Genomic DNA, 57,671 nt, shown 5'->3' with positions numbered 1-57,671 from the left:
GACGCGCAACTGGCGCCAAGACAAAGGCACTCCCTCGCGTCACCCCCGCCTGGGTGCGAGGGCGGCGGCCCTGATCGTGCTCGGCAGCGGGATGGTTGGTCTCTGGTCGGCGCCCATGGCGCACGCCGCAGGTCATGATTCGATCAAGATCTACCGCTCAAGCGGTACCTTCACCGGCCCCGAGCATGGTGCGGACGGCGGCGACGATGGGATCGGAACCTTCGCCGACGACCCGGCGGACTTCAAGGATGATGCAGACGTCGACTCTGCCGACGACCTGGCGGACTTCGTCGACGACGTCTTGTTTCAGATTACCGTCATCGTCAACAACAACAATAACAACAACAATGGCGGTGGCAACAACAACAACAACAACAACAACTGATTTCACGGTCTGGGTGGATGGAAAAGCCATCCACCCAGACCGTGAATTTTGGGTCTGTACGGTCTCCGGTGTAATCGATGACCAAGGAAACTGGAGCGTGTACGGGCTCACCTGCCACGAGTACGAGGAACTCCGGACTCGCGCGCGAGTCCTGCGAGATTCTGCGGCGTCGCCGAGGACGAGGTCCATCGGCAGGTCCTCCGCATCGATCACGACCATGAGACAGGAAAGAGCCGCGGTCTCCTCTGCCCCAGGTGCAATGCCGTGCTGACCTGCTACGACGCCCGCAAGACATGGGGCGAGAACCAGCGGTGGGAGGGAAGGGCCGCCCTGTACGTGGCCATAGCCCGCCTGTGGCAGGCCTACGGCCGCGTGTGCGAGCGGCTGGGCACTGACCGCACGAACGATGTCCTGGACCACATGAAGACCCGGATCTTGGAGCACGGCACCGACGAGGACCGGGCGGATCTTGAGAGGGCCGAGAAGGAAGTGGCCGAGCGCCGCGCTCGCAAGGGCGGCCGGCCGAAGGCGGATCCCTTGGCCGACAGTTGAGGGCCGGGCGGGGCTCCGTCTCACACTCGTCTCACAAACGGGCGCACACGGACCCGCACGCCAGCCTGTTGACCTGTGCTTTCCTACACCCCCTGGACGGTACGGACCCTGTATGGACGGACGGTAAACTCTGGACACGTGACTTCAGCGCCCGCCAAGCCCCGCATCCCGAACGTCCTCGCCGGACGCTACGCCTCCGCCCAGCTCGCCACGCTCTGGTCGCCCGAGCAGAAGGTGAAGCTGGAGCGGCAGCTCTGGCTCGCCGTGCTGCGGGCCCAGAAGGACCTCGGCATCGAGGTGCCCGACGAGGCGATCGCCGACTACGAGCGTGTCCTCGACACCGTCGACCTGGCCTCGATCGCCGAGCGCGAGAAGGTCACCCGGCACGACGTGAAGGCGCGGATCGAGGAGTTCAACGACCTCGCCGGGCACGAGCACGTGCACAAGGGCATGACCTCCCGTGACCTGACGGAGAACGTCGAGCAGCTGCAGATCCGGCTCTCCCTGGAGCTGATGCGCGACCGTACGGTGGCCGTGCTCGCCCGTCTGGGCAAGCTGGCCGGGGAGTACGGCGAGCTGGTCATGGCCGGCCGCTCGCACAATGTCGCGGCGCAGGCCACGACCCTCGGCAAGCGCTTCGCGACCGCCGCCGACGAGCTGCTCGTCGCGTACGGCCGTGTCGAGGAGCTGCTCGTCCGCTACCCGCTGCGCGGCATCAAGGGCCCGGTCGGCACCGCGCAGGACATGCTCGACCTGCTCGGTGGCGACGCCGCGAAGCTCGCCGAGCTGGAGCACCGGATCGCCGGGCACCTGGGCTTCTCGCAGGCCTTCACCTCGGTCGGCCAGGTCTACCCGCGCTCGCTGGACTACGAGGTCGTCACCGCGCTGGTGCAGCTGGCCGCCGCCCCGTCCTCGCTGGCCAAGACGATCCGACTGATGGCCGGGCACGAGCTGGTCACCGAGGGCTTCAAGCCGGGCCAGGTCGGCTCCTCGGCCATGCCGCACAAGATGAACACCCGCTCCTGCGAGCGCGTCAACGGCCTCATGGTCATCCTGCGCGGCTACGCCTCGATGACCGGCGAGCTGGCGGGCGACCAGTGGAACGAGGGCGACGTGTCCTGCTCCGTGGTGCGCCGGGTCGCGCTGCCGGACGCGTTCTTCGCGCTGGACGGCCTGCTGGAGACCTTCCTGACGGTTCTCGAAGAGTTCGGCGCCTTCCCCGCCGTCATCGCCCGCGAGCTGGACCGCTACCTGCCGTTCCTCGCCACCACCAAGGTGCTCATGGGCGCCGTGCGGTCCGGCGTGGGCCGCGAGGTCGCGCACGAGGCGATCAAGGAGAACGCCGTCTCCACCGCGCTCGCGATGCGCGAGCAGGGTGCCGAGCGCAACGACCTGCTCGACAAGCTCGCCGCCGACGAGCGCCTCCCGCTCGACCGCGAGCAGCTCGCGGCGCTGATGGCCGACAAGCTGTCCTTCACCGGCGCGGCGGCCGACCAGGTCGGCGTCGTCGTCGGCCGCATCGAGGAGCTCGTCAAGCAGCACCCGGAGGCCGCCGGCTACACGCCCGGAGCGATCCTCTGACCCGCTTCACCCAGGCGGACCTGGAGGCCGCCCGCGACCGTCTCGTCCCGGACGTGGTCGCGGACGGCCTCCAGGTGCTGTTCTGCGGCATCAACCGACCTCTAGAGATGCACGCGCGCTGACCTGCGCGGGAACACGAAGCGAAAGATCAACTGGGAGAGGACTGGGAACAGGTGGCAGCCACACGTTCTCTCCCATGAACTTCTCCCACCGCTCCTGCAACGTTTCCGCGATCCGCAACTCCATCCCCGGCGTCACGTTCGTGTACACACCCTCCACTCCCCCAAGCTCGTGCCCCATCCGTGCCTCGGCCGCCACCCGCGGGTGCCCGTCCTCGTCGAGCCATTCCTTGTGGCCGTGCCTCAGGAGATAGATCCGCTTCTTCGCCATCTCCGGCACCGCAGGGATCTCCGCCCGCGCATACCGCCCCTCGCGTGCCGGGCTCCCATCCCTGATCGGCCACCAGTACGCCTCTTCAAAGTTCGTTCCAAGCAATGGCCCCCCACTGTGCGACCGGAACGTCCACTGCGAGTCATGCGAAGCCAGCAGAGCCTTGTGCATCTCGTGCAAGAACGGCGGTACCACCAGCGTCCGCCACGAGTCGTATTTCGGGTCCACCAGCGTCCGTTCCCCCTCAACCCACTGCTGCTGGTACTGCACCCGGAGTGCCGGCATCTTCGTGTACCGATTCAGGTCCGGCTCACGCTTGGTGTCGTTCGCGTCGAGCGGATCCGAGGCCGGCCAGTTCGGTGAGGTGAAGCACCGCTGCAGCCCCCACATCTCTTTCGGCCGCATAGCAGTGAACGCTGCGGTCCAGATGTACGTCCAGCCGGTGTAGCCCCAGACCTGGTAGGCGTTGACCGCGAGGCGGTGGAGCGTGGCCATCTCCTGGGGGCGCTTGTTCTCACGCACCTTCTTCTTGTACTTGCCGCGGCCGCGCTTCTCCCGCACAACCGGCGAGGTCATACGGAGTTGGTAGCGGGTTACCGAGTCATCCATCATGGCACCGAAGACCATGAGTATCTCTTTCACGTACCCGGCCGATACCTCGCCGCGCTCGGCGGCCGCGCGCAGGGCCTTCTTCCACGCTTCGTACTCGAATGCAGTGATGTCGCCGACGGCCCGGCTTCCCCAATAGGGCTCGATCCGCTTGTTGATGATGGCCTTGTAGGACCGCGTTGATGACGGCCGCAGATCCTGGGCATCGAACCAGTCCCAGCAGTAGGACTTCATGAGGGTCTTGCTGTCACGCTGTTTGATCGCAGTACCGTGACGCACTTCATATTCGCGATCGAGCCCGTAGTCGCGTGCCGCGTCCTCGTCCTCGAAGCCGGACTCCGTCTCGTACTTCTTGCGGCCGTTAGGCAGGTACTCGCCTGCCCACCACTTGACCCGACACTTACCACCGCGCCACTCTATATATGGCATAGCTACTCCTTGGGATCTCCGGTGATGATCCGGCAGGCCCTTTCCCTTCGCTGCCGTGCCCGCGTGGACTGCTACTCGTGCCTACTGATAGGGCAGTTGCGACACAAGGAGCATCTCCTCCCTGACGCTTGTTCAGGTCCCTCATAATGCATCGCTCTACCGCGTTGTGCAGTGCCCGAGACCCCACTACGTACACGATCTTGCCATCGATCTCGCCCCGAAAGCCGTGGAATTCAGGTCCAGGGTCGAGCATGACCATCTCGTGTGCAGGGTCTGAGCCTGCCCGATAGGTCATGGGGGCTGGCCCGATGGCAGGCTCAACCACGACCATCATCTTCTGGGCGTGCAAACGCTCCGTCAATCACAGGGGACTCGGCAAGGCGTGATGTTCGGCGTCCAGACATGCCGGAGGGGCAACCCATTAGATCAGCGAACCAACCGCTCGACTCCTGCACATGGTGCGCAGAAGTCTTGCTCTCTGGTCCTCACCACTGCAAAAGACTGCGCGGAACGCCGGGGCGTCAGCGAATCAACCACCCACCTGATCCTCGTCCCCGGTGGCGTACTGTACCCGTCCACCCCACGGGCAAGTTGGGTCCGCCGCCGCGCCCACTGGAGTACCGGGTTCACGTCTACGAGTGGGTGCGTGAGGAGGTCGCGAGAGCCGTCGAGGCCGCCGACTTGGTCGTGGACGACTCGATGGGGCTGCCGCCCGAACCGGACGAGGTGGCCACCGAACTCGCCGAGCGGTACGGGACCGGCGCGGTCGACTGGTATCGCGACCTGACAACCTGGGTGCCGAAGGCGCTGCTGGACACGGTGCCGTCCGCGCCCGTGCTCGACCGGTCGTTCGGGAGGGGTGCGGGGTCAGTCCTCATCGAAGGGTAGCGCCGGCTCGTCGTCCCCGACGTCTCTGTCGTCGTAGATGGCTGCAGAGGCGACAGTGTCATATACGTCGGCGAGGTCTGCGCCACTTGCCCCGAGGATGCTCTCCCAGTCTGTTCCCATGGGTGCGACTCTATTCGTGCTCCTGGAGGAGCTTGGCGATGTGGGCGTTGATCTCGTCGGCCCAGGCGAAGATCCGCTCCTCCTCTTCAGGGGCGATGCGCGAGAGCGCCGGCGGGCGAGAATGGCACTCTCGCGTATCGGCTCGACGAGCAGGTCTGCGGCGTTGACGCGGCGCGAGACTCATCACGAGCTCGCACCTGGCCTCGTCCGTTCCCCACACTGCGGGCGACGTACCGCAACAGAGAGGACGCACGGATCCACGAGGCCGATGCGAGCGGCGATGCGCTGCACACGATGCTGCGCACGCGCATGGAAGAGGTCGGAATGGATCCGTCGGCGTACGGCTTCCACGGACTGCGAGCTGGTCACGTCACTCAGGCAAGGCAGAAGGGCGCGAGCACCGAGGAGATCATGCGGGGCGGCCGGTGGCGGAAGGGCGAGACGGTGAACGTCTACGACCGGGAGTTCAACCCCGCCGCCCGCAACAGCGTCATGCGTCTGGGTCTGTAACTTCGTTGGCTGGCTTGTCGCTGACGGACTTCATTCGAGCGTCGAGAGCGGCTTGGGTCTCAGGGTCGAGGTCGTAGTCGCCGGCGGTTTCAGGGTTGACGTCCAGCGCGTGAGAGCGGAAGGCCTCCCGCTCGGCGGAGAGGTGCTGGATGGTCTGGGTGATCCGGTGGATCTTCTGGCGCAGCCTCTCCCATTCCTGCTCGGCGAGGGCGAGCTCGGCGAGCTGGTTCTGGATCTCAGCCTCGTTCTCGCGGGCGTAGTTGTCGCTGACCAGTGTGATCAGAGGGACCCCGAGAGCCTCGGCAGCGGTGACCGCCTCGTCGAGCCTGACCGCGCGGGTCTGCTGCTCAATGCGTGTGATGGCGGTGGAGTCGACGTTCGTGCCAAGCCGTGCGGTCATACGGCGCGCTAGCTCTGCCTGGCTGATGCCGAGGCGTTCGCGTTCTTGACGAAGTCGTCGGGCGAAGAGGTCCCCGGGCAGTGGGTTCATGGCGGTTTGGTACTTCCTGGTCGAGATCGCGATCGACGGGGTGCGTGAGGGTGGCCCGCCTCGAAATCGAGCAGGCCGGCGTCACAGCGGTGCTGGAGCGGCACATTACACATCTCGCACTGCGGATTCCACAGGCGTCCGTCACGGCCCTGCGGTCGCGCGTCGCGACGCCGATTCGCCTCGTTTCCGAGTCCCTTTCGACTCTTTATCAATAGACCTTTAGCGCACCTCTGCGATCCGCCATTCGAATGGGGTAGATTAGTCACTGCAGATGCGCACGTATACGAGCCAGTAGGGGGATCGACAGCATGCCACCGACCACTCCGGCTTCTATCATCACCCATCCGGGTGGGCGAGTTGCGCTTGCTGCCTTGTGACTCACTGTCATGTCACCGAATGATTCGAAAGGCGAGAGGAAAGAACCATGACGAAGATCTACGAGGCAGCCGTCCTCACACAGTCCTCCCTGCCGAGCGCAGCCTGGGACCTGACCAGCTTCCTGCAGAACGCCAAGTCCCAGATCCAGCTCTGGGGCGGTCTTCTGCTCATGCTGCTCGGTGCTGTCGGCCTGGTCTGGGGCGGCGTGCACCTGATCAAGAAGTTGATGGCCAACCCGCAGTCCGCGGGTCATCAGCAGGGCTGGGGCACGATCGCGCTCCTCATTCTCGTCGGCGGAGCCCTGGGCACCGGCGGGTGGTCGCTGATCTCGACGGTCGGTTCCGGCGGCCAGAAGACCATCACGGACCTCGGCGGCGGCACGGTGATCGTCCAGACCGTCGATCAGTTCAGCGGGTTCCTGAGTGGCCCTTCCAAGTAGGAGGCCGTCACAGACCGCGCACACGACCGGGGACAGAGGCGTCGAGCGAACCGGGTCGGTTGAGGTGCAAGGCCTCCTCCGGCCCGGTTCGCCATATCCGGGCCCGCAGCACGGTGCAGGCACGAAAGAGAGCAGAACATGGGGATCAAGGACAAGGCACTGGCCTTCAGCAGGAAGTTCAAGCTCGACTCGCACCACGCGATCGAGCGTTTTGGGGTGTTCTTCGGCATCTTCGCGGTCACGGGCGCGATCGTGATCAGCGTATCGGGGGCCTCGGCGTACCAGGCGGAGCGTGACTCGCTGTCACAGACGGCGCTGTACACCAGCGGCTTCAAGACGTCGAAGACGAATCTCGACGGCACCGTCGACGGGATCTACACCAACAAGAGCGGCAACAAGGCGCTCGTGATGATGCACTTCAGTCCGACCGCTCAGATCTCGTACAACGCCGCGGACTACAGGGCGTTCCTGCTCGGGTCGGACACCTCGCTGAACAGTGAGCCGGTCAGCACCAGCGGGATCAAGGGCTCCTTCTACGCCTTCGGCTCGACCGGCTACGTCGGGGTCCTCCTGAACGCCGACCGGCCCTTCGACCGCCAGGTGTTGAACCTGACGGTCCGTGCGAACGCCGAACTCACCACGCCCGGAGCGGAGCAGGCGCAGAGCAGCGGCAAGCTGGCCGGCGACGAGACCTTCTCCAAGTACGACCAGTGGCGGGTCTTCTTCAACCCCGGCGCATCCGGGGTCCAGAAGATCGCAGCGCTCGACTCTCTGACCTTCGACCCTGCGCAGGCTTACTACGAGGTCGCACTCAAGGAAAAGGAGAGCGAGGCCAGGGATGCCCTGGACCAGAAGCTCGTCGAGATGGGCACGAATCTGACGCAGATTCAGTCGTACACCTCCGACCTGCAGACGACGAAGATCGACGGCCTGTTCCTGCGTCCGCCGACCGTTCCGGTCTCGATTGCCACCGACAGGATCACGGGCGTCTCCGCGGCCGCGGCCAAGGACGGCGTCTCGACGCTGGCGCTGCAGACCAAGCATGTCGTCCCGGGCGGCTTCGACCTCAACTGGCGTGCAGGCAACGTCTACGACGGCTACCTCGACGCCCTGGTCCCGGCCGGTCAGAGCTACGCCCAGTTCTTCACCAAGAAGCGTGACGAGGGCTCGGATCCGACGAGCCAGCAGATCTCGGACATGCAGTGGATTCTCTCGGACGGCACCAGCCTCACCAAGGACTACCAGTCCTCTGACGTGACGATGCGCCCCCTCGTGAACATCATGAACAACCTTTCACAGGCGTATCAGAACTACTCCATGAACAAGTCGCAGTACGAGTCGGATCTGTCGCTCGACCTGCTCCGACTGGACGTGAGTCTGCGGGACGTGCAGTCCAACAGCACCATTCGCGACGACAAGGACTTCCTCACCACGCTCCATTGAGTGCGGCGAGGAAGTGACGCATCCCGCTACCTGGCATTGAGCCGGAAAGGAAAACGACATGGCCACCGACAAGCCGAATCGGAGTCCCAAGAAGGGGACGACGAAGGACCAGCCGAGCACGTCGGTGAGTCAGGGGATGCCCCGGCAGGGTCGCGGGACCAAGAGCCTCGGCCCTGAGGAGGGCATCGAGAAGCCTCCCGAGGGCAAGGCCAGCGTGCCCAAGCAGCTCCCGGGGCCGGGGGCTGATTCTTCTGGTCCTTCTGGCTCGGCGAACACTGCGCCGAAGATGCCGGACGCTGCAGACACCGCGGAGACCGCGGGCAAGGCTACTGGTGCCGCGAGTGCCGGGTCGAAGATCAAGCAGGGCATGAACGGCGTCGCCGGGAACATGGCCGGAGGCGCGGCCCAGAAGGCGATCGAGGGAGACGGCAGCAGCGCGACCCGCCGTAACGCCGGGCGTTTCGCAGGAGCTGCCGTCTCCGGTGCCGTGGCCGGCGCACAGGCTGGCGGGCTTCCGGGAGCCGCCGTTGGCGCAGCGAAGAACGTCGGCGTCGAGGGGGCCCAGGACGCGGTCAAGGGCGTGTCCAAGGTCACCGGCGGCAGCCCGGACGCCAAGTCGGCCGACCAGCGCGAGCTGGGTGCCGGCGGCACGGGCTACGAGCGCGGTGCGTCGAAGAACGACGAAGGCCTGGGCTCGAAGGCGGCCAAGGGCGTCACCGTCGGCGGTGGCGCGGCTGCTGCTCCGCCGGCCATAGGGGTGGTCATGGCCATGGCCTTTCTGAACTGGCTGAAGTCCATATTCTTCGCCGCCCTGGCGATGGCCGTCAACGTCGGGAAGCTGCTGTGGACGCTGATCGTCAACATCGCCAAGGCGGTTGGTCACGCGATCGCTGCGCCGTTCATGGCGATCGGCAGCTTTATAGCCAAGGGGGTCGGCGCGGTCCTGGGCGTCACCGTCACGGCGACGATGGCCCCTGTGGCGGCAGCGATGTCGGGTGTGGCCGCGCTGACCGCCACCGTGGCTCTGCTGGGCACGGTCTTAACCGGCGTCCTCAACTCGACGGCGCTGACCGAAGGCGGCATCAAGGCGAACGGGACGGCGTGCGTCGTCAACGCGGGTAGCGTCGGCAACGGTTCCGGGGCCACCGTCCCGGCGGGCGTGGAGAAGAACGCCAAGGAGATCTACTCGGTGCTCAGCAGCTGGGGGATGCCGAAGGAGAACATCGCGGGCATCCTCGGCAACTGGTCGCAGGAGTCCGGGATCGACCCGACGAGCGTGCAGAACTTCCCCACGGGGACGTATGCCATGACTGCCGAGAAGGCCAGCGCCGCACAGACCACGGACAACGGCATCGGTCTCGGGCAGTGGACGTTCGGCCGCAACACGCTGCTGCGCCAGTACGCGAAGAGCAAGGGCATCGACTGGTTCACGATCAAGGCCCAGCTGGCCTTCATGGTCGACGGGGACAATCCGGGCGATGTCACGGTCTTCAAGGACATGCTCAAGACGTCGCAGGGCTCCCCGCGTGCGGCCGCGCTGCACTTCCACGAGAACTGGGAGCGTTCGACTGACGGCGCGGCCGGGCTCACCGCACGAGGCGACAACGCCGAGATGTGGTTCGGCAAGATGAGCGGCTGGTCGGTCGACAGCTCGATCGTGGGCGACGTCAAGAACATCGTCGGCGGGATCATCGAGAACATCGTCAACGGCATCAACACGATCCTGGGCAACTGCAGTACCAAGGGCGGCAGTTCCGTCTCGTTGAAGGACGGCGGGATGACCCAGGAAGAGGCTCAGGCCCTCGTCGACCTCTTCAACAAGGAGGGTGACAAGTTCCTCGACGACCGCTACGGCGACCAGGGTGGTCCTGGCCCGTGCGGGAGCAATCACGCTGAGAACTGCGTGTCGTTCTCGACCTACTTCGTGAACAAGTACACGACGTTCCAGACCTACCCGGCCGGTGACGGCAAGGAGACGGCGTACACGATCGCGAGGGAGACCGGCAAGCAGTTGTCTTCGACTCCGACGGCGTATTCGGTGGGTTCCGGCCCGGGCTCCACTCCTGCCGGCCACACCCTCGTGGTGCTCGGTGTCCAGGGCGACAAGGTCATCCTCGGCGAGGCCGGCTACTGCGCCTTCATGGGCCGGGTCCGTGTCGACAGCGCGGCGCGGATGGCAGCCGAGGGCTGGAAGTTCGTGGACATGTCGGATGCGATGCTTCCCTCCGACAAGATCAAGAAGGCTTGATGCGCAGCATCTGATCTGGGAGCGAGAAGCCAGTGCCCGGCGAACCGGGCACCGGCTTCTTCATGTCCGGTGCAGGCCCTGCGTGTCGACTTCACCTTTTGGAGCCCTTATCGAATGGACCGAAAGTCGGTCACAAATGCCTTTCGAGATAGACTTGAGTCGTTTATGAGAGCAACGTGGAGTCAGGAGCGTGTTCCGTGAGGACAGTCCATGACGAGTCCGAGAGCACGGGCCCCGAGCAGGAGACCGGGTCGACGCCCGAGGAGAAGCCCGCGGCACCGAAGACGCGCAAGAAAGTCACCGGAGCTGAGCTCGAAGAGCGCTTCGCGGGCTGGACGATGCGCCAGCGCGAACGGGTCCAGGCGCGCAGCCCGGAGGACAACGCGCGCCTGATCCGGCGCAGCGTGACCGCGGTGATGGGGGTCGGGATCCTCGCCCTGGTCGTCGCCACGGGCGTGGCCGGCGAGAGCTTCAAGGCGAGCACGGCGGACAACGAGGCCCAGATCGTCCAGCTCAAGGGACAGCTGGATAATGCCCAGTCCACGCCCGTGAAGGCGGACGCCGGCGCGCAGCTGTCCAAGCTCACCGAGGCGGCAGTCGCCGACGCGAAGAAGGTCTCGACCGGGGAGCAGACCTTCGCCACGCTGTATCACCAGGCCGGCGTCCAGCCCAGCCCGAACAACGGGGCCCCGAACCGGGCCACGCTGGAGATCATCAAGCACCGCCGGTACATGGCACCGCTGTTCAGCAAGGACTCCTTCCTGGTCGGTGACAAGAAGGCGTACAGCACCTCGTCGCTGACGCCGTTCGATGCGACCACCGAGATCGATCCGCGCCACACCTGGTACATCCGCTACGACGGCCAGTACGCAGCTGCCCCGAGCACGTACGCATGGAAGGTCGAGACGGTGATGCCCGACCTGAGCGTGAAGAACGGCTCGGGCGCAACGAACCAGGCGAAGGTCGTCTGGCTGTGCCGGGACACGAAGAGCGGTGAGGTGCTCGCCTGGGCGAGCGCGCGCTACGTGCGCAGCGGCACGACGGGGGCCTTCGGCCACCTGGCGCTCGTGGTGACCGCCACCGGTGCTCAGTACGAGAACCCCGCGATCAAGATGCCGGCCGGGTCCGGAGTCCCTGAACTCAGCGGCACGGGCACACAGAAGAAGGGCGGGAAGCGATGACGGAGCAGCCGGCAGCACCCACGCGGCGGGGATTGTTCCGGCGCAACCTCTCGGTCCTGGTGACGGCAGCGGTCCTCACGGTCGTCGCGACGGTTGCCGGCGTGACCTGGAGCAGCCAGCACGCGGCCCTGGCTGAGCAGGAAGCACAGATCAACGACGTCGAGGAACATCTGGCAGGCATCCAGAAGAAGAACGCCGAGCAGGCGAACGCAGACGTCATGGCGGCCCTGGGTGTCAGCCAGAACCGGCTGAGCACCGACGGTGAGCGCATCAAGTCGCTGCTCTCGATGGCCTTCACGTGGGACTCGGGACAGAGCTACGAGGCGGCGCGCGAGAGCCTGAAGAGCCGGTTCGGCCTCACCGAGAACGAGACGTTCCTGAAGTCGTTCATGCCTCCGTCGAGGTTCAACGAGGACTCCCAGGGGCGGCGTTACTACTACATCGACACGGTCGGCCTGAACTCGGCCCTCGGCGCGGATCCGGACATCGAGGTTGTCGACGTCAAGGCGGGCGTCTACACCTACGCCGTCCTGGCCGACGTCGAGGTCACCTCCGACGCGGTGTCCCAGAACAAGGCGAGCAAAGCCAGTGTCACGGCGCACCGGCGCGCGCTGCTCTTCGTCACGGTCGACGCCCAGGGCAAGGCCTCGAATCTCTCCGGCGTCCCGGCGAGTGGCGAGACTCGCTATTCCGGATGACTCACACCCCCTTTCGACTCGCCTCATTGATAGAGTTGTCTTGGTATTCGAGCGAAACGGCGAGTTGAGGACTAATGGCATCGACACAGACCGATGAGTCGGGTGGGGGTGCAGTGCGCAAGACGCGCTTCGTCGCGACGTCCGCGTCCTCGCGGGAGGGCGCGGACACTCCTGAGCAGACGGAGCCCGCGGGTGGCCTGCGCAAGCGCACCCTCGTGGCCGGCGTGAGCATGGGTGTGGGCGCACTGCTGTGCTTCGTACTCTCCGCGGGGTTCTCCGGCGGTCATAGCGCGGTGAGCGATAGGGCTGCGCCGGAGATCTCCTCTCTGCAGGAGCAGATCAGGATCACCGAGGCGAAGACGGCGGCGCTGCCGAAGGCCGACGACGCCGAGCGTGGTCTGACCGCGGCCCTGACGGCGACTGGCCAGGTCGCGGAGCTGCAGAACGACTACCGCTACCTGACGCCCAGCGTGGCGGCAGACGGCGGCGCGCTCGACACGGCGACGTCTCAGTCGACGCTGCGCAACCTCATCCCCTACTTCGCCCCCTCGGTGCACCAGGCAGACCTGGGGCCGTGGTACCTGCTCGCCAGTGACAAGGACGTGGCGGCTGGCGTCGGGATCCCGATGAGCTTCAACTCCGGCTTTGAGTGGGTCGCCCAGGTGCCCTACCTGGTCAATGACGACAGCACCATCACGGTGACCTGGCTGGCGATGGAGACCAGGACGGGTGCGGGCGAGAGGCCGGCGGTGCTGGCCTGGGCCCGCGCCGATTACGACCTGGTCCGCAAGGCGTTCGTGAACATCCAGACCGGTACGACGGCCACCGGCGAGGCCTTGAAGCAGGTGGTGAAGGCACCGTGAAGGAGGAGATCAAGGACAAGCTGCGCCAGCACGCCGGGAAGATCCTGCTCGGCGGTACCGGGGCGCTGCTCGCGCTCTCGGTGGTCACGCTCGGAGCCGGTCTGCTCAGCGACGGCCCGGCCGCGTCGGACACCCAGGCCGATGCGGTTGTTCAGAAGCTCGAAAGCAATCTCGGCGACGCCCGGGCCAAGCTCGCAACACAGCACACGGCGCTGCTGGTTCAGCTGCCGGGCGTGGACATCGAGCGGGTGAACCGTGACAGGGCGTCGGGCCGGTCCCTCCTGCTCAGCCTCACCGACAGCTCGGCGTCGACCCGGACCGTCAAGGAGCAGCAGGTACTGCTCGACGCGCGCTACGGCTTCCTCGACCACAAGTCCCGGGTGCTCACCGAGTTCGTGCCGGAGTGGATGACGGCGACCGGAGCCACGAAGGGCGCTGGGACGACGTACACGCTCGCTGGTCTGGACATTGATGTGAGTCGGGTGCAGGGCCTGAACTACTCCTACACGGGGGTGGCCCGGCTCGATCCGGTCCGCGTCGGACCGGATCAGAACGGCGCTGCCAAGAGCGAGTTCGTGGTCTTCACCTACTCCACCTCTCACGACGGCACGGTGACGTCGCTGGACGCCTATCGGGCCTCCGGCAAGACCCGCGACGCCCTCGCGGCCTCCAGCGAGGAACAGCCCTCCCCCAAGCCGACCGGGTGAGCGAAGCGCCCACCGCTCCAGCACGCACCCCAACAGACACCGACGAGACGAAGGACACGAACATGTCGACCCAGACCCTGGAGAAGACCGAGACGACCGCCCCGACGAGCACGGCCGCGACGGCGAAGAAGACCACGGCGAAGCCCGTGAAGGAGCAAAAGGACTCGAAGCTGCGCATTGGATGGCGGCGTCTGGCCCCGAAGAAGGAGACCGGCAGGTTCTCCGTCGTGGCGTGGGCGGGGTTCTTCCGGGCCATCGTCCTTCTCGCCGACTACCTGCTGGCGTTCATCACGGCCGTGGTCGTCATCCCGCTGCTGGGCGCATGGCTGCACCAGCAGTCGGGCGCATCCCGGGGTGCGCTCAGTGCGGACGGAACCATCGCCATGTGGCTGATGCCGCTCCTCTTCCTGGTCGCACTGCTCGTCGCGGGCGAGATCGTCGTGATGCGCGGCATGTGGCGCTGGGCAACGCGGATGATCGCGAAGATCCGGGACGCCCGGGGCGAGGCGACCGGGGCCGACGTCACACCGAAGTCCACGACCCGGACCACCAACCAGAGCAAGACCAACCGCAAGAGGAGCAAGTGATGCGCACCGCAGGACTGACGATGAACGACGTATGGGCCCACCGTGTCCTGCGTGAACGGGGAGTGGAGACGTACCGGCTGGAGGGGGTGGCCGCCGAGCTCGGCGTCATGGTCGAATCGCTCGACCTCAAGCACCGGGGCGAGGAGGAGAACTACCGCCCGTATCTGCACATGACGGGCGAGCTCCGCTCGGTCACCCCGGCCGAGGCCCTGCCGTTCGGCATCTCCCAGGTGACCTACTCCCCCGGTCAGGGCGAGAAGGTAGACGCCTTCTACGAGTTCGACGACCAGCAGCTGGTCGTGCTCGCCAGCAAGGGCTACTTCACGAGCGGCTTCGCCGTGCCCGAGCAGGTCACCGGGATCGAGTGGGAGCTGCCGGCCACGGCGGACATGCTTGTCCTCGCTCCGTCGGGGGCGCAGACCGAAGGCGATGCGCCCGTGGTCTTCACCCAGATCCACGACATCGGGGGCCTGGAGATCGATCTCGAGTCCAGCGGCTACGACCTCGCCGGCTACTTCGCCGACCACTCCAAGGACGGCGTCCCGCGGGCTGAGGCCGTAGTCGATGCACGTGGGCTGAAGGCGCGCTCGGACGCGATCAACTCGTTGTTCACCGAAGTCGAGCTGGGCCTGGACACCGAGGTCAAGCAGGTCGTCGCAGCGCCCGTGCCTGAGGCGGCACCGGTCGCTGACGGCATGAGCGCGCGTCTGCAGCAGATCGAAGCGGAGATTGCCGCCGAACGTGAGCGGTACCAGACCGAGCGCGCGAGCACCGAGGGCACCACGGAGAACCTCTACCGGGAGCGCGTGGCTGGGGCTCTACACCGGGCCGAGGAGCAGGAGGAGCCGTCCGCTCCCCCGGTCCCGGCCCGTGAGGCGCAGCGCGACCTGGAGCTGAAGGAGCAGGAGACCCGGCGACGTGAGGCGACCAAGCCCGTCCCGAGCCTGGACGAGCGCAAGCGCCAGGTGTCCCAGCGTGCGGCCGAACTGGACTTCGGCGAGGACGGCGAGCAGAGCTTGGGGTCCTGAGGACGGATCAGGCATGACGAGCGCGGCCCCGGTTGCTGGCGAACAGCAGCCGGGGCCGTAGTGCATCGGTACCGAGACAGGAAGGAGAGCGACGATGGGCCTGAAGCAGGACATCATCGTGATCAACGAATTCAGCGTGCCGCTGCCCGGCGGCAAGGGATCGCGCGGTGCGACGCCGGGCGACTACGTCACCCGGTACATGGCCCGCGGGCAGGCGACCGAGTCGCTGGCTCCCATCCAGCGCCTGCGCACCGACGACTTCATCATGCGCTACATGGCGCGGGAGTCTGCCGTCGAGCGCGCCGGTATCTCGCGGAGCGCGGCGAAGCATGAGATGCGCCAGGCCCAGGGCGACGGCGGCGTGGCCTTCGGCTACGGCTCGGTCTCACTCTCCGACGAGCAGCTGCGCGCGGCCAGCAACGACATCCAACAGCACTTCGAGAACGGCAAGACCGTGCTCAAGACGGTGCTGTCCTTCGACGAGGAGTACCTGAGGAAGCACCGCATCGTCGATCAGGACTTCCACTGCGAGGCACGCGGGGACTACCGCGGCCACATCGACCAGATGAAGCTGCGCATGGCGATCATGCACGGTCTGGAGCGGATGAGCTCGGGCACCAGCGGCTTCGACGACCTGCGTTACGTCGGGGTCATCCAGGTCGACACCGAGCACGTGCACTGCCACCTGGCCATGGTCGACGGCGGCCGGGGCCAGGTGACGAAGAACGGTACGCAGCGCGGCAAGCTCCTGGACCGGCACAAGTCCAGGCTCCGCCGCGGTGTTGACGCCTGGCTCGATGAGAAGCAGGCGGTGGCTCATCTCTCCAGCGCCGTCGGCTACGAGCGGCGCAACGTCACCACCTTCATCAAGCGGTGGGCGCACGAGCGGATCCGGGCCGAGTCCCTGCCGCAGTTCCTGCTCGCCTGCCTGCCGGCAGACCGAACGTTGTGGCGCGCCGGCTCGAATGACGCCCGCATGCGCAAGGCGAACCAACTGGTGACCGAGGTCGTGAAGGAGCAACTCGACCGTGCCGGGTCCCCGATGCCGGAGGCTATGGAACGCATCGTCGACTACGCCAACGAGCGCCGCGCGAAGGAGTCTCTGAGCACGCAGGAATGGCAGAAGCTGGTCGAGCAGGGGCGTACGCAGATCATGGAGCGCGCCGTCAACGGCGTCTACCAGATGCTGCGGGCCATGCCGGAGTCGGAGCTGCGGGTGCGCACGCCGATGCTCGAAGTCATGGGGATGGACTACCAGCAGATGGCGGTGCTCGCCGCGGACCGGCAGGGCGAAGACGAGAATACTGAGGCCGACTTGGTCTCCTTCGGCTTCCGACTGCGCAGCTATGCCTCGCGCCTGCAGCATCACCGGGAGAAGGCCGGGGTCTACCGCGACCTCGTGCACCAGTGGGAACAGGCCGAGAAGGCCGACGTCGCCGCCGAGGACTCGCGCCCGCTCTACGACTTCTACCGCTTCGAGGAGAACTACCACCGGCGGCTGATGAGCAAGTACCGGCACTTCCTGCCATTCCTCGGGGACGCCGGCCAGTGGTACGAGCAGCAGCAGGACGTGGCGGCCTACGGCCAGCGGCTGCTCTCGCTCATGGCGCTGCGCGCGGATGCCTCCCTGCAGCGAATGAAAGACTCCGAGGAGGCCGAGAACCTGGGCCGGACGATCTACGATCAGCCCGGCGGCCGGCTTCTGACCGAGGGCAAGCGCGGCCGGGCGGTGCTGGACGCGCGCATCCGGACGATGAAGCAGTCCTACGACCAGAAGCTGGACGGCCTGCGGGCTGATCTCGCTTCCTCCGGCCTGGTGCTGCGCGTGGGGTCGAGCGCCGAGAATCAGGCGGGTGCGGAGACCGACGCGGTCAGCACGGACTTCAAGATCGTCACCGGTGCCGCGTACGACTTCGACCAGGTCAAGGCCCTGGACCTGCACCACCTGGGATACGACTTCGTCACCGACATCGAGATCGGGCCGCAGGCACGCCAGACCTTCGTCGAGACGACCGGGGATCGCCGGCGGCTGCTGCTGGCGGCGATGGACTACCTGGACCAGTCCGGCCAGGCCGAGGCAATTCCCGATCTGCCGGTGGACGATGTCGCGGCGATGACACAGGTCTCCCGGGAGCTGACGCCTCAGCAGACGGACGAGGAATCCGGCACGCTCGTGTTGCGTTCCCGGATCGCGGAGCTGCGCGCCGAGCGCAAGCAGGCCGAGCGGATGCGGCGGTCCAAGGCTTCGTCGCTGGACGCCGGCCTCGTCGTGCGGGTCCAGGCCCAGGTCGATCAGGCTGTGACCACAGGGGATGCCGGAATGGCATTCGACTCGCAGTCGCCCTCCATCTCGACTGACCTCTAACGCGAACCAAAGACCAGTCGCAGTCTTGTCGAATGCTCTATAACAGTATTAGTGTGAAGAGCGTTCGGCGAGACTCAATGCCTTGTCCGGACGATGTGACTGATCGCGGCCGACTTATCAGAGGGCAGTCAGAACGAGCAGAAGGAAGAGACCATGGCACTTCTCAAGGGCAAGGGAGCGATGACCGGAGTCAACCTCATCGCGAAGGTCTACAAGAACGGCGTCACCAAGGACGGCAAGTCCCAGTACGCCGACATCCAGCTCGACGCTCGAGATCCACGCGGTCCGGAGCAGACGAACCTGCATCTGAAGTCCGATCGGGTTCAGGGTGAGGACGGCAAGGTCCGCTACAACAACGGCGCTCCGTACTCCACCGGTCAGATGGAGGAGATCGCCAAGGCCGCAGGTCCGAACACCGAGCCGATCCTGAACAAGGACGGCACCGAGGTCGGCACCATCTACGGCTTCAAGGGCAACGTGATGCCCGCCACGCGCGGCACCGGCCTGGTGGTCAACACCAAGTCCGTCGAGGCCTCCGAGTTCAAGGTCGACGACAAGACGCTGGACAACCAGTTCGCGTCCATGCGCGCCGCCCGCGAGGCACGGGCGGCGGCCAAGGAGTCGCAGGCTCAGGCCCCGGCTCCCCAGACCAAGCAGGAGCAGGCAGCCGAGGCCGAGGTCGATGAGCCGGCGGTCGGCTGAGACCGAGGTCGAGTCAGGCCTTATTCGAAAGGCCCCTGGATGTCACTTGGCGAACTCGCCGTCGTCGCAAGCGGAATGCTCGCTGTCGGCCTCGCTGCCGTGGGCGCCTCGACGTACTCGCGGCGCCGCTCCCGTCAGGTCGATCAGCCGCCTTCGTACGGCTGATCCACAGATCCCCAGCGCGTCCGCCGCGCTGGGCGGGGCCGCTGGAGACGCGGTCCCCGCACCTCGACGAACACCTCCAACCGAAGGGTTCTTCTCATGCGATCCGCCATCCGCAATGCCGTCATGACAACGGCTGCCACTGCTCTCCTGTTCGGCGGTGTTGCCGCCGTGGCCTCGCCCGCGTCCGCGGTCGGATCCTCGGCATGCACCCACAACGACCGGGACCACAGCGTGTGGGGCCCCAATCTGGAGTGGCCCGGCATCCACGACGGCCCGGGCGTGGCCTACAAGACCAAGGGCTACCTCGACTCGGCCGGCGAGTTCTACGTGGAGTGCTCCACGATCAACAAGTACGGCAACAAGTGGTACTACGGCGAGGTCCTCAGCGGCTCCACCGGCGGCATGAAGGGCTGGATCGCCGCCGGCTGGTTCTAACCCGGCCGCACCTCGCCCCAGCGGCGCCGGCCCCGACAGGTCCGGACCGAACCCGGCCCTGAGCCGGCAGAACCGGGCCGCACACAGGCCCAGGTGACGGCGCGTACCGCGTACCCGCCTGCCCACCGTCCTCCTACCGAGGCACACCCCTACCCATCGACACCCCTTTTGTGGAGGTATATACATGTCCGCACGTCGTATCGCCGTGCTCGCGGCCACCGCGGCCGCCATCACCCTGCCGGTGCTGTCGGCCCCCGCCGCCTCCGCGGCACCGCAGCCAGTCGCCAAAGCAGTACCTGCCGACTGGTGCCACAGCCACCCCTACCTGCCCTGGGCGGTACACGGCACCAGCGCGGTGACCATCCGCTCGAAGGCCACCACCAACTCGACGGCGCTCGGCGTCCTGTACAAGAGCCACAAGTTCACGGTGCACATGACCACCAAGGGCGCTTCGTGGGTGTACATCACCGACAACAACACCCACGTGTCGGGCTGGGTTTCGGGCTCGTACGTCTATCGCGACGTCCGGATCTGCCTGGACGACTGATCCATCCGTGACCGCTGCCGCCGCCGTTGCCGCCACGCTGCGACGGGCGGCACCACTTCGTATCTGTTCAGTCACTCAGCATGCGTCGCGTCTGCGTGCGGCGCGGTGCTGTGCGCTTCAGGAGGAGGAGCGCTGGTGCGAACCAAGGGGCTCGGGCTGATGAGGGAGCAGCACGAGACCGGGAGCAGCTATCTCGACCGCTTCACGCGAGTACAGCAGGCCTTCGTGGCTCTCGGTCCAGGGGCTCATCGGCTGTCAGAGATTGCGAACGCCGCCAATCTCGATGATTCGACTACCGGCCGGATGTTGTCGGCCGGCACTTACTACGACACCTTCGTGAGAGTCGCTCGGGGGAGGTACCGACTCGGGAGCAGTGTCGCGGACCTTGGCCTGCATGCGCTTTCCGAGGACAACGTCTCCGGAGCCGAGGCGACGCGGATCCTTCAGGACCTGCGGAAGGCCACTTCGGGGGGCTTGGTGTTCTTGTTCATGAGGGCGCCATTCGGCGTGGCGGGCAGGCAGTGTCTCGACATGGCGGTGGGGGACTCCGACCTCGTCGAGTTGGGCATGACGCCTCGTGACATCTTTTCCGTCTCGCGCTCGCTCCGAGTCGGAGCTTCGGGCCGAGCGATCCTGGCCTACCTTCCCGAGAAGGTTCAAAAACTGGTGGCCGGTGAGCCGATCCCCGATGAATCCGGCCCTGGCGCCATTCGAGACGGCGGCGCATTCCTTGAATCACTGGCCGGAATCCGCGACCAGGGATATGCTTTGGGCTTCCAGGAATGCACGGCTCACTGGAACGCCATCTCCGCCCCCGTCATCTGGGATGGCACAATCTGGGGCTCGGTGCTGCTGCTCAAGCATGCGGACCACATGCCAGTAGCTCCTCAGCACTTCATCTACGCCACCGTGAGGGCGGCGGCCGAGCTCAGTCGGCTCGGCGGATCCTGACCTGCCGAACAGCTCTGAGCCGACCCGACCGAGGGCTCCACGACCATCGTGTGTCGTGGAGCCCTTCACGCTTTCTGAGCATGCTGGACCGAGAACGGCTGCTGGACGGACACGGCGGAACACCAGCTAGGCAGTCGGTGCCGGACACCCAGCACCGGAATCCCACCGAAACATTATCTTCACATTCTCCACACCTCGCTTCGGGTAAAACTCCTCCATCCCGCCTTGCACCTATCGATGGAGTCAGGGTTTCAGGCCTCACCTCACCTCGGCCGAATAGTGAACCTGCCCGTGGCGCGAGCAGAAAACCGCTCTGCATTCCTGAAATTATTTCTCACTGCTTGAGAAACGACTCGCTATTCTCACCTGTCGAGAATGTTCGATCATTAATCTTCCTAACGTGCGAGAAATAGAATTTCCAGCTTGCGCTCGCTTGGTTGAATGGGCAGGCTGATCACAGCCGCCCGACAGGACGCCAACCCAGGCCTCAAGTCGGAAAAGGCTGACGTCGCAGATTGGTGAGCGTCCATAAAGTCGGTTCGCTGTTCGCGCAGGCAGACGGCCACCGACTCGCGCCCGAGTCAAATGCACCGCCAGAAACCGAACCTCATCATCCGCTGGGTCGCTCCCGCGATATGCAGCAGCACGCCTCCACACCGGTCCGCGCGGCGCATGTCCCGCACGCGAGCCGGCGGCGTCGCTCTGCGTTTGTAGTCCCAGCACGACAAGGAGCTGCTGTGTCCGCTGTTCCCTCTCGTACCCACCATCGTCCCTCGGGGCGCCTGAAGCGCACTGCGGTGGTCTCGGCGATCTCGCTCGCCCTCGCGGGCGGAGTACTCGCGGTTGCACCGGCCGCCTCGGCCGTGGGCCAGTCCGCCTGTTACTCCCCGACCTACAACATGGCCGGCCACGTCACGACGGACGGCGTCAACCTGCGATCGGGCCCCGGCACGTCCTACTCGTCCTACGGCCTGCTCTACAGCGGCACCAGGCTGACCTGGATCTGCGAGGATCCGTATTCGTCCACCGGCTACGACTGGGACTACGTCAAGATCCGGTCGGGTGCCCACTCGGGCACCTACGGCTGGGTCTACGGCAAGTACTGGACCACCGACTGACGTCAGGTCGCCAGAGCAACGGCGACTGTGTACCTCGTCCGATGCCGCCCGGTCGGCTGCCTCCTGTTCGGCCGGGCTCTGCCGAGTGCGAGCAGTGATTCTGCTCCGCGCCCCGGCGTCTCCTCCACGCTGCGGCCTCGGCCTGGTGGGGGCGCCGCCGTCCCCCGGCTGCGCCCCCATGCCGTTTCACCGTCCGGTATCCGCTACGCGGTCCGGTCTTTCCGGCGCCAAACCCTCGTCCGACGCCGTGGCCGTCCCTCTGCCGTCAGGAGTGTGCCCGTGCCGACTGTCTTGACTGACACCAGGCTGCGTTCGACGCCGGCCATGGCGTCAACACGCCGTCAGGGCAACACCCGTATCTGGGTTCTTGTCCTCGGGGCGGGCGGCCTGCGCGCCGCCGGCTTCAGCTACCCCTTCCTCGCCTACCGCCTGGACGAGGTCGGCTTCACCACTGCGGCCACCAGCAGCATGCTCGCCCTGTACGGCCTGGGATGGCTCGCCGGGCAGTTGCTGTGGGGGCGCCTGGCCGACGTGCTGGGCCGCCGGTCCACGCTGGTCAGTGCCATGGTCATGGCTGCGGTGATACTGCCCCTGCTGACACTGGTCACCAGCCCCGTGGCCATCGGGACGGCGGTCCTTGCGGCGGGTGCGGTCTACGACGCACCGCGGCCGGTCATCTCCGCCGCCGTCGCTGCCGAGGTGCCCGACGAGGGCCAGCGGGCGGCGATCACCGGCTGGAGGCACTTCGCGATCAACGTCGGTGCCGCAGTCACCGGCGCCACCGGAGGTCTGCTCGCGGACCATACCGGTGTCGCGCTCCTCTTCTGGATCAACGCGGGGGCATGCCTGGCATTCGCGGTGGTCGTGCGTCGCTACGTGGGTCCCGATCAGCCGTACCCCTCAAGGCCGGCCGCCGGACACACCGGGCATCCGTCGGTGGTGCGGGACGCCCGGCTGTGGCTGCTGTGGCTGGCCAGCGTCCTCGCGCTCACGCCCGTCGCCGGGTTGTTCAGCATCATGCCCCTGCTCATGGGGCGCGCCGGAATGCCCGCGAGCGCCTACGGGTGGACACAAGTGGCCAGTGCGGCCGCCGTTCTGCTCCTGTCGGTGCCCCTCAACCGATGGCTCCGCAATCAGGCCCGGCGCTCGACGATGGTGCGGCACCTGGCCGTCAGCTCCGTGATCCTGGGCGCCGGGATCGGCTCCGCAGGCCTGGCCTCCACCACCATCGAGTACGCCGCGGCGGCCGCCGCCGCTGTGCCCGGTGAGGTCATCGTCTTCGTCGCCGCCTCCGCGGTCACCGACCAGATCGCCCCGCCTCACGCCCGCGGTCTGTACGCGGGTATCTGGGGCACGACGCTCGCGACCGCCATCATCTGCGCGCCGCTGCTCGCCGGATGGTCACTGGCCCACGGCGGCCCCGGTCTCGTCGGACTCACCACGCTGTGCTGCGGCATCGCCGGCGCCGCGGTGTGCGTGCCGCTCGGTCTGCTCCTGCGCCGGAGCCGAGCCTCCACGCCAGGTCTCACCCGCTGAAACCGCCCCCTTGTCTCTCCTTCTCGGCTCGCCACTTCGGAGTTCACTGTGCACGCGATACCCGCCACCGTCGGCGATGCACTCGCCCAGGGGCCGAACACCCGCCCTCTCCTGCTTCTTGGCGCCGGTGCCCTTCCCTACCGTGAGCCGCTGCTGCGGCAGATCGCGGCAAGCTACCCGGTGGTGCTCGCTGACCAGCAGCCTCCTGCCTGGGCGGCTCCCTATGTCCGTGACCAGCTGGTCGTCGACCTCACGGATGCGGAGGGCACCGCGGCGGCCGTCAAGCAGTTCGCTGCCCAGGTGCCATTGAGCGGCATCACCACGTACATGGAGCACCACGTCGAGCTGTCTGCGAGTCTGGCGCAGATGCTCGCGCTGCCCGGGCCGCGGCCTGCAGCGATAGCCGCTTGCCGGGACAAGGCCGAGACCCGGCGGGTCTTCGCACAGCGGGGTGTGCCCTCGCCCGCGTCGCATCTCGTGGCGGACGAGGACGAGGCGGTCGCCACCGCTCGGCGTGTGGGGTACCCGGTCGTGGTCAAGCCGCGCGGCATGGGCGGCAGCGCGGGGGTCTCGCGGGCCGACAGCGACGACGAGGTCCGCACCGCATACCGGCGTGCGAGCGTGGAGACGGTCCTGGGCCTGGACGCCCACGCGAAGGCCGGTGTCCTGGTCGAGGAGTACCTGGCCGGGCCTGAGATCAGCGTGGAGACGGTCGTGCTGCCGGGAGGGCGGCCGCACATCGTCGCCGTCACCCGCAAGCGTCTGGGGCTCGAACCGCGGTTTCTGGAGGCCGGCCATCTGGTCGACTCTGCGGACCCGCTGCTCTCGGACCCCACGGTGGCCGGAGCCGTCGTCAAGGCTGTCCGGGCGCTGGGCATCGAATCCAGCGTCCTGCACATCGAACTCCGGCTGACACCGCGCGGTCCGAGCCTCGTAGAGGTCAACGCCAGGCCCGGCGGTGACCTCATCCCACTTCTCGTGCACCAGGCCACCGGCGTCGACCTGGCCCAGGCTGCCGCCGCCCTCGCCACGGGACAGGTGCCGGATCTGACCGCATCACGCCGGGGCGCGGCAGCGGTGGCATTCCTGTATCCAGTCCGCTCGGGACGGCTGACCGAGCTGACGGCTCCGGCCGCCCTGCGTCATGAGCGCTGGCTGGAGCGGCTGTGCTGGACCCGGCAGCCGGGAGGCCGCGTCGTTGCACCGCCGCACGCCTCGATCGATGACCGGCTCGGTCACTGGCTGGTCACCGGCGCCGACGGCGCCGAGTGCGACCGGCGCCTGGCCGAAGTTCTCTCGCAGGTCCGCGTCCGCGTTGATGCCCCGGTGCACACCACCAGTTGCACCCGCTGACCCCCTGCTCCACCGTTCACTCGCCGCCCTTGGAGGTTGTCCTTCCATGTCCATCGCCTCCGCCGCGTTCCTGGCCCCGGCCCGTGCGGGCGACTTCGCCGGCACGGTCGCGGTCGTCGCCCCGTACGGCAAGGCCGGTTACGCGGCCGCCTTCGCTCGCCGGGGCTGGCGCACCGTGGCCGTTGACCTGAGTGCGCGTCAGCGGCCGGGCGACCTCGCCGACGCAACAGTCACGGGGCTGTACGCGGCCTCTGTCCAGCACACCGGTGGTCTGCGGCGGACGGTCAAGGCCCTGCGGGGTCTTGGTGTGTCGGCTGTTGTCGCCGAGACAGCGGCGGGCGTCGAGCTGGCCGAGCGGATCGCCTGGCAACTCGACCTTCCGGGAAGCGATCCCGCCACCTCCGCCCTGCGCCATGACCGCGGGGCGCAGGCGGAGGAGCTGGAGCGGGCAGGCATGCCCGTGCCGCGCGGCATACGGACGACGAGTTTGACCGCGGCGCTGGACTGGGCGGAGGGCGCCGGCCTGCCGGGATACGTCCTGGCCCCTTCTGCGGCCGGGGCACCGGTCGAGGCCGCCGTGTGCGGGCACGAATTCCAGATCAGCATGGCCTGGCCGGCTATGCGGCGTGCGGCCGCCCGGCACTCGGGTCGCGCACTCCTGCTCCTGCGGGAGGAACTACTCGGCCGCGAGTACGTGGTCAACAGCGTGACGCGGGCGGGCGCCGACGGGCGGCCGGAGCACATCATCACCGATATCTGGGCGGAGACACGCAACGCCGACGGGCGGCTCGACCGCACGGACCTGCTGCACCGCACCCAGCTGCTGACCTGGGCCCTGTCCCGGTACACGCGGCGTGTCCTTGATGTCCTCGGTGTGGTGTGCGGGCCGGTCACCAGCCGTCTCGCCTACGGCGCCGGCCGTGGCCCGCTGCTGATCTCGGCGCTCGCGGTGCCCAGCGCGTCGCCGGCCGATGACGCGCTGCGGGCCGCTACCGGCCGCACCCATGTCACGGACGCGCTCGATGCCTGGGTCCCTCCCGCTCTCGCCGAACTCGCGCCCGCTCCGAGCGGCGCTCAGGTCGTGCGGGTGCATCTGGACCCTGGCGCGGATGGCGCCGTCGACCCGGGGCTGGGCCGGATCCTGCATCAACTGCCGACGGTGGTCGCTGTGAGCGACGCGCTGAGGCCGCAGGCCGGAACCGCACCGCCAGCAGGTGCCGCCGAGGTCGTGCTGAGCGGCCAGGAGGCCGAGGCGATCGAGGCCGACTACCGGGTCATCCGCGCGCTGGAGCGCGAAGGCCTGTACCGGGCAGGCTCCCGATGAGCCTGGTGACCAGCAAGCCCGTCGCCGTCGAACGGCCGCAGGCACCGGACTCGGGGGAAGTACGCCGCCCGGTGCACTGGGCGGCGGTGCTGCGGCTGCCGTACGCCGCCCGGCTGCTGGGGGCGACCCTGGTCGGACGGCTGCCGCTCGGCATGGTCCCGGTGGCGCTGCTCACTGTGGCGCGCGCTGACGGCCGGGGGTACGGCACGGGGGCGGCGCTCGCGTCCGTGTACGGGCTGGCGGTCGCCGCCGGGCAGCCGCTGCTGGGCCGCCTGGTCGACCGCCGTGGGCAAGGCCGCGTACTCGTCGCGGGCGCCCTCGTATCGGCGGCCGCGCTGCTGGTGCTGGCGGCGCTCAGGACCGTGTATCTCCCGGTCGCGGCGGGCGCCGTCCTGGTCGCGGGGATCACCGCCCCGCCGCTTGAGGGTTCGCTCCGTGCCCTGTGGGGCCTCATCGCCCCCTCGGACCGCCACCTTCGTGCAGCGCTGGCGCTCGACAGCGGAAGCCAGGAACTCGTCTACGTCACCGGCCCGCTCGCCGCCACGGCCCTGTCCTCGTCGGTGGCCGCCCCCGGTTTCGCCTTCGCCGCGGCAGGCGTGCTCGGGCTGGCCGGTGCGCTGGCGGTGGCGTCGTCGGCTCCGTCGCGCCGGTGGCGGCCGACGCCGGTGCGACGGACGTGGCTCGGGGCCCTGCGATCGGGGGGCCTGCGGGCGCTGTTGCTCGTCCTCACCGCGATCGGCGCAGCGCTGGGGGCGCTGACCGTCGCGTCGCTGGCTACGAGCGAACAGCTCCGCGCCCCATGGCTGTCCGGTGCACTGCCCGCCGCGGTCTCCGTGGGCGCGCTCGCCGGCACCGCCGTCTGGACGGCGGTGCCACTGCCCGTACCGCTCACCCGGCAACTCGGGCTCAGCGCGGCCGTGTTCGCGGCGGCCTGGCCCCCGATGTGTCTCGACCTCACCACCTGGACCGCACTGCTGCTCGCCCTGCTGCCCGGCATGGCCTTCGGCATGATCCTGACCTGCGCCTACCAGGCCGTCGGCGCGCTCGCGCTGCCCGGCACACACGTCGAGGCGTACGGCTGGATCGTCGCCGCTTTCGGCGTCGGCCAGGCCCTGGGCACGGCGGCCGCCGGGACGCTCGCAGGCTCGTGGCTCCTTCCAGCCGGCGCCGCGGTGGTCGCCCTCCTACTCACTCTTCCGGTCCGCCGTCACCTCGTACTGCGCACGCGGCCGCTGCTGGCTCCCCGCGCCCCGTCACCTGAGAGGCCGTCATGACCACTGCCGCGCCGTCATCCTGGCCCGCCGCTCTCCGCCTCGACCAGGCCCTGGCGGCCAGCCGCGCACAGCAGCGTGCTGCACTCGGCCTGTATCTGCCGGTCGGGTACCCCACGCGGACAACCAGCCTGGACGCCCTGCACCTGATGGCACAGTCCGCCGATGTGCTGGAGCTGGGCGTGCCGCACACGCACCCAGTCCTGGACGGCCCGGTGATCCAGCAGGCCACGGCCCAAGCCCTGGCCGGGGGCTTCCGGATGCATGACCTGTTCGTGGCGGCGGCGGAGCTGACCGCCTCCACTTCCGCCGCGCTCGTGGCCATGTCGTACTGGAATCCCATCGCGCGCTACGGACCCCGGTCGTTCATCGATGACCTGGCCGCCACGGGCGGGGCGGCGGTGCTGGTCCCGGACCTGCCCCAGGCTGCGGCCTCCGCCTGGCAGAAGGCGGCGCACGCGGCAGGGCTGCACACCATCGCCCTGATCCCGCCGCATGCCTCCGCCGCCAGCCTCGCGGGGATCGGCGCGGCCACCACGGGCATGGTCTACGCTCCGGCGACCGCGGGCCCAACCGGAGGCCAGGGCCTGCTCAGTCCCTACCTGCCGCGCCTGGTCCGACGCCTGCGCACCGCAACACGCCTGCCCGTCGCCGTCGGCATCGGCGTGAGCACCCCCGTCCAGGCCGAGCGCATCAGCGCCTTCGCCGACGCGGTAGTGGTCGGCTCCGCCGTCATCCGCCGCATGCAAACCCGGTCCGGCACAGCGGCCACCGCGGCGGCCGCCGCAGCCCGGGACTTCGCCGCCGCGGTCCACCGCGCCCAACGCCACGCGGCCTGACCCCCAAGCCGCACACCCGCAGCGTTCCAGGAGGAGGAACACAACTGTGCAACCAGAACCCTTGCACTTCACCCCACAAACTCCCGACACCACATGGGAGTTGGCCCGCGACCGGCGCCTCGCCGAGTTCGTCCGCGCGGGCCTGGCCTATGCCGAGGCGACCGGCTGCGCCGAAGAGCGCCGATGGGCCGCCGACATCCGTGAGGTCTTCGCCGAATGGGACAGCAAGCGCAAGCTGGCAGCCGTCGCCGGCAACGACATGTTCAGCATGCAAATCAGCGTCCTGGGCTGGGTCCTGCGCTGCGTAGCGCACAGCGCATGGCGCAGCGCGCCCGGCTGGGAGCCCGGCTTCCACCCGCAGGCCGTGAACCCACACACCGCCTCGACCGCCTCGGAGGCAATGGCGTGACCCCCTCGTGCCAACCTGCCTGGAACAAGGACGACGACTTCGAGCCCGTCTACACGATGCCCGACTGGTACCGCCCGCTCCCGCAGTCGCGGAACGACGCCCCCAAGGACGCACCACCACCGGACAGCCCCGCGTTCACGCCGTTCACCGAGGAGATCAGTTGCAGGATCTGCTTCGCCGCCCCCGCCGCGGAGGTCGTGGTGCGAGCGCACCAAGGCCTGCTGCTGGCGATGCGCTGGAAGTCTGAGACCGGTCCCTTCTGCGGTGTATGTGGCATCGCCGTCGTGCGGAGGATGACCACCGCCACCCTCTGGCAGGGCTGGTGGAGTCCGCTGTCTCTGGTGCTCGGCGCGCCCTTTGCATTGCTGTCGAACCTGTTCGATTTCCTGAGGCTTCGGCGGCTCCAGCCGACGGCGCCCCTTCCGGGCTGGCCGCAGGCGCCCTTGGGCAGGCCTGTACTCCACCGCCCACTCGCGTACGTGGCGCTCGTCCCCCTGATCTGGGCCACCGTCATGATCACGCTGTGGTCCACGTAGGCCTCGCGGCACTCCCCCCGGCCCTCGCAGGCGCCGCACGGCACACGCGGCCGGTACTGGCCCTCCGACCCGGTGGTCAGTACCCGCCGCCCCGAACCCAGCCCGCCCCCGCCGGCAGACACTCCGTGCGTGCGCCGCGGCGGCCTGCGTCTGAACAACCCTTCATCACCAGGTTGGAAGCTGCAATGACACCGTCTCTCACACCGAGCCGCGCGATGACCCCAGGGGTCCAGCACATCGGCGCTGCCGCCGTCGCGCGGTACCTCGACACGACATGGCCGGGGCTGTACGGCCTCACCGAACAGGCGACGCCCTATCAGCATCCCGGGTGGCTCGGTACATGGCTCGACCAGCTCGGCCCTGGTGAGGAGCCGTACATCCTGACCGTGCGAGACGCCGAGGGGATCCAGGCGGCGCTCGCTCTCGTGCGCAGCGATACAGGGGACGGGAGAACGCGAGTGGTTCCTCTGTCTTCCCCGGCCGCGGAGAGCATTCGCCTCACGGGCCCGGGCGCCGAGGACCCCGCTGTCGCGGCGGCCGCCGTCAACCACTTCGCCGTCCTCAACGAGGACGGCGCTCTTGTCCGGGTGCCGGACGTCCCGATGAGCAGCGCCCTGGGCACACAGCTCCGAGCCCGCTGGGAGCCGTCGGGCCACAACCCGTACGCCACGATCGCACTGCCCTGGTCGTCGGCCGGCCTGTCGCGGTCGACCCGCCGGGACCATCGCCGACGCCTCAACGCCTGGAACAGACTGGCAGCCCAGGGCCGCCATCTGTACTTCCGACGGTCCTGCTATCCCACGCAGCTTCTGAAGGACTACGAGTCGCTCACCCGCCTGCACCGTCTACGCAATGCAGTGCGTCCGGCGGGCGATCCTCACCTTGTCGCCCAGCCGGGAGCCGGATGGACAGAGGTGATCGAGCGGTGCGCCGGTGCCGTGTGCATCGCCTCGCTGCATGTGGACTCCCGGATGGTCGCCGCCCAGCTCTGCCTGACCCGCGATCGGCATGTGTACTCCGCTCTCACCGCTATGGATCCGGCCTACCAGGCCTGGGCGCCGGGACATGTCCTGCTTCAGCTCCTGCTCGACGAACTCGGGAGCGATGGGCATGAGGCTCTGGTCCTGGGCCGGACCACCCCCGCGCAACGCGCGTACAAGGGCTTGTACAACCCGACCTGGTCCCAGACGCTCACATTCGAGGTCAGCACATGAGAGGTGCCGTTCACGACTTCGGGCAGCAACATCTTGGTGTTCCACTCCAGAGGAATTCCCGTCCGCGTCACAGTGCTGCCATGACCGCACAAGACCATCTGCCGCCGCCTGCGCGTCGCCGCCGGCACACGCGTCTCATCGCCGCTCTCACCCATTGATCGGTGACTGCGCTGACGCCGCGAGCGGGGCATACGAGCCGATCGCCGAGGCCCCGCCCACGCAGAACGAGGTTGCCGTGAACCTCTGGCCGATCGCCGGGCTCTACCTGTCCGCCGGTACCCGGCTGGACAGCGCACGGGCCTTGGCTCGCTGCTCGTCGAACCTTCGGCCCTCGTTCGGCGCGGACCTGGTCAGACGCATAGGCGCGGACCAAAAGACCCCGGAGTGGCACTCAAAAGTCTTTCACTTCACCCATTCAATGCACTATTGAATGCGACTCATGATAGGATTTCGACTGATTTTCCAGTGGAATCTTCAGTCCAGTCGAGAGGTCTTGCGCGGCATGTTCCACGAGGCACAGCTCAACGAGCGCTACCCACTCCTGTCCAAGCTCTCGGAGCCGCTGAAGAAGGCTGAGCGCGACATCGTCGGCCGTGAGCACGAGACGATGCAGCTGCTGGCCTCGATGAGCCGTCCCGAGCTGTGCAATGCGCTTCTGCTGGCCGAGGCCGGAACGGGCAAGCTGCTTCCTCTGGATACGCCGATTCCGACGCCCACCGGGTGGTCGACGATGGGCGATCTACAGCCGGGTGATCTTGTTCTGGGCCGCGACGGCAAACCGACGCGGGTCTCCTACATCTCCGACGTCGAGCAGACTCCGGTTCTCTACGACCTACGCTTCAGTGACGGGCAGACGATCACCGCCTGCGCTGATCACCAGTGGTTGGTGACCTCGGTGACGGATCGGGCCGCGGCATACGACACGAACGTGGCCACCACCCAGGCTCGTCGTGACCGGGTCGAGGCACGCCGCGCCGCCCTGCTGGCCGTGCTCGAGACCGAGGTGCAGGAGTACGCGACGGCTGCCGAGCTGATCGAGCTGATCAGTGGCATCGAAGGTGTTACCTGGTTGAAGCCCAGTGGGCTGCACACCTACCTGATGCGTCGGGGCGTCGAATATCGCAAGGTGCCCCGCACCGGCGAGCAGGCGTGGAAGGGCGGCGTGCGGACTACAACCGTCCATGTGCACGAGTTCAACACCGAGATCGCGATCAAGGCTCTGTCCGAGCAAGTCTTCCGGCGTACGTCCTGGGGTACCAGCGGTGTGGTCGGCGAGACCGTCCAGACAACTCAGCAGATGGTCGATGCGGGTGTACGGCTCGCGAGTTCTGGGCGTAGTCGATTCTCGATCCGTCTCACCCACGCCCTGGACCTGCCGCAGGTCGATCTGCCGGTAGATCCGTACGTGCTCGGTGCCTGGCTCGGCGATGGTTCGCGCGGCAGCGGTCGTCTGACTCAGTCCGATGCGGTCTCAGTTCCAGATGAAGTCTCGGACATGCAGCACCTGATCGGACAGATCTCGGCAGCTGGGTTCGAGGCGAGCAAGGCGGGATACAGCGACAACACGATCGACACCCGCGGTTTGAAGACCGTGCTGCGTGAGGTCGGCGTGCTGGAGGCCAAGCACATCCCGATGACCTACCTGCGCTCCTCGATCGAGCAGCGTCTTGCGCTCCTGCAGGGCCTGATGGACACCGATGGGACGATTGACGCTCGGGGCACTTGCGCGCTGGCTCTCTCCGACGAGCGGTTGGCGACCGACGCACTCGAGCTGATCCGTTCCCTGGGGATCAAGGTCAATCGTCTGATTTCGGCTGCCGGCTACACGAACCTCGAGGGTGAGTGGATCGAGGGTCAGCCGCGCCATCGCATGGTTTTCACCACCGACCAGCAGGTGTTCCGACTCCCCCGCAAGGCTGAGCGGATCTCTGACTCGGTGCGCAGCACTCAGGACTACCTCTACGTCGTGGACATCACGCCCGCCGAGGCTCGGCCCGGCAAGTGCATCCAGGTCGACAACGACGAGCACATGTACCTCGCCGGTGCGGGCCTGGTTCCGACCCACAACACCACATTGGTCCAGGCCACGATGCTCGTGGATCCGGATCGCCTCTATCTCGAAGTGGACCCGGCGCGCATGATCTCCGAGGCGGGCAACGCCGAGAACATGGCCGCGAAGCTCAAGGGATTCTTCGACGAGGCCGAGGACTTCGTCAAGGACGAGAAGCGCGAACTGGTGCTCTTCATCGACGAGTTCCACCAGATCATCCAGCTCTCCGACGCCGCCGTCGAGGCGATCAAGCCGGTCCTCGCGGCTTCGGGAACCCGGGGCATCAGGATCATCGCGGCGACGACCTACGAGGAGTTCCACAAGCACATCTCGCCGAACCAGCCGCTCGTCGAGCGCCTGCAGCGCATCAACCTCAACCCGCCGGACCAGGCGACGACCATCAAGATCCTGCATGGCATGGCCGAACGGTACGGGGTGGCCGACGAGTTCTACGACGACCACATCTTCCGGCAGATCTACGAGTACACCCAGCGCTACATGCCGGCCAGCGCCCAGCCGCGCAAGTCGATCCTCGTGCTCGACTCCATGGTCGGCTGGCATCGCCTGACGCACCGGCCGATGGACCGGGACCTGCTCTCGGACGTGCTCATGGAGTCCCTGAACGTGAACGTCGCATTCCGGGTCGACGGCGCGAAGATCAAGAAGCAGCTGGACGCCAAGGTGTTCAGCCAGGACTGGGCGACCAGCGCGGTGGCGCGTCGTCTGCAGTTGTCGGTGGCGGACCTCAACGACAAGGGAAAGCCGATGGCGTCCATGCTCTTCACGGGATCGACGGGAACGGGGAAATTCTGCGTCGACTCGACGCAGGTTCCTGTCTACTCGAGCGACGGCGAGACCACCTGGAAGCTGCACGGCGACCTGGTCCCGGGCGACAGAGTGTTCGATCGCCAAGGTCGCCCGGTCGAGGTGCTCGGACACTTCCCGCAGGGTATGCAGGACGTCTACCGGGTCACGCTCTGGGACGGCCGGACTCTCGACGTTGGAGGACCGCACTTGTGGACGGTCTACACAGCCAAGCAGCGGTCGAAGAAGCATGCAGGCAAGGACGTCGCGCCGATGGTCCTGAGCACTCAGGAAATGGTCGAGCGTGGCGTCGTGCGGACCTACCCCGGCGACTCTCGGGAGCATCTGAAGTTCTTCATCCCGGCGAACGGACCGGTGCACTGGCCGGAGCAGGACTTCGACGTCGACCCGTACGTCTTGGGCGTCCTCATCGGCAACGGGTGCCTCACTGAGACGCAGCTGACGCTCTCGTCTGACGGGGACGACGCCGACCACACCGTGTGGACGGTGGGCGAATGGCTGGGATCGGCACCGAAGTCGTACGGGCACAACTACAGCTGGGTCTTCCCTGTCGGCGTTGGCCCGGTGGAGGACCGCCGCGATTCGCTGTACCAGACGAAGGATGTGCTTGCCTCGGTTCCCGATCTGATCGGTGCGCGCTCGGCGGAGCGCCGTATCCCGGAGAGGTACAAACACGGATCGGTACAGCAGCGGTGGGCGCTGGTGCGGGGTCTTTTCGACACGGACGGATCGATCGGCGGCTCGAATGACCGCTTCAACGTCTCGTACTCGACGTTCTCCAAGGGGCTCACGGAGGATCTTAGGGAGGTGCTGTTCTCGCTCGGCGTCTCGAACACGATCAAATCGTGGATACGCACGAAGGAGGGCAGGCGCGAACTGGCCGAGTACGACGTGCACGTGAAGGTCGGCAACGAGGATAAGGCCCGGTTCTTCTCCCTCCCCCGCAAGCACGAGATCGCACGGCGGGCGGTCATCGAGACCTCGGGTCGTAAGCGCGTGAAGAAGTTCGACATGGTCGGCATCGCGTCGATCGAGAAGCTGCCGGAGCAGCAGAGCTCGTCGTGCATCTACGTCAATGACGAGGAGCACCTCTACCAGGCTGGTCAGTTCGTGGTCACGCACAACACGGAGCTCACGAAGCAGCTGGCGCGACTGCTGTTCGGTGACGACCAGCGGCACCTGATCCGGTTCGACATGACGGAGTACGCCGAGGACTCGTCGTTCGCGGCGTTCCGTTCTGAGCTCACCAAGCGCGTGTGGGATCTCTCTCACGCTGTGCTGCTTTTCGACGAGGTCGAGAAGGCCTCGGCGATGGTGACACGCGTGCTGCTGCAGGTGCTCGACGACGGCCGGCTCAACGACGACAACAGTCGAGAGGTGAACTTCCTCAACACCTACATCGTGCTGACGACGAACGCGGGCTCGGAGATCTACAAGGACATCGCGCAGTATGCCGCCGACGACACCGGTTCGGGCAAGCAGCTGATGGAGTACGAGAAGCTCATCCGTCGCTCCATCTCCTCGACGACGGGCGACAACCGGTTTCCACCCGAGCTGCTGGGTCGTATCGACGCGATCGTGCCTTTCCAGCCGCTGTCGCTGCCGACACAGCAAAAGATCGTGCGAAAGAAGCTGCGCCAGATGGTGCAGGAGGTGTTCGTCAAGCACAACGTGCGGGTCGACGTCGATGCGAGGGTCCTGCAGTACCTCATCGAGGACAAGGGCGACACCGACTCTGATGCCGGCGGTGCGCGTGCGGCTGTGGCGAAGCTGACCGACGAGGTCACCACCGCGGTGGCGACCTTCCTCAACGAGCACCCCTTGGAACGACGGATCCGCATCGACGTCGTCGGCGACCTGGTCAGCGACGACAAGAACCTGCTGAGTTCCGACGCCTACGTCGAGGTCAGCGCGGCGCGATGAACCGGTCGAGGACAGCGGGAACCAGTCGACTCATGAGTCAATAGCCCATTCATGTCCTATGATTGCCTACCTCGATAGCTCGACGATAGGATACTCATAAACCAGGCGAACTGTGTTTTGTTAGCGGAGGGATCGCGTATCAATGGGCATTCTGGGTACGGCAACGGGAAGCCACAGGAAGGAGCGGAAGAAGAAGCCCGACGAGCTTCTGGCCTCCGTGGTGAGAGAGACGGCGATCCCGGCGGCGGTCGAGCTGCTGCGGTCGAACACGCGGTTCGTCTTTCCCAGCGGTACGGCCTGGGTGATGCTCGTGCTCGCAGCCGACTCGATCGGCGGCTTGAGCAAGCGGCACGGCCGGGACGAGGCGAAGGGCTCGATCATCGAGCTCATCGGCTCCGACCAGATCCGCACGGTGGCCACGGCGGAGATGCTCGAAGAGGAGGTCTTCGGCATCATCCCCACCGACGGGACTCTTGCGCGCATGGAGGAGTACTCGCTGCTCACCAGTGCCACCTACGCCTGGGCCGTCGTGTGGCAGAAGCCCAGCGGCGACCTGCTCGTCGATCTGGTGAACGATGCGACCTTCGCGCAGGCGCGCTATGTCGCTGCAGGGACCACGAGCCTCGAAGAAGCCGTGGGCAAGAAGGCGTGGGAAGAGCACAGCGGCCTGGTCGCCGAGGCTGGAGCCACTGGCCCCGCGGTCCTCGGGGAGGACGAGGGCGATGCGATCTTTGACGGGCTCCCCGGTGACGAGGGCCTGTACGACGAGCCGCTCTTCAGCGACGTCGTCGACGAGGACGAAGGGGCGGACGCACCCATGTTCGACGAGGACGCCGCAGGTATCGACGACGCGGGCACCGTCCCGGTCGAGTCGGCGCCGGACTACGACGGCGACGAGGTGGCCGGCTACGAGGGCTTCGACGAGACCGATGCCGGCTACGGCATCGAGGGCGACTACCAGGAGGCCGGCGACGCTGTGCTGCTGGCCGATCAGGCCCAGGTGCGCGACGTCATCGCCCGCCGGTTCCTCTCCGAGGAGCTGGACCTGGACGTCCGGCTCGACGAGTTCAACGCGACCTTCGCCATCGGCGCGCCGGTCGTGCAGATCGCTGTGCCCGAGGGCGCGACGGAGTGGCTCGGGGACCAGGTCGCCCAGCTCAACCGGCAGGCCAACGCAGACCTGATGCAGCTCCGTTCCGCGCACGAGGATGAGCTGCGCGCGCTCTACGTCAACCTCATGTCGGCGCACACCGAGCAGGTCATCCGCGATGTGGCCACCGACCGCGCAGGTTCACGGTACAAGCTGCTGAAGGACGCCGCCGAGGCCGAGCACCAGCAGCGGCAGACAGAGAAGGATGAGAAGATCCGGGCCCGCCGGGCGGAGATCGCCAAGGACTACGAGTCGCAGGCCTCCAAGGTGGCCCAGCAGGCGGCGCTCTCGGCGGAACTGCAGTACAAGGAGCGCAACCGTTCGAAGATGGAGCGCGAGCAGATCGACTCCGTCGCCGAGATCGAGCGGGACATCGAGGACACCCACGCGCACAACCAGCAGGAGATCCTGCGGGTCCGGCGTTCGGACGCGACGCTGAAGATGCAGACCGGGCAGACGCGGATCTTCGAGGTGCTGGCCGAACAGCAGTCGGAGTACCTGGCGGCCGAGGAAGAGCGCCTGAACCAGTGGAAGTCCGAGATCCAGCGGATCGTCGACGACAACCGCAAGGCCGACATCGCCCAGTCCGAGGCGCTGTCCGAGCACCTGCGGACCACGGACGAGATCGGCGCCCTGCGCCGGGAGCAGCAGGACCTCCTGGAGTCGGTGCGCTCTGAGCACGCCGACCGGATCCGCCGGATGGAGGACGAACTCGAACGCAACCGCAAGGACGCCATCACGCAGATGACGGCTCGGGACGTCGAGTGGCAGCACAACCTCGACCTGGAGAAGGAGAAGACCAACTCCCAGGTGGCACGGGTCACCGACCTGCTCCAGCAGCTGTCGACGGTCGAGGATTCAGTGGCCAGGCGGTATGAGGTGCGCCTGGCGGAGATGCAGGCCGACAAGGAGTCCTACGCCAACGAGCTGGCGCGGGCCTCCGAGATGCAGAGCCGCTCGAACAAGATCCTCGTCGTCATGATCGTCACGCTCTCGCTCCTGATGGGCGCGGCCGGCTTCATCGTCGGGGTGGTCTTGGCCCGTTGAGCGATCCGGTCATGACCGGCAGGGTGATCTGACGGCGCATGGGGCGCGTTCCCCATGCGCCGTCGTCGTCTGCGCAGGCAGGCGCACTGGACAGCAGGACAGCAGAACGAGCGAGGCTCGAGAGTAAGGAATCACGATGGCCACGAACAGGCGGAAGGCGGCACGGCCGAAGGCGAGCAGCTGGGACAAGATCTCGGCGCGGACGCCCGGCGAGACGCTGACGAACCGAGACGTCTACGACAACCAGCAGCTGGACCGCAGCACGTTCCTGACCCTGAGGTCGACCAGACCGGGCATCGTCGTCGCGGTGATTACCGGCGTGCTGGTGACGATCGTCGCCTGGGTCTTCTACTCGCTCATCGCCACGGTAGTGCTCTCGGTGGGCGTGTCCGTGGGTTCGGGTGTGTCCGGCAACGGCACCGGCAAGCCGAGCGTGTACTACGTCCAGGACACCACGACGGGTGCGGGCGGCTCGGTCGTGAAGTGCTACCGGCCCCTGACCAAGGACGGCAACCAGGACGTGAAGGCGAAGTGCTACCCCAGCGCTGAGGCTGTTCCGGTCCCCAGCTGGTACACCGCGGCGAAGGACGGCAAGCCCAGCGCCAAGAGGCCGGCTGAGCCCAAGAAGAGCGCGACGACGGTCGGCGAGCAGCTGGCCGACGTCTCGGGGTTCAAGCTTTTCATCACGCTCGGCTCGGGTCTGATGGTCGCCCTCATCATCGGTACGTGGTTCTCGCGGAAGGTCGCCGCGGCAAACCTGATGAACACCACGAGCGACATCAACCAGTACCAGAACGACCAGCACATCGCTCTACCGGAAGAGATCCAGCAGAACTACGACTGGTTCCCCGACGCCGGTGCTCACTCGAGCGTGCAGGTCAGCTCGATGCTCAGCCACATGATGCTCAAGAAGAAGGGTCTGGGCACCGTCGAGGTCGCCCAGCGCGCCAAGAAGGACGTCATCGACGAGGAGGGGAACCTCGTCTATTACGCCGGCGAGGTCATGGACGACGACGAGGGCGATCCGCTGACGCAGACCCTGCCGATCATCGACGAGGACTTCGGCGACGAGCTGTTCGAGGCATCCGGGCTCCCCGATGACAAGACGCTGCGTCAGAAGTACGACACGACGCGGATCCCGTACAACCCTGACGGCAAGAACCGGGACAAGCTCGGCTTCGGGTCGGATACGTACAAGACCGTCGCTGACCTGATCAAGGAGGACTGGACGTTCCCGGCGTACGAGGTCCAGCGCCCGGCCGGGGCGTACGTGGTCGATACCGCGCCGGTGAACACCATGGTGCTGGCTATCACCCGAGCTGGTAAGGGCCAGACGTACATCGAGCCGGTCATCGACATGTGGTCGCGGGAGAAGAAGCCCTCGAACATGGTCATCAACGACCCCAAGGGCGAGTTGTTGGTGAAGAACTACGTGCCCCTGGTCACACGCGGGTTCGAGCCGGTGCAGTTCAATCTGATCAACTCCATGAAGACCGACATCTACAGCCCCCTGGGGCTGGCGGCCGACGCGGCGCGTGAGGGCAACTTCACCAAGTGTGCGCTGTACGTGGAGAACATCGCCGGGATCTTCTTTCCGCTCGACGGCGGCGAGGACCCGGTCTGGCCCAATGCCGCCAACAACGCCTTCAAGCGCGCGGCCTACGGACTCATCGACTTCTATCTGGAGGAGGAGCGGGAGCTGCGCAGCGCCGCAGCCGTGCTGAATATGGACCCGGCGCTGCTGGAGCAGAAGCTCGATGACCTCTGGGGCAAGGTCACGCTCTACAACTGCTACCAGCTCTTCGTGCAGATGAGCTCGAAGAAGATCAAGAACCCTGAGGCCGAGTTGGAGAAGCGGGTCAAGGCCGGCGAGTTCGAGAACAACGAGGACGCCCTGGCTGAGGAGCAGGAGAAGGCGGCGGCCCAGGCCTTCATGTGGGAGGGCAAGGCCGATCAGGACATGCTCAGCCTGTACTTCAATGCGAGCGAGGAGCTGCCCCGCAACAATATGCGCACGCTGGTGGGCAACGCCCACAACGCGCTGCGCTCGATGGCCGGCGCGGAGAAGATGCTGGCCTCGGTGTACGGCATCGCGATCACCGCCATGTCGTTCTTCACCGACCCCACGATCTCGACGCTGACCTCGGGCAAGCCCTCGCAGAACACCGATCTGGCCGGCTTGAGCTTCCCGCGTCGCCTCGGCGTGCGCTTCGCGCCGAACTACGTCAAGCGCGACCACCTCGTCGGTCAGCAGGCCGTGTGGTCGGCTTACGCGGACCCGATGTTCACCGAGAACCTGGGTGAGGACTTCGAGCACGAGGAGATCGTCGGCCGCGAGGGTTGGGCCCGGTACAACTTCAAGGGCAAGTTCCCTGGCGACGAGGCCTGGCTCAAGCTGGAGCTGGTCAATCCGCAGACGAAGATGCTGGTGCGGACCTTCTACTTCAGCTTCACGAAGAACTACCAGGTCTCGCTCAACGGCCGGCACTACGTGGTCGAGCCGGTGACGGGCGAGAAGATCGTGAAGAACGGCGTGATGCGTGAGCTCAAGCCGGTGCGTGAGGGCGGCACCCGGGACGGGAAGATCCTGTCTTTCCAGCCCGGGGACACGCTGTACCCGGACACGCGACTCGACTTCTCCGGCGGCGGCAACCCGGAGAAGGTCTCGTATCAGGCACGGGCGATCACGCAGACGCTGTCGCGCTACTCGGAGTCCCCGAAGGCGCTGTTCCTGGTGACTCCGCCGCACCTGATGAAGTACGCGAAGCTGATCTTGATCCTGGTCAAGCAGCTGTTTGACGTGAGCGCCGACCAGGCGTACATGACGAAGTCGAACCAGAAGCCGCTCTACCGCACGCGGTTCATGCTCGACGAGCTCGGCAACCTGCAGTCGGAGGGCAAGGGCATCGACGGCTTCGAGACGATGCTCTCCATCGGCTTGGGCCAGGAGCAGCAGTTCACGCTCATCCTGCAGACCCTGCAGCAGCTGCGCGACGTCTACGGCGAGAGTGTCGACAAGATCGTGCAGGGCAATGCTGCCCCGCTTCGCTCTCTCATCGCCGTCCCTACGGGATGGAAGCGCATGGGCGACATCAAGGTCGGCGACGAGGTGCTCACGCCGTTCGGCACGGTCACCACGGTGACCGGGGTCTATCCGCGAGGTGTGCGCCCGGTCTACCGGCTCACCCTGCGTGACGGCTCTTCGGCCGAGTCGTGCAACGAGCATCTGTGGCCGATCGAGCGCTGGAAGTCCAGCGTGAAGTATCTGGGAGGGAAGACCGAGGACGGCACGAGGGCGTACGTCGGCGGCAATGACGGCAAGACCGCCGAGCGTGTCACCGAGATCGTCACCACCGATGAGCTGAAGTCGCGCGTCGACAAGGGTCGTCAGGTCGACCTGCCTCGAATCATGCCGGTGGCCTACCGGGAGGCCGACCTTCCGATCGACCCATACGTTCTGGGTGCTCTCATCGGGGACGGGCGTATCGGCAAGGCTGGTTTCTTCTGGCTCTCGTGCAACGACGAGGAGATCGTGGAGGAGATTCGTCGTCGCGGCCACACGGTCTCGGAGTACAAGGTCAAGGACGGACACTGCTCGACGTACAGCGTCCTTGGAGTCAGCAAGCACCTGCGCGAGCTCGGCATCGCGGGTAAGCGCTCGTGGGAGAAGTCGATCCCGGCGGCTTACCTGTTCGGTTCGGTGCAGCAGCGGACCGACCTGCTGCGCGGTCTCATGGACACCGACGGCACGATCAGCCGCAAGGGCGAGATGGAGTTCACCTCCGCGAGCCGCGAGCTGGCTGAGGACGTCCAGAAGCTCGTGCGCTCCTTGGGCGGTCGTGTGGCGATCAACGTCAAGACGAACGTCAAGTACACCTCGCCGAACCAGCCGACGCCGAAGGAGGCCAGGGACGCCTACCGCGTGCAGAACATCCGGCTGCCCGAGATCAACCCCTTCCTGCTCTCACGCAAGGCGGAGCGCTGGCGCGACCGTACACGCGGGTTCAATCGTGTCGTCAGCGTCGAGTACGTGCGAGACGAGGAGGTGCAGTGCATCCGGGTCGCCGACGAGCGGCATCTCTACCTCACCGACGACTTCATCCCGACGCACAACACCTCGAACATCGTCTTCTTGAAGTCCACGGACGACTCGATGATCGAGACGCTGGAGAAGATGAGCGGCAAAACGCACCGGTCGTACAGGGACAGCAAGCAGATCAGCCAGGATCTCGACAAGGTCATCGGCGGCAAGACCGAGGGCCGGGTCTCCTACACGATGAACACCAAGGAGGAGCCGCTGATCAGCTACAACGACATGGCATTCCTCTCGCCGCGCAACTCGATCGTCTTCCGGGCCGGCGACGCGCCGATCTGGAACCGCAACCAGACGATCCTGCCGATGTCGTTCCGGCTGCTGGGGAACACGATCAAGCACCCGGGGCACACGTACTCGCTGCAGACGATCCCGACCCTGTCCAGTGCCATGGACTTCGACGTGCGGATGAACCAGCCGGACTTCGTGAAGATGCTGGAGAAGCGCATGCGGCAGGCGGTCAAGGCCGCGGACGCGAAGGCGCAGTACCAGGAGATCTACGGCTACCGGGAGGTCGACATCGAGCGCCTGGACCCGGATGTCTACGCCGACGAGGTCATGGAGGTCATCACCACGATGACCACGGTCGACGAGGGCCAGGACCCCAACGCCCCGGTGGTCGTCGACCCCGACGAGTACGAGGGGATGAGCATGTTCGACGAGGACCAGTTCATCGAGAACGTCGAGGTCGGGGTTGCGGTCGCCGAGAGTCAGGCGGTCAGCGCCGAGCGGCAGCGCCTGCTCTACGCCGAGGGGGCGATCAGCAAGGAGATGCTGGTCAACCCCGACGGTTCGGCGAAGGTCAAGAGCCTGGACATCGAGATCGGTGAGGCCTACAAGTCGGCACGGACCGAGTTGGAGCAGGATCGCGAGCACTTCTCGGTCGGCGGCGACGGCGAGCTGCGCAGCGCCGATGGGTCCCAGACGTACATCAGCCAGATCCGCTCGGACGCGTACGCCAATGCGGCCCGCCGGATCAACGGCCACGTGAACGACGAGGACTCGCGGGTGTTCGCGGAGGAGGACGTCACCGAGGAGGACCTGAAGTCGCTGGCGACGGTGAAGGTCCACTCGGCCTTCTACCAGTATCTGGCCTCACTGCCGAGCTGGGAGGTACTGGCCGACGGTCGGTTCGACCGGGCCATGGCCATCGAGATGAACTCGAAGTAGCCGGCGGCCACTTGGGGGCCCGCCAAGGATCACGACCAGTGCCGAGGTCGTCTCTCGACTAAGGGAGACCACCTCGGCACTGGCCTTTCGGTATGACCCACACTCCCTTTCGATAGGCGAGGTAAGCTCTATACATACTTATGCAACCCCGAGCTTCCACAGGAGGCTGATTGACTATGAAGAAGGCATACGGACTGCGCAGGTACTTCTACGAGTACGTCTACTACAAGGCAGTCGAGCAGGCCCGGGTGCAGGCCGGACAGGTCATTCCGGTCTCTCAGGCCAAGGCGATCCGCGCCCGGGTCGACGAGATCCTCGGCCAGCGGGGCACCGCGCTGGCCGACCCGCGGCTGGGCGTCACGGACTGCCTCACCGCCATCGACCAGGCGTTCGCGGAGAAGGTGTCCGACTACGAGCCGCAGTTCGGTGACCATTCCCCGCAGAACGAGCGCTACCAGCAGTCGCAGCGGGAGTTCACCCGTGCCACCGGCGTCGGTGCCCCGGCCGACCCGAAGTCGGCCCGGCTGCCGATCAGCCCCTACGCCCCCGACTGGTCCGAACGCGCGACCGTGAAGCGCGCCGGGACCGCGCTGGTGTACCTGCCGGACGAGACGATCGCACGCGTGGCCGGCGGCGAGGTGGAGACCCTGGCCGATCCCCGGCACGGAAACATGGTGCTCTGGCGCATCGACGACGAAGGGAAGCCGTTCGAGGTCGGCCGAGCGATGACGAACGACGACGCCGCTGGACTCACCGCGCTGATGGACAAGATGAGCCAGCAGGAGTACGACCAGGTCCGCGAGTGGGTCATCGACGGCGGCCGGGATCCCCAGACGAACCGTGTCGACCGCAACCGCTTCATGTCCCGGCGCGCCGTGGCACGCTCGGCAGCACTGCTCGAAGAGCTGAAGGCCCAGGGCGTGTCCTACGAGGTGATGCGCGACCGCGAGCCCGGTCAGATCAAGGCGAAGATCGCCCAGACCGGCATGGAGATCCGCCTCACCGACACGCGCCAGGAGGAGTACGCCGGAGCCCGGATCTACGACAACGGCACCGTGCTGCGCTACTCGACGAACTACCGGGTCCCTGGCGGCATGGCGGTCTGCTCCCCCTCGCCGGCGGAAGCCGTTCAGCTGCTGCGCTTCGCCCAGGGCCACCGCGTCGAGCGCACGGATCTTCCGGGGCACGCCGCCGGCGAGACCGGCACGACGCACCAGGAGCGCGGCCGTGGCCGCACGGTCGTGGATGTACCCGACAGCTACCACGTCGACCGGGAGTCGATGTTTGTGGTCGGCGACTACGTGGCCCCGGGCGAGTCCGGTCCCCGGCCCGGGTCGAAGGTGATGCTGCGCCGGGACGCGAAGAACCGCTCCCTGCCGACCTTCTTCGTCGACGCCCAGCCCGCTGAGGCCTACGCGAAGTCCGCCGTCGAGAGCGCGCGGGAGAACCTGCAGGCAGCTCTTGGCGTCGAAGACCTGATTGCCCGTGCTGAGGCCGAGCTGGAGCGAACCGGCGGACAGCTGGATGCGATCGAGCCGCCGGAGTACTCGGCTGACTCTGAGGTCGCTGCGATCCAGCGCTCCTACTGGGACGTGCTCACCGGCGCGCACAGCGATCTGCTGCGCCCGGGTGCGACCGAAGAGATGTACCACGAACGGCTGGAGGAGATCGGCGAACTGCAGGCCGAGGAGGTGCCCGAGATGGGCAACCTCGTCTACGGCGGCATCGCCGTAGAGAAGGTCCGGCAGCACGCCGAGGACGTCCCCTTCGAACTCATCGGGACTTGGGAGGCGGAGCCCCACGACGTCGACGGCGAGTGGGTCGATCAGCGCTTCGACCCGGACCGGGTGGCGAGGTACATGACCAGCCCCACCGGGCAGTGGTCGAACCTCGACAACCTTGCCTCGGCGCTTCGTCGTTGCGGGATCTCCCCCGACGAGATGATGGGCTCGACCTTCCAGACGACCCGGTTCAAGGACCGGCTCGTCCGCTTCGACGCCGAGCGCTCCGTGCCGATCGCCGATCACGAATCTGCGTTCATGCGGCGCATCGGGGCCACCGTGCGCGAGAGCATCGAGCGCAATGCGGCGACGGTCTCCGAGATCCTGGTCGACGAGCAGGGCGTCATCCGCTGGAGCGGCGAGAAGCTGCGCCGTGACGGCAAGGGGACTCCGATCTCGGGTGAGATCGGCCAGGTCTTCGATGTCGGCGAGTACGGCGAGATCACCACCGCCTTCGCCAGCGGGGAGAACGCTCTGGTCGTGCCGGGCTACGAGGCCACGATCACGGCCCAGACGCCGGGCGAGGCTCCGACCTCGGTCGAGGAACGCACGCGCCTGCGCGGCTACGAGCAGCTCATGCACGAGCGCATCCAGTACCAGATCGCCGGCGACCTCATCGCCGGGCGCAGCGAGACCGGCGAGCCCTCCTCGCTCAACGCGGTCTACTCGCAGCTGTACGGCACGAAGCACCCGATCGACTTCATCGAGCGCGCCACCACGTATCAGCTCGACGAGTCCACCGGCGAGATCAAGAGGCACCTGGACGAGTGGACGGCCGCGATCCTGCAGACCGAGGCGCGCCGTGTGCGCTACTCCAACGAGATCAAGGCCGGCTCGACGATCTACGCCGAGTACCGGGCCCAGCGCGACCGGACTGACCCGGCTGACGACAACCGCTTCGACGCCTGGCGGCTCACCGGCGGGCGGAACATGACAGTGCTCACCGGCAAGGACCGGAACAACGTCGCTGCGCCCAGCGGCTACTTCGACCCGGTGATGACCGGAGGCGCGACCAACCAGGGCATCGTGCGGTACCTGACCACTCAGGCCCAGGTCGACGCCGACGGCCGGATCGTGCCGGGCGACGAGAGCGTGGCAGGACAGCGTGCGCCGCTCATGGCTCTCCCCGAGCTCGAGACGCTGCGGTACGACCCGTTCGACCGCCAGCAGATGACGGCCTCGACGATCATGCAGTCTTCTGAGGTCACGGCGCCGGCGAAGACGGCGCTGATGACCTTCGGCGGCTGGACGGCTGATGACCCGATCGTGGTGTCGAAGGAGTTCGCCGAGCGCCACCGCATCCGCGGGGCCGGCGGCCAGGAGCGCGATCTCGTCGTGGGCGACAAGATCTCGGATCTGCACGGCAACAAGGGCGTGATCTCGCTGATCGTCGACCGGGACATGCCGCTGCAGGACGCGCAGGAGCAGGATGTCGCCGAAGAGGTCAACTGGTTCCGGGCCAACCCGGGCCTGGACGTGGTGATGAGCCCGTTCAGCCTGATCTCCCGGCGCAACGCGGGCTCGGCGCGCGAGCTGATGAGCGGGAACGTCTCCGACCTGCGCTCCCCCAACGGAGAACTGCGGCCGAGTGCCCTGGGCGAGATGCGCTTCGTGGTCACCCACATGGCTGTCGACGAGAAGACGAAGATCTACGACGACGAGCAGGTGCGTGCTGGCAAGGGCCGTAAGGCCTCCTCGCAGCTGGCCTGGGCGCTGCAGTCTCAGGACTGCCCGGCGATCATGCGCGAGTTCTACGGCCACAACAGCGGGGCCGAGTCGAACCTGCGCGAGTACCTGCTGGTGACCGGCATGGACATGGAAGCCGACGGCACGCTGCGGGTGATCGGCCAGGCCGAGGACCTCGACGAACGCCCCGAGCGCCGGTTCATCCCGATGCCCGAGCTGCTGCGCACTCAGCCGCGCAAGGAGGGCCAGCTCCCGGGACTGAACACCACGGCGATGCGCAAGTCCTTCGGCGATCTCATCGGCGACCGCGGCGGCGACATGGAGATCCCGTTCCCGCTCACGTATCCGACCGGTGAGCAGACCGAGACGGTGAGCGCGAGCTCGTGGAAGCTGCCGGTGATGTCCTCGCATCTGCGCAGCGGCCAGGAGTTCGAGGACGGGTCCTCCGTCACGCACGACTACACCCGCAGCTACCAGGACGTCTTCGTCGAGGCCTGCCGCTACCGCTACATGGCCGAGCAGCTGGACGGCCAGGGTCTGTCCGCGGAGAAGCGCGCCGAGGTGCGTCGCGGCATGAGCGAATCGGTCTCGCGCGCTCAGCGCGCCTTCGAGGCGATCACGACCGACGTGCAGAACCGGGTGCTCACGGGCAAGAACAACATCTTCAAGACCGGGCTGATGGCCTCGCGGCTCACCGACTCGGCAACGATGGTGTGGACCGCGGACCCACGGCTGGACGTCGACCAGGTCGCGCTCAGCTCGGTCAAGGCCGAGCAGCTGGGGCTGGTCGAGGGCGACCACGCGCTGGTGTGGCGTGACCCGGTACTCCGTGACGCCGGCGTGCGTTACATGCGGGTAGCGATCGACAACCGGCTCACCGGTGCCGCGATCAACCCCGTGATGGACGCCTGCTTCGACGGCGACTTCGACGGCGACGCGGTCGCCGTCGTGAAGCTGCACAGCGAGGCCGCCAAGGGGGAAGCCCTGGCGAAGCTCTCGGTGCCGGCCAACCTGCTGGACACCGGCGTGGTCAAGAGCGACGGCTCGCACCCGCTGGCCATGCAGGTCTCGCTGGACACCCAGGTCGCGCTCTCCAAGGACGCCGGGCTGGCCGAGGAGCTGGAGAGCTCGCGGAGCGAAGCGAACCGGCTCCGGCTGCGAGCGCTCACGGGCGCAGAGTCGCCGAAGGACATCAAGCTCGCCCAGCAGGTCGTGACGGAGGAGCTGAGCGGGCTGTACCGCCATGCGCAGCGTGGCGAGTTCGGCGCGGCACTGACGTTCTCGGATCGCGAGGCGCACCTGCAGAGCGTGCGCGAAGTCTGTGTCGAGACCGGGGCCAAGGGCAGCGAGAAGAAGCTCGCCGACTACGCCCGGAACCTGGGCGACGCGCAGGGCACACCCGGCATCACGCAGGCCGACCAGGAAGCCTCGATGTTCGCCACGGCGATCAAGGCCCACGGCACCGGCCTGGGCGGCTCGTTCAGCCAGCGCGCCGTACGCGCGCTGCGCGGCGAAGACCTCAAGGCCGTCCTGGAGGTCACCTACCCGGTGACCCAGTCGATCCTTCAGGCCAAGCACGACGCCGCCGAGGCCCGGCACAAGTACGCGATGCTCCAGGGCCCCGGCCGCGAGCTCTGGAGGGGCCGCAGCATCGAACACGTCGGCCCCGGTCAGTGGCGCACGGCGTTCCTCGACGGTGAGCCCGTCCAGGCCACGGCCGAGGAGTGGGAGAAGCAGTTCATCGAGTTCTACGAGTCCAAGGAAGGCTTCGGCGTCACGGTCAACCCGGACTACGTGGCCCGCGTGGCCAGCGCGCTGGAGGACGCGAAGACCGGGCTCATCCGCAACCTCGAAGAGGACCCGTCGCTGGCCGGCACCGTGATGGACCGGATGGCCTACGGCGGTGGCTTCGAGGCGCTCGTGCAGGCGGCCAAGAACCGCGAGAGCGTCTACGACGGCGAGAAGAACGAGCAGTTCGCGTCCTCGGGGACCCGGAAGGCCCGGGCGGAGATGTCCCGGCAGCTCGATCAGCTGAGCTCCGCTGAAGCGCACAGCCTGGACAGCGCTGCGATTGCCGTCGATGACTCGGTGGTCAAGCGAGACGTGATCTCTCAGGACGCGGGGGCCTCCCGCACCCGCGGCTCGCACCGCCGCTCTGCGCATGCCGTGGGCGTGGGCGCGTCGCGCCCGCTCTACACGCCGAGCATCGAGATCGATCAGCCGCAGAGCGACGACGACTACGGGATGGGGTACTGAGATGGCACAGCGCAAGGAACTGGGAACGGGCCCTGCGGGCCGCCCGCGCGCGGCCAAGGAGCTTCCGGTGGACGCCGATCGGCAGCAGGGCGACGAGCCTCAGGGCAACGCGTACGCCTACCGGGACTCGCGTTCGAACGAGCCGATCGACGCCGAGGTGATCGACGAGCCCGGACCGGAAGGCGCAGACGGTTCGCGCGTCTGGCGCGAGCGGCTCCGGGACCGTGCCCGCGGGTGCTTCGGCGCGAAGACCCGGGAGCGGATGGCCGACCGCGAGCGCGTGCACTGGATCGACGTCGACCGGGCAGAGGACGAGAGCGAGGGCCTGAGCCAGCGCGAGCAGCTGCTCAAGCTCCGGGCGGAGACGCGGCTGGCCGGCGAGAAGTACATGGCCTCGCTGAGGGACTCGAAGCTGCTGGTGCCCGGCTTCAACGACGAGGAGCGGGCGCAGGAGCTCGGCGTCATGCACCACGTCTACATGCAGATGATGATGCAGTCGTGCCTCAAGCCGCTCTCGCGAGGGGTGAATGCCAACTCGATCGTTCAGGCCGTCGGCATGGTGATGGCGATGCGGATGCTTGCCCCGGACTTCAAGAAGGAGATGGACAGTTACCTCCAGCCCTTCAAGGACAAGATCCAGGAGCGCATCGACACCAGGACCCGCGGCATGATCGCCTCTGCCGAGAGCGGCATCGCACACCGGCAGAGGATCTTCAAGAATGTGCCGAGCGACGCCCGGCGCGAGCGCCTCATCGGCAGCACCGATCCGCGTGATCACCTGACGAAGAAGTGGCGCAAGCGCTTCGACGCCATGCAGCACCGCGAACGCGGTCACCGGGAGATGTTCACTCCGGACTCGGCGGCCATGACCGAGGTCGCGCTCATGGAGAACGCCTTCTGGAAGATGCGTGAGCCGGGCGCGGATGCCGGCCTGATCCGCGACAGCTACCGGGCGATGCGCAAGCGGCTGCACGAGCAGATGAGCGAAGACGGCCTGGAGCGCCAGGAGGTCGTCCAGCGCGCGCGGATGATCATCGGCGAGCGGATGGAGTACGAGCCCGAGCTGCGCACGATGTTCAACGGCGTGGCCCACGGCCGGATCGTCAAGGCCCCCGCGCACGAGGAGCGGATCGCGGGCTCGGACAGAGTCCGCACGGTCTGGAGCGGGGAGTTCGACGACCAGCTGGGCCAGCGTCTGCCCGAGGACGGGATGTTCACGCTGCGCCGGCCCATGGACGCGGACGCCCACCAGGTCCAGCTCGCCGAGACGATGAAGACCTCGATGCTCGACGCGCTGGGCCGCGGCGACCAGGAGGGCTACGGGGGCAACATGCTGGGCTACCTGGTCGGCTTCGCTGCGCAGAAACAGGGCCTGGACACCAGCGGGCTGCCCGACATGCTCCAGCACCGCCTGGATCAGTCCGAGGTGATGATCGCGAGCATGGACATCGACGGTCTTTCGCCCGAGGAACAGCAGCGGGTCTACTCCAACGCCTACGTCGACGCGATGGAGGCAGTGAACGAAAAGTACCCGGAACTTGAGGCCGAGTTGAAGCGGAGCCTCGGGGAGAACTGGCAGCAGACGCTGCAGACGGCGGTCGACGACCCGGGCGGCTTCTTCGAGAAGCAGCGGCTCAAGCCGCGGTCGCGCCCTACGGGCCCGTCGTCCGAGCGAGAGGCCGGCCCGCAGAACGACGGCCCGAACGCTGAGGCCGATGCCGAGGACTACCAGCCCGCCTGAGGGCGATCCGAGAACACGAACAAGGAACAGGAGGACGGGACATGAGCCAGGAACAGAATGAGGGACAGCAGGTCAGGTTCGGATCGCGTTTCGCGCAGATGTTCGGCTACGTCACGCCGGAGGACCGGAGCCGATGGAAGCAGCAGCGGGCCCAGAACAAGCCGAACGTCAACGCGACCAAGCAGGTCACGAAGTCAATGCTGGGCTCGATGATGGAGTTCGGGGAGCGCAACATCGGCGCGAAGCTCGATGCGGCCCACCGTGTGGCGGCGCAGCGGCGGTTCGAGGAGTCCCACGACAAGGTCGTGAACCAGCGCCGCGATCCGAACACGCGGAACATCATCGAGTCGGTCGACTACGAGCCCAGGGACGACCGGGAGGAGATCGAGTCGGATCTGGAGCTCTAGCCGAATGGACCACGACAAGCGTAGCGAGCCGCACTCGATAAACCATCCCCTCCTTTTAGACTCGTGACTATCTTCGATAGACTGGTTTCTAAGCGAAACCGAGGTATGAAGGACGACAGGACAGGGTGTGGGTATGGAGACGACGACGAATCCGCGTGTCAGTAAGCGCGAGTTCATCTCTCGGGTCGCGACTCGCAGCGGGTTGCCGGTCCGGACAGTGAGCAAGGTGTACGAGTCGTTGCTCGGCGAACTCACGGGCGCGGTCAGCTGTGGAGAGACGGTTGTGCTCACGAGCTTCGGCCGCTTCTACCGACAGGATCACAAGGGCCACAAGGTGCGCTTCGGCAAGAGCAATGTCGACGACTACGTGGTGCTGAAGTTCTCCGCGTCGAGCAGCTTCAACCGTCGGCTCGGGGGCAACGAGGATGAGATCTCACCGGAGACCTACGGGATGATCGAAGATGCCGACGAGTTCGAGAACGCCATTGAGGATCGTGAGCTGCGGGCCGCGTCGTAGGCGATGAGGAGCCAGCAGAAAAAGAGAACCCCCGCAATGCACAAGCATCACGGGGGTTCTTTCGTGGTGGGACGGGCCCAGTTGAGAGGCTTAGTCGTCGGCGATTGCGAAGATCAGAATGAGCACGATGACCGGGACGAAGAGCACGCCGGCTCCGGCGAGAAGATGCTCCCACCCCAGCGGCGAGTTGATCCAGTCCATGAAGTCGTTCCACAGGCCGGCGACGGTGTCTGCGATCGAGCCGAAGAAGCCGGCCACCCATCCGACGATGACTGCCAGGCTGACGCCGCCGATCAGGATGAGGGCGACGATGAGGCGGGCGCTCTTGAACATGGTCTTGAAAATGGTGCCCCGCCCTACTTCCGGTCCTCGAAGAGCAGGTAGTGCAGCCCGATGTGCGGGGTGACGAGGGCCGCCAGTGCGATCCAGGCCCGACCTGGGTCCTCGACCACCCAGCCGATGAAGTCCTTGACGGGTCCGACGTAGGCCAGCACGGGGGCGAGCACCTCAGTGCGGAAGATGACGTGGAAGATTCCGTAGGCCATGCCGAGGGCGATCGCCAGTCCGGTGCCGCGCCGTACGAAGAGGGCGGAACGAGGACTGATCCGCCGGCGGCGTCCCGCGGTTGCGCTGCACTGGGGTTCGGCATCCAGAGCTGCCGCCTGGGTCACTGGCTCGTAGTCGTACATCGCCACCATCTCGCTCTTATCGAATCGCCATTGCTTCCATTCTACGAGAAGCCTTCAATGGTAAGCAGAATCGCGGATTATAGGTCACTCGAACTGGAGGTCAGGCTTGCTCATGGATGGCGTGTCGAAGCTGCCGATCAAGCGCTGTCGGGGTCGTGAGGGACTCGCGATCGGCTCGCGCTGCGCGGCCAGCTCGGCGAGAGTGAAGCCCACGGGGCGACCGAGGCGCTGGCCGGCCATGTAGTAGGCCTGCCCGTTCGCGCGTTCACCCGGGGCGATGATCTCGCGGGTGACGGGCTCGCCCGGGCGCTGGGGCGCGCGCTCCCGCCAGACGATCCGGCGCGAGGGCTTCGCGTTTGGGTCCGCGCCGACGTACGTGGTCTCGCAATCAGAGAGGTCGGGATAACTGGGCATGTACTCCAGCGGGTGCGTGCTCGGCGCGCCCTGCTGGATCCGGCCCAGCTGGTTGAGAGCCACGCGCAGGAGCCGGTCCTCCGGTCCATGAGGGTGCATCACCGCGGCGTCGTGGAGCGTCTGGAGGTCCTGCCTGAGACCGGTCGTCGGCAGAAGGCGGATGGGAGGCTGACGCTCACTCATCACGCTTCTCCTGCTGGGCAGCACGATGCCCATCCGCCCACTGCTGACCGAGCGGGCCGAGGCTCTCGGCGAGCTCTTCGATGGTCATGCTCGCCTCGTCGGAGGCGTCGGACTCCTGGATGCGGCGGGAGAGCTCGGCCTGGAAAGCAGCCTCAGCGTGGACGCGGGCCGCGTGGTCGTACTTCAGGAGGCGCACGAACGCGGCGAAAGGGATGATCGCGACCTCGGGCTTGTTGTCGTCGCCGAAGATCAGCGGCGTGATCTCGCCGCGGCGATAGAGGTTCAGCATCGTGCCGAGGTCCTCGCACCTGAGCTGGTCGGTCGGGACGACATTGACGGAGAACTTCGGGAGCTCGGCGCCGGGGGTGTGGTTGTCGTGAGCGTTATCGTTGTGAGTCATAGCTTCAGCCTAATCAGCCGGGAATAGCTTGTCATCGACTCGCATACAACTTTGTTCGCCGAGTCAATAAGGGCATCGAATAGCAGATCACTCCACCTCTGAGAGGCGGTGCGGTTAGGAGAAAGAAGAGACCCGTGCCCCAGTCCCGCGTGGTGCGGAGCCGGGGCACGGGCCCTGATGGATGGACGGTCGCGACGAGCGCCGCGGACAGAACCTCGTCATCCAGGTCGGCAGTCCCGGCCGGGGGTAGGAGTCAGGGGCGGGCGGCCTGCTCGTCGCGGACGGCCATGGGCAGCATGGCGGCGGCCTGCGACCGGTAGTCCTCCAGGGCCTGGGCGTACGTCCCGGCCGCGGTGATCCAGCCGTACCGGGCGGAGTCCAGGCGGCCGGCCCGGAACGTGTAGCCGGTCAGGCGGCCGTGCTCGGTACGCTCGGCCTGGAACGCCTCTGCGTGCGGGTACCTACCGGCCACGCGGGCCCGGGCCTGGTCCTCGGTCATCTCCCCCGGCTGCGGGCGGTCGCACAGACCGCACAGGCGGGTGTTGGGCACGCCGTCGACCACCTCGTCCACGTCCATGACCACGTACACGCAGCACTCCCGGCACGGCACGTCCACGGGGCGCACGCGCCGGCGATACTCCAGCCGGTCCATGAGCGTGAAGCGGAGAGGTCCGGCGCTGACGCGGTCCAGGACCAGCCACACGTGGGCGTTGGTGCTCGTGTCCACCTGGAGGCCCTTGACCTCCATCGCCTGGCCGTCGACCACCACCAGGTCGCGGTCCTTGGCGTGGCAGGCCAGGCTCCAGGGGCGCGGCGGGTTGTAGAAGACTGCCGTGGTGTCGCGCATGGTCAGCTCCTCGCGGCTGCCGCGGCCGGGGCGGTAGCTCCCCGGGCACCCCCACATGACGCCCTGCTGGCGGTCGTGCTGGGCGAGCTTGCCGGAGGACAGCAGGGGCGCGGTGTGGTCGTCGTAGCCGCACAGGCCGGTCGGGCCGTCGTAGTCGGCCGGGCCGTGGAAGGGCACCTCCAGGCGGCGGCGCACCTTGGCGGCAGCGGCCTGGGTCACCCGGCTGTCCGTGCCCGCGTACGCCTCGGCGCGCAGGACGGCGCGGCGTCCCTTGGCCTTCCATTCCTGGTCGACCTGCTCGGCGACCTCCATCACCTGGGTGACCGGCACGCCCAGTTCGCCAGCGATCTCGGCAACCTCCACGGGCCACGCCTGGGCCACGGCGTCCTTGGCAGCGTCCAGGTCGTGGTGGAACCCGACCTTGCCGTCGCGGCGCTCAGCGTAGGGGGCCCAGGCGGCGTAACGGCCGCGGCGCATGCGGACGCCCTCGTCGTGGACGTTGCCCAGGAAGGTTCCGCCGCGGACGACCGCCCAGCGGCCCGGGCCGTCCTCCTTGAGTTGGACGGTGTCCTGGTCCAGGGCGGCCAGCATGCGCTTCATGGCCTCGGTGGGCTCGGCGGTCACCAGGGCGATGTGCTCGGCCATGGGCGCCTCGTCCAAGCTGGCGCGGCGGGCGAGGAGAGCGGCCTGCTCGGCCTGCCACCGGTACTCGCTGCCGTCGCCCTGGCTGACGACGTTGCGGACGGACACCCAGTGGTAGCGGGCGCGGGCTCCGTTTCCGGTGCGGAACGTCCAGGCGATGCGCTCACCGTCCGCCTGGTCGACCGACTGGAAGCTGTGGGCGGTGATGTGGCTGGCCATGACGAGGGTGCGGGCGGCGACCTCGGTCACCAGCTCCTGACGGCGCGCCCGGTCGTTCTGGTCGGCGCGGTGAAGGACGTGGGGGGCGACCAGGTCGGCGCCACCGTCGTCCCAGCGCACGGCCTGGTAGGCGTAGGGGGCGGCGCCGTCCGCCATGCCGAACGTGGTGCCTGTGCGCTCGGTGTCCTTGGCGCGCATGACCACCCGGGTGCCGTCCGTGTAGTAGGTCAGCTCCGGGTCGAACATGGTCGCGGCCGTGACGGTGTCGGCATCCAGGGGGCGCACGCGCCGCTCGATGTCGGCGACCTTGGCGGCCTGGTCGTCCTCCGCCGGGGCGGCCGGGGCCTGCTCGGCGGCGTCGGCGGCGGGGGCCTCGGTCTCGGCCGGCGGCTCGGTAGCCAGGACCTCCACGGCGCGCTTGCAGGGGCCGCACGCCTTGCGGTCGGCGGCCTCCTGGGCAGTCAGCTCCCGGGACACCAGTCGACCGCAGCCGATGGTGTGGGAGTGGAACGCGTCCTTGCGGACGTAGTGCACGGCCTTGCCATTGCCGACCTGGGCTGGGGCGGTGGTGATCGCGGACATGGCGCGGTTCTCCTAGTGGGTACTGAAAGCAAAGGGGTGCAGGGCGCGCATGGTTCGTGTGGCGCGCGGGCCAGAAGCGCTGCGGCGAGGCGCCCTCGGGCGGCCTCCTAGGCCACGCGCGCCCCGCCGTTTCGGTGTTCGGGGTCAGTCGGTGAGGTCGACGGCGAGGTCCGCGCCTTCGTCGGGGCGCAGCAGCCCGGCGAGAGTGCCGAGCGCGGCGGACAGGACATCGTCGTCCAGGTCGACGGTCGCAGGCCCGCCCTCGTCCTCCGCCTCGTGCTTGTCCTCGTCTTCGTCTTCGTCTTCGCGCAGCTCCACGTCGTGGAGGCGGTAGTCGGCATGGCCCATGCCCAACTTGGAGTCATAGGCCGTGAAGACGGCATGCGTGTAGCGGGGGCCGTCGGCCGGCGTGAGCAAGCGGACCCGGCGGGCGATCGTGTCACGCAGGGCGGCTTCCTCGGCCTCGGCGACGGTCTCCCGCAGCTCGGTCAGCATCACCGGGCCCACGGCGTCCAGGAGTGCCCGCAGGGCGGTCTTGCGGGCCCGTGCGCGGGCGTAGTCGGTGGCGACCTGGGCGCAGCACTGCGCGCGCCAGCACACGCAGCGGTGGCAGTCGAGGCAGTTCTGGGCCCGGTCGCAGCCGCACCGGCAGTCGAAGGGGCGGCAGTAGGCACCGTGTTCCGTCTTCGGTGCGGCGGGGATGGCGGCCAGGGAGCGGGATATCTCGGTGAAGTCGCGGTTCTCGTCCACGAGATCGGCGGCCAGAACCTGGCCTTCATTGCGGAGCTCCCCCGCAAGGTCATCGCAGGTCTGGCGGCGGACCACGAGGGCGTACGCCTCGACCTGCGCACCGATCAGCAGCGGGGGCAGAGGCCGGTCCGTAGGCGGCGCGGCGGCAGGCGGGGCGGCTTGCGGCCTGCCGGTGACGAGTGCCAGCGACGCGCCGATCAACTCGGGGTCCGGGCGCGGGTCCTCCCGCCAGCGCAGGATCGAGCAGCCGGACACCGACCCTTCGTCGATCTCATGCAATGTCGGCTCCTGCGCCCACGCTCGGTCCTGCCAGCCGTCCGGTGGCGGCGTGGCCCCGCCGCGGTCGTTGTCAGGCCAGGTGACGCGCACGGCGCGCTCGGCGATGTCGGCGGTGAACACCTTGGTCCGTTGGGTCATCGGTGTGCTCCGGGTGTGTGGTGGGTGCTGATGTTTGCTGCCCAGCCGGCGGGAGTGGCGAAGTCGTCCTCCGCCAGGGAGGAGGAGCGGGGCGCGGCATGGGTGCCGCGCCCCACCCGGTGGCGGGTGCGGTCTCACAGCAGCGTGTCCCGCTCTTCTTCCTCCCAGCGCGGCGGGCAGAGTTCGGTCAGGGCGTCAAGGGCCGCAGTCGTCTCGGGGCTGTCGCCGAGGTCGAAGGTGCACAGCTCGCTGCCGTCCTCGGCCACGAGACGGACGCCCGTGCCGTCCCAGAACGGCCCGCGCTTGCCGTCCACGGCCCAAAACCGTGCCAGAACCGGCACCATGGGGTACACCGGGTGCAGGTAGGCCGGATGACGGCGGATCTTGTCGGCCAGGACTTCTTCCCACGCGGCCTCGGCGGCATCCCGCGTCTGCCGCCACCGCTGAACGAGATCCTCCGCCGTACGGCGGCGCGCCATGTGCCATAGAGCCAGGTGGACCTCTGTTCCCAGAAGGGCAGGGCCCCGGGCGGCGAGCCGCTCCCGGACGGTCATGGCGGGCGGTCCTTCGGCGAACAGTTCGGCGAGGTAGCTCGTGCTTGACGGCGTGGTCGGAGGGAACTTGCGCACGACGGAGACCAGGAGTGGCACGAGGGTGCTGAACGGGCCTGCGGCGTGCTGTGTTCCGTGCGGGGAGGCGAGGCGGACAGGGTCCTCCGGCAGGGTTCCGGACTCGCCGCACTTGGGGCACGCCCAGGTCCAGCCGACGACGGGAGCGTGGATGATCTGGCCGTCCTGGATGATCCAGTCGAAGCGGTCGGCCAGGCTGTGCTCGTCGGAGGCGACGAAATCGGCGTCGAACAGTTCGTCAGGCACGGTGAGTTCAGACATCGGTGGGCTCCCCTCGGCTGGTAGTGGGCCCCGGCAGCGCCGGGGCATCGAATGACGAGGTTTCGATGGAGGGCTCGGCACCTGTCAGCCGGACGACCTCCAGGACGTGGGCCTCGATGTCGGCGCGGGCCTGGGCGACGACCTGCTCGCCGGCCTCCACGAGCGAGTCGACGGTGAACTGGGCGTTGTTACCTGCGCCGGCGACGGCGCGCTCCAGTGCGTTGAGCGCTTCCTTGGTGGCCCTCACGCCCTTCTTCTCGTGGATCGCCTCGTGCAGCGCCGCGGTGGCTGCTCTGACTTCGGCGTACATCCGGTCGGTGACCTCGCGGACCTCCCTCAGGCTTTCGGCCGTACGGGGCTGATGAGGGATCTCGGGTACGAAGGCGTTGTGCTCGGTACGCCGGATGGTCACCGGCACGCCGCTGCCGAGACCCATGGAGGACACGAGCGAGCCCCACTGCGCGAGGCTCATCTCGATCTCCACGAGCTCTCGGCCTGGATGGACCCAGTCGTGGTTAAGGTCGCGTTTGCGCGTGGCCTGGTGGACGGAGAGCGAGATGGTCTCGTTGTGGAGCAGGTCGGACTGGAACAGCGAACGACCTGAGCCACTTCTTCGCGTCACGACCGCGACGCCGAAGGCGGGGTGGATCTCGCTGTCACCTTCTGCGTCGAACGCTGGGTCCTGGATCGGACGGCGGCTC

The 57,671-nt window shown here is 67.2% G+C and carries 47 protein-coding genes and 2 pseudogenes (3 of these 49 running past the window's edge); 37 read left to right on the top strand and 12 right to left on the bottom strand.

Going from position 1 to position 57,671, the window contains the following annotated elements:
* The 5 genes and pseudogenes from ACWD35_RS17780 to ACWD35_RS17760 form a co-directional block, all read left to right on the top strand.
* Window positions 1-385, top strand: partial view of a hypothetical protein gene (locus ACWD35_RS17780; RefSeq protein ID WP_451352176.1) — the 3' portion only. 20 nt of this gene lie to the left of the window's left edge; the window shows 385 of its 405 coding nt (coding positions 21-405); its start codon lies beyond the left edge, outside the window; it ends in the stop codon at window positions 383-385.
* A 90-nt stretch (window positions 386-475) separates the two neighbouring features.
* Window positions 476-646, top strand: a pseudogene (locus tag ACWD35_RS17775) (endonuclease domain-containing protein); the annotation flags it as partial.
* Between the two features lie 3 nt (window positions 647-649).
* On the top strand, window positions 650-937 hold the full coding sequence (locus ACWD35_RS17770; RefSeq protein ID WP_451352175.1) for a hypothetical protein: 288 nt from the start codon (window positions 650-652) through the stop codon (window positions 935-937).
* Between the two features lie 138 nt (window positions 938-1,075).
* Window positions 1,076-2,518, top strand: coding sequence for an adenylosuccinate lyase (gene purB, locus ACWD35_RS17765; RefSeq protein ID WP_451352174.1), 1,443 nt, complete (start codon window positions 1,076-1,078; stop codon window positions 2,516-2,518).
* Window positions 2,515-2,613, top strand: a pseudogene (locus ACWD35_RS17760) (mismatch-specific DNA-glycosylase); the annotation flags it as partial. The gene purB and the pseudogene ACWD35_RS17760, both read left to right, overlap by 4 nt.
* On the opposite strand, the gene ACWD35_RS17755 reads toward ACWD35_RS17760, so the two are convergent.
* Window positions 2,609-3,946, bottom strand: coding sequence for a tyrosine-type recombinase/integrase (locus tag ACWD35_RS17755; protein WP_451352173.1), 1,338 nt, complete (start codon window positions 3,944-3,946; stop codon window positions 2,609-2,611). The pseudogene ACWD35_RS17760 and the gene ACWD35_RS17755 overlap by 5 nt on opposite strands.
* Before the next feature lie 642 nt (window positions 3,947-4,588).
* Here ACWD35_RS17755 and ACWD35_RS17750 point away from each other — a divergent pair.
* Complete coding sequence (locus tag ACWD35_RS17750) at window positions 4,589-4,834, top strand: hypothetical protein (RefSeq protein WP_451352172.1); 246 nt, start codon at window positions 4,589-4,591, stop codon at window positions 4,832-4,834.
* On the opposite strand, the gene ACWD35_RS17745 is transcribed toward ACWD35_RS17750, so the two are convergent.
* Complete coding sequence (locus ACWD35_RS17745) at window positions 4,814-4,954, bottom strand: hypothetical protein (RefSeq protein WP_451352171.1); 141 nt, start codon at window positions 4,952-4,954, stop codon at window positions 4,814-4,816. The genes ACWD35_RS17750 and ACWD35_RS17745 overlap by 21 nt on opposite strands.
* Before the next feature lie 294 nt (window positions 4,955-5,248).
* On the opposite strand from ACWD35_RS17745, the gene ACWD35_RS17740 reads away from it, so the two are divergent.
* Complete coding sequence (locus ACWD35_RS17740) at window positions 5,249-5,464, top strand: hypothetical protein (protein ID WP_451352170.1); 216 nt, start codon at window positions 5,249-5,251, stop codon at window positions 5,462-5,464.
* On the opposite strand, the gene ACWD35_RS17735 is transcribed toward ACWD35_RS17740, so the two are convergent.
* Window positions 5,445-5,954, bottom strand: a complete 510-nt coding sequence (locus tag ACWD35_RS17735) for a helix-turn-helix domain-containing protein (protein ID WP_451352169.1) — start codon at window positions 5,952-5,954, stop codon at window positions 5,445-5,447. The genes ACWD35_RS17740 and ACWD35_RS17735 overlap by 20 nt on opposite strands.
* Before the next feature lie 424 nt (window positions 5,955-6,378).
* Between ACWD35_RS17735 and ACWD35_RS17730 the strand changes: the two genes are divergently transcribed.
* The 30 genes from ACWD35_RS17730 to ACWD35_RS17585 all read left to right on the top strand — a co-directional run bounded on the left by ACWD35_RS17730 (window position 6,379) and on the right by ACWD35_RS17585 (window position 50,937).
* Window positions 6,379-6,771, top strand: a complete 393-nt coding sequence (locus ACWD35_RS17730; protein ID WP_451352168.1) for a hypothetical protein — start codon at window positions 6,379-6,381, stop codon at window positions 6,769-6,771.
* A gap of 138 nt (window positions 6,772-6,909) precedes the next feature.
* Complete coding sequence (locus tag ACWD35_RS17725; protein WP_451352167.1) at window positions 6,910-8,214, top strand: hypothetical protein; 1,305 nt, start codon at window positions 6,910-6,912, stop codon at window positions 8,212-8,214.
* Between the two features lie 58 nt (window positions 8,215-8,272).
* Window positions 8,273-10,462 carry a phage tail tip lysozyme gene (locus ACWD35_RS17720; RefSeq protein ID WP_451352166.1) on the top strand — a complete coding sequence of 730 codons (2,190 nt, stop codon included), beginning with the start codon at window positions 8,273-8,275 and terminating at the stop codon, window positions 10,460-10,462.
* A 197-nt stretch (window positions 10,463-10,659) separates the two neighbouring features.
* A complete protein-coding gene (locus tag ACWD35_RS17715; protein ID WP_451352165.1) occupies window positions 10,660-11,643 on the top strand; it encodes a hypothetical protein in 984 nt (327 codons plus the stop codon).
* The gene (locus ACWD35_RS17710) at window positions 11,640-12,341 is read left to right on the top strand and encodes a hypothetical protein (RefSeq protein WP_451352164.1); all 702 of its coding nucleotides are present in this window, start codon (window positions 11,640-11,642) and stop codon (window positions 12,339-12,341) included. The genes ACWD35_RS17715 and ACWD35_RS17710 overlap by 4 nt, the downstream gene beginning before the upstream one ends.
* A 113-nt stretch (window positions 12,342-12,454) precedes the next feature.
* Entirely contained in the window at window positions 12,455-13,204 is a 750-nt protein-coding gene (locus ACWD35_RS17705; protein ID WP_451352163.1) for a hypothetical protein, read from the top strand.
* Entirely contained in the window at window positions 13,201-13,911 is a 711-nt protein-coding gene (locus ACWD35_RS17700; RefSeq protein WP_451352162.1) for a hypothetical protein, read from the top strand. The genes ACWD35_RS17705 and ACWD35_RS17700 overlap by 4 nt, the downstream gene beginning before the upstream one ends.
* 62 nt (window positions 13,912-13,973) lie before the next feature.
* Window positions 13,974-14,498, top strand: coding sequence for a hypothetical protein (locus ACWD35_RS17695; protein WP_451352161.1), 525 nt, complete (start codon window positions 13,974-13,976; stop codon window positions 14,496-14,498).
* Complete coding sequence (locus ACWD35_RS17690; RefSeq protein WP_451352160.1) at window positions 14,498-15,526, top strand: hypothetical protein; 1,029 nt, start codon at window positions 14,498-14,500, stop codon at window positions 15,524-15,526. The genes ACWD35_RS17695 and ACWD35_RS17690 overlap by 1 nt, the downstream gene beginning before the upstream one ends.
* Before the next feature lie 94 nt (window positions 15,527-15,620).
* Window positions 15,621-17,891: a relaxase MobL gene (mobL, locus tag ACWD35_RS17685; protein ID WP_451352159.1), complete on the top strand. Its 2,271-nt coding sequence runs from the start codon at window positions 15,621-15,623 to the stop codon at window positions 17,889-17,891.
* Window positions 17,892-18,044: 153 nt separating this feature from the next.
* A complete protein-coding gene (locus tag ACWD35_RS17680; RefSeq protein ID WP_451352158.1) occupies window positions 18,045-18,593 on the top strand; it encodes a hypothetical protein in 549 nt (182 codons plus the stop codon).
* 288 nt (window positions 18,594-18,881) lie between these two features.
* On the top strand, window positions 18,882-19,193 hold the full coding sequence (locus ACWD35_RS17675) for a hypothetical protein (protein ID WP_451352157.1): 312 nt from the start codon (window positions 18,882-18,884) through the stop codon (window positions 19,191-19,193).
* 184 nt (window positions 19,194-19,377) lie between these two features.
* Window positions 19,378-19,740: an SH3 domain-containing protein gene (locus ACWD35_RS17670; protein ID WP_451352156.1), complete on the top strand. Its 363-nt coding sequence runs from the start codon at window positions 19,378-19,380 to the stop codon at window positions 19,738-19,740.
* A 135-nt stretch (window positions 19,741-19,875) separates the two neighbouring features.
* Window positions 19,876-20,691 carry an IclR family transcriptional regulator domain-containing protein gene (locus ACWD35_RS17665; protein ID WP_451352155.1) on the top strand — a complete coding sequence of 272 codons (816 nt, stop codon included), beginning with the start codon at window positions 19,876-19,878 and terminating at the stop codon, window positions 20,689-20,691.
* A gap of 737 nt (window positions 20,692-21,428) precedes the next feature.
* Entirely contained in the window at window positions 21,429-21,809 is a 381-nt protein-coding gene (locus ACWD35_RS17660; protein ID WP_451352154.1) for an SH3 domain-containing protein, read from the top strand.
* Between the two features lie 324 nt (window positions 21,810-22,133).
* A complete protein-coding gene (locus ACWD35_RS17655) occupies window positions 22,134-23,345 on the top strand; it encodes an MFS transporter (protein ID WP_451352153.1) in 1,212 nt (403 codons plus the stop codon).
* 48 nt (window positions 23,346-23,393) lie between these two features.
* On the top strand, window positions 23,394-24,698 hold the full coding sequence (locus tag ACWD35_RS17650; RefSeq protein ID WP_451352152.1) for an ATP-grasp domain-containing protein: 1,305 nt from the start codon (window positions 23,394-23,396) through the stop codon (window positions 24,696-24,698).
* Between the two features lie 46 nt (window positions 24,699-24,744).
* Entirely contained in the window at window positions 24,745-26,022 is a 1,278-nt protein-coding gene (locus ACWD35_RS17645; protein ID WP_451352151.1) for a hypothetical protein, read from the top strand.
* Window positions 26,019-27,296, top strand: a complete 1,278-nt coding sequence (locus ACWD35_RS17640; RefSeq protein ID WP_451352150.1) for an MFS transporter — start codon at window positions 26,019-26,021, stop codon at window positions 27,294-27,296. Before ACWD35_RS17645 ends, ACWD35_RS17640 begins: the two co-directional genes overlap by 4 nt.
* Complete coding sequence (gene trpA, locus ACWD35_RS17635) at window positions 27,293-28,132, top strand: tryptophan synthase subunit alpha (RefSeq protein WP_451352149.1); 840 nt, start codon at window positions 27,293-27,295, stop codon at window positions 28,130-28,132. Before ACWD35_RS17640 ends, trpA begins: the two co-directional genes overlap by 4 nt.
* A 46-nt stretch (window positions 28,133-28,178) precedes the next feature.
* Window positions 28,179-28,541 carry a hypothetical protein gene (locus ACWD35_RS17630; RefSeq protein WP_451352148.1) on the top strand — a complete coding sequence of 121 codons (363 nt, stop codon included), beginning with the start codon at window positions 28,179-28,181 and terminating at the stop codon, window positions 28,539-28,541.
* The gene (locus ACWD35_RS17625) at window positions 28,538-29,077 is read left to right on the top strand and encodes a hypothetical protein (RefSeq protein ID WP_451352147.1); all 540 of its coding nucleotides are present in this window, start codon (window positions 28,538-28,540) and stop codon (window positions 29,075-29,077) included. Before ACWD35_RS17630 ends, ACWD35_RS17625 begins: the two co-directional genes overlap by 4 nt.
* 215 nt (window positions 29,078-29,292) lie before the next feature.
* On the top strand, window positions 29,293-30,291 hold the full coding sequence (locus ACWD35_RS17620; RefSeq protein WP_451352146.1) for a GNAT family N-acetyltransferase: 999 nt from the start codon (window positions 29,293-29,295) through the stop codon (window positions 30,289-30,291).
* A gap of 502 nt (window positions 30,292-30,793) precedes the next feature.
* A complete protein-coding gene (locus tag ACWD35_RS17615) occupies window positions 30,794-35,089 on the top strand; it encodes an AAA family ATPase (protein WP_451352145.1) in 4,296 nt (1,431 codons plus the stop codon).
* 142 nt (window positions 35,090-35,231) lie between these two features.
* A complete protein-coding gene (locus tag ACWD35_RS17610) occupies window positions 35,232-37,286 on the top strand; it encodes a hypothetical protein (RefSeq protein WP_451352144.1) in 2,055 nt (684 codons plus the stop codon).
* Between the two features lie 136 nt (window positions 37,287-37,422).
* The gene (locus ACWD35_RS17605) at window positions 37,423-42,549 is read left to right on the top strand and encodes a type IV secretory system conjugative DNA transfer family protein (protein WP_451352143.1); all 5,127 of its coding nucleotides are present in this window, start codon (window positions 37,423-37,425) and stop codon (window positions 42,547-42,549) included.
* A 176-nt stretch (window positions 42,550-42,725) separates the two neighbouring features.
* On the top strand, window positions 42,726-48,272 hold the full coding sequence (locus tag ACWD35_RS17600) for a hypothetical protein (protein WP_451352142.1): 5,547 nt from the start codon (window positions 42,726-42,728) through the stop codon (window positions 48,270-48,272).
* Window position 48,273: 1 nt separating this feature from the next.
* Window positions 48,274-50,013, top strand: coding sequence for a hypothetical protein (locus ACWD35_RS17595; protein ID WP_451352141.1), 1,740 nt, complete (start codon window positions 48,274-48,276; stop codon window positions 50,011-50,013).
* A 41-nt stretch (window positions 50,014-50,054) separates the two neighbouring features.
* Window positions 50,055-50,420 carry a hypothetical protein gene (locus tag ACWD35_RS17590; RefSeq protein ID WP_451352140.1) on the top strand — a complete coding sequence of 122 codons (366 nt, stop codon included), beginning with the start codon at window positions 50,055-50,057 and terminating at the stop codon, window positions 50,418-50,420.
* 133 nt (window positions 50,421-50,553) lie between these two features.
* A complete protein-coding gene (locus ACWD35_RS17585; RefSeq protein WP_451352139.1) occupies window positions 50,554-50,937 on the top strand; it encodes an HU family DNA-binding protein in 384 nt (127 codons plus the stop codon).
* Window positions 50,938-51,027: 90 nt separating this feature from the next.
* On the opposite strand, the gene ACWD35_RS17580 is transcribed toward ACWD35_RS17585, so the two are convergent.
* The gene (locus ACWD35_RS17580; protein WP_451352138.1) at window positions 51,028-51,270 is read right to left on the bottom strand and encodes a hypothetical protein; all 243 of its coding nucleotides are present in this window, start codon (window positions 51,268-51,270) and stop codon (window positions 51,028-51,030) included.
* A gap of 23 nt (window positions 51,271-51,293) precedes the next feature.
* Window positions 51,294-51,626 (bottom strand): hypothetical protein, encoded by a 333-nt coding sequence (locus ACWD35_RS17575; RefSeq protein ID WP_451352137.1) that lies wholly within the window; start codon window positions 51,624-51,626, stop codon window positions 51,294-51,296.
* An 84-nt stretch (window positions 51,627-51,710) separates the two neighbouring features.
* Window positions 51,711-52,223 (bottom strand): hypothetical protein, encoded by a 513-nt coding sequence (locus tag ACWD35_RS17570; protein WP_451352136.1) that lies wholly within the window; start codon window positions 52,221-52,223, stop codon window positions 51,711-51,713.
* A complete protein-coding gene (locus ACWD35_RS17565) occupies window positions 52,216-52,623 on the bottom strand; it encodes a hypothetical protein (RefSeq protein ID WP_451352135.1) in 408 nt (135 codons plus the stop codon). Before ACWD35_RS17565 ends, ACWD35_RS17570 begins: the two co-directional genes overlap by 8 nt.
* A gap of 253 nt (window positions 52,624-52,876) precedes the next feature.
* Window positions 52,877-54,913, bottom strand: a complete 2,037-nt coding sequence (locus ACWD35_RS17560) for a hypothetical protein (protein ID WP_451352134.1) — start codon at window positions 54,911-54,913, stop codon at window positions 52,877-52,879.
* 144 nt (window positions 54,914-55,057) lie between these two features.
* Window positions 55,058-56,080, bottom strand: a complete 1,023-nt coding sequence (locus ACWD35_RS17555) for a hypothetical protein (protein WP_451352133.1) — start codon at window positions 56,078-56,080, stop codon at window positions 55,058-55,060.
* Between the two features lie 134 nt (window positions 56,081-56,214).
* Entirely contained in the window at window positions 56,215-56,970 is a 756-nt protein-coding gene (locus ACWD35_RS17550; protein WP_451352132.1) for a hypothetical protein, read from the bottom strand.
* Window positions 56,963-57,671, bottom strand: partial view of a hypothetical protein gene (locus ACWD35_RS17545; protein WP_451352131.1) — the 3' portion only. 2 nt of this gene lie beyond the right edge of the window; 709 of the gene's 711 nt are visible here — the last part of the coding sequence; its start codon straddles the right edge of the window (only 1 of its three bases is visible, at window position 57,671); its stop codon occupies window positions 56,963-56,965. The genes ACWD35_RS17550 and ACWD35_RS17545 overlap by 8 nt, the downstream gene beginning before the upstream one ends.
* Window positions 57,670-57,671, bottom strand: a 2-nt sliver of a protein-coding gene (locus tag ACWD35_RS17540; RefSeq protein WP_451352130.1) for a hypothetical protein. Its footprint extends 1,042 nt past the window's final position; a 2-nt sliver of its 1,044-nt coding sequence is all that appears in the window; its start codon lies off the right edge, out of view; the stop codon is cut by the window's right edge — 2 of its three bases fall inside, at window positions 57,670-57,671. The genes ACWD35_RS17545 and ACWD35_RS17540 overlap by 4 nt, the downstream gene beginning before the upstream one ends.

The sequence above is a fragment of the Streptomyces sp. NPDC002671 genome (assembly GCF_053592475.1).
Note: the sequence above shows the minus strand (reverse complement) of the source record. Positions and strands in the feature narration are given on the sequence as shown.

Excerpts from the sequence above, each read along its gene's own strand:
- ACWD35_RS17755 (WP_451352173.1), bottom strand. The coding sequence starts at position 3,946 with ATGCCATATATAGAGTGGCGCGGTGGTAAGTGTCGGGTCAAGTGGTGG.
- ACWD35_RS17745 (WP_451352171.1), bottom strand. The coding sequence starts at position 4,954 with ATGGGAACAGACTGGGAGAGCATCCTCGGGGCAAGTGGCGCAGACCTC.
- ACWD35_RS17740 (WP_451352170.1), top strand. The coding sequence starts at position 5,249 with ATGCTGCGCACGCGCATGGAAGAGGTCGGAATGGATCCGTCGGCGTAC.
- ACWD35_RS17735 (WP_451352169.1), bottom strand. The coding sequence starts at position 5,954 with ATGAACCCACTGCCCGGGGACCTCTTCGCCCGACGACTTCGTCAAGAA.
- ACWD35_RS17730 (WP_451352168.1), top strand. The coding sequence starts at position 6,379 with ATGACGAAGATCTACGAGGCAGCCGTCCTCACACAGTCCTCCCTGCCG.
- ACWD35_RS17725 (WP_451352167.1), top strand. The coding sequence starts at position 6,910 with ATGGGGATCAAGGACAAGGCACTGGCCTTCAGCAGGAAGTTCAAGCTC.
- ACWD35_RS17720 (WP_451352166.1), top strand. The coding sequence starts at position 8,273 with ATGGCCACCGACAAGCCGAATCGGAGTCCCAAGAAGGGGACGACGAAG.
- ACWD35_RS17710 (WP_451352164.1), top strand. The coding sequence starts at position 11,640 with ATGACGGAGCAGCCGGCAGCACCCACGCGGCGGGGATTGTTCCGGCGC.
- ACWD35_RS17695 (WP_451352161.1), top strand. The coding sequence starts at position 13,974 with ATGTCGACCCAGACCCTGGAGAAGACCGAGACGACCGCCCCGACGAGC.
- ACWD35_RS17690 (WP_451352160.1), top strand. The coding sequence starts at position 14,498 with ATGCGCACCGCAGGACTGACGATGAACGACGTATGGGCCCACCGTGTC.
- mobL (WP_451352159.1), top strand. The coding sequence starts at position 15,621 with ATGGGCCTGAAGCAGGACATCATCGTGATCAACGAATTCAGCGTGCCG.
- ACWD35_RS17680 (WP_451352158.1), top strand. The coding sequence starts at position 18,045 with ATGGCACTTCTCAAGGGCAAGGGAGCGATGACCGGAGTCAACCTCATC.
- ACWD35_RS17675 (WP_451352157.1), top strand. The coding sequence starts at position 18,882 with ATGACAACGGCTGCCACTGCTCTCCTGTTCGGCGGTGTTGCCGCCGTG.
- ACWD35_RS17670 (WP_451352156.1), top strand. The coding sequence starts at position 19,378 with ATGTCCGCACGTCGTATCGCCGTGCTCGCGGCCACCGCGGCCGCCATC.
- ACWD35_RS17655 (WP_451352153.1), top strand. The coding sequence starts at position 22,134 with ATGGCGTCAACACGCCGTCAGGGCAACACCCGTATCTGGGTTCTTGTC.
- ACWD35_RS17645 (WP_451352151.1), top strand. The coding sequence starts at position 24,745 with ATGTCCATCGCCTCCGCCGCGTTCCTGGCCCCGGCCCGTGCGGGCGAC.
- ACWD35_RS17640 (WP_451352150.1), top strand. The coding sequence starts at position 26,019 with ATGAGCCTGGTGACCAGCAAGCCCGTCGCCGTCGAACGGCCGCAGGCA.
- trpA (WP_451352149.1), top strand. The coding sequence starts at position 27,293 with ATGACCACTGCCGCGCCGTCATCCTGGCCCGCCGCTCTCCGCCTCGAC.
- ACWD35_RS17620 (WP_451352146.1), top strand. The coding sequence starts at position 29,293 with ATGACCCCAGGGGTCCAGCACATCGGCGCTGCCGCCGTCGCGCGGTAC.
- ACWD35_RS17615 (WP_451352145.1), top strand. The coding sequence starts at position 30,794 with ATGTTCCACGAGGCACAGCTCAACGAGCGCTACCCACTCCTGTCCAAG.
- ACWD35_RS17610 (WP_451352144.1), top strand. The coding sequence starts at position 35,232 with ATGGGCATTCTGGGTACGGCAACGGGAAGCCACAGGAAGGAGCGGAAG.
- ACWD35_RS17605 (WP_451352143.1), top strand. The coding sequence starts at position 37,423 with ATGGCCACGAACAGGCGGAAGGCGGCACGGCCGAAGGCGAGCAGCTGG.
- ACWD35_RS17600 (WP_451352142.1), top strand. The coding sequence starts at position 42,726 with ATGAAGAAGGCATACGGACTGCGCAGGTACTTCTACGAGTACGTCTAC.
- ACWD35_RS17595 (WP_451352141.1), top strand. The coding sequence starts at position 48,274 with ATGGCACAGCGCAAGGAACTGGGAACGGGCCCTGCGGGCCGCCCGCGC.
- ACWD35_RS17590 (WP_451352140.1), top strand. The coding sequence starts at position 50,055 with ATGAGCCAGGAACAGAATGAGGGACAGCAGGTCAGGTTCGGATCGCGT.
- ACWD35_RS17585 (WP_451352139.1), top strand. The coding sequence starts at position 50,554 with ATGGAGACGACGACGAATCCGCGTGTCAGTAAGCGCGAGTTCATCTCT.
- ACWD35_RS17580 (WP_451352138.1), bottom strand. The coding sequence starts at position 51,270 with ATGTTCAAGAGCGCCCGCCTCATCGTCGCCCTCATCCTGATCGGCGGC.
- ACWD35_RS17575 (WP_451352137.1), bottom strand. The coding sequence starts at position 51,626 with ATGTACGACTACGAGCCAGTGACCCAGGCGGCAGCTCTGGATGCCGAA.
- ACWD35_RS17570 (WP_451352136.1), bottom strand. The coding sequence starts at position 52,223 with ATGAGTGAGCGTCAGCCTCCCATCCGCCTTCTGCCGACGACCGGTCTC.
- ACWD35_RS17565 (WP_451352135.1), bottom strand. The coding sequence starts at position 52,623 with ATGACTCACAACGATAACGCTCACGACAACCACACCCCCGGCGCCGAG.
- ACWD35_RS17560 (WP_451352134.1), bottom strand. The coding sequence starts at position 54,913 with ATGTCCGCGATCACCACCGCCCCAGCCCAGGTCGGCAATGGCAAGGCC.
- ACWD35_RS17555 (WP_451352133.1), bottom strand. The coding sequence starts at position 56,080 with ATGACCCAACGGACCAAGGTGTTCACCGCCGACATCGCCGAGCGCGCC.
- ACWD35_RS17550 (WP_451352132.1), bottom strand. The coding sequence starts at position 56,970 with ATGTCTGAACTCACCGTGCCTGACGAACTGTTCGACGCCGATTTCGTC.